This window comes from Desulfosediminicola sp. (assembly GCF_048381775.1).
Taxonomy (GTDB): domain Bacteria; phylum Desulfobacterota; class Desulfobulbia; order Desulfobulbales; family Desulfocapsaceae; genus Desulfopila; species Desulfopila ganghwensis.
Map to the genome: position 1 here is coordinate 1 of NZ_JBLXGE010000009.1, position 57671 is coordinate 57671.

The 57671-nt window shown below is 49.7% G+C and carries 42 protein-coding genes, 1 pseudogene and 1 riboswitch (1 of these 44 running past the window's edge); of the genes and pseudogenes, 22 read left to right on the forward strand and 21 right to left on the reverse strand.

Going from position 1 to position 57671, the window contains the following annotated elements; all coding sequences use genetic code 11:
• Nucleotides 1-500: 500 nt before the first annotated feature.
• Nucleotides 501-1508, reverse strand: coding sequence for a transcriptional activator NhaR (nhaR, locus tag ACN5NT_RS15005; protein ID WP_419175971.1), 1008 nt, complete (start codon nt 1506-1508; stop codon nt 501-503).
• Between the two features lie 503 nt (nt 1509-2011).
• On the opposite strand from nhaR, the gene purE reads away from it, so the two are divergent.
• The 4 genes and pseudogenes from purE to pruA all read left to right on the forward strand — a co-directional run bounded on the left by purE (nt 2012) and on the right by pruA (nt 6217).
• Nucleotides 2012-2554 (forward strand): 5-(carboxyamino)imidazole ribonucleotide mutase, encoded by a 543-nt coding sequence (gene purE, locus ACN5NT_RS15010; RefSeq protein WP_419175972.1) that lies wholly within the window; start codon nt 2012-2014, stop codon nt 2552-2554.
• 113 nt (nt 2555-2667) lie between these two features.
• Nucleotides 2668-3264, forward strand: a complete 597-nt coding sequence (locus ACN5NT_RS15015; RefSeq protein WP_419175973.1) for a carbonic anhydrase — start codon at nt 2668-2670, stop codon at nt 3262-3264.
• A 415-nt stretch (nt 3265-3679) separates the two neighbouring features.
• Nucleotides 3680-3958: pseudogene (locus ACN5NT_RS15020) on the forward strand (IS5/IS1182 family transposase); the annotation flags it as partial.
• Between the two features lie 618 nt (nt 3959-4576).
• Entirely contained in the window at nt 4577-6217 is a 1641-nt protein-coding gene (pruA, locus tag ACN5NT_RS15025; RefSeq protein ID WP_419175974.1) for an L-glutamate gamma-semialdehyde dehydrogenase, read from the forward strand.
• A gap of 226 nt (nt 6218-6443) precedes the next feature.
• On the opposite strand, the gene pflA is transcribed toward pruA, so the two are convergent.
• Both pflA and pflB read right to left on the reverse strand, forming a co-directional pair.
• Nucleotides 6444-7145, reverse strand: a complete 702-nt coding sequence (gene pflA / locus ACN5NT_RS15030; protein ID WP_419175975.1) for a pyruvate formate-lyase-activating protein — start codon at nt 7143-7145, stop codon at nt 6444-6446.
• A gap of 4 nt (nt 7146-7149) precedes the next feature.
• Entirely contained in the window at nt 7150-9372 is a 2223-nt protein-coding gene (gene pflB / locus ACN5NT_RS15035) for a formate C-acetyltransferase (protein WP_419175976.1), read from the reverse strand.
• A 54-nt stretch (nt 9373-9426) separates the two neighbouring features.
• A riboswitch (ZMP/ZTP riboswitch) is annotated at nt 9427-9505 on the reverse strand.
• A gap of 796 nt (nt 9506-10301) precedes the next feature.
• Between pflB and ACN5NT_RS15040 the strand changes: the two genes are divergently transcribed.
• From ACN5NT_RS15040 to ACN5NT_RS15075, 8 genes are all read left to right on the forward strand, one after another.
• A complete protein-coding gene (locus ACN5NT_RS15040; RefSeq protein WP_419175977.1) occupies nt 10302-11696 on the forward strand; it encodes a glutamate decarboxylase in 1395 nt (464 codons plus the stop codon).
• 246 nt (nt 11697-11942) lie between these two features.
• Nucleotides 11943-13670, forward strand: coding sequence for an aspartate:alanine exchanger family transporter (locus ACN5NT_RS15045; protein WP_419176100.1), 1728 nt, complete (start codon nt 11943-11945; stop codon nt 13668-13670).
• 182 nt (nt 13671-13852) lie between these two features.
• Entirely contained in the window at nt 13853-14503 is a 651-nt protein-coding gene (locus ACN5NT_RS15050) for a hypothetical protein (RefSeq protein ID WP_419175978.1), read from the forward strand.
• Between the two features lie 48 nt (nt 14504-14551).
• Entirely contained in the window at nt 14552-14794 is a 243-nt protein-coding gene (locus ACN5NT_RS15055) for a hypothetical protein (RefSeq protein ID WP_419175979.1), read from the forward strand.
• Between the two features lie 46 nt (nt 14795-14840).
• Nucleotides 14841-17006, forward strand: a complete 2166-nt coding sequence (locus ACN5NT_RS15060) for an FUSC family protein (RefSeq protein ID WP_419175980.1) — start codon at nt 14841-14843, stop codon at nt 17004-17006.
• A gap of 19 nt (nt 17007-17025) precedes the next feature.
• Nucleotides 17026-17238, forward strand: coding sequence for a DUF1656 domain-containing protein (locus ACN5NT_RS15065; protein ID WP_419175981.1), 213 nt, complete (start codon nt 17026-17028; stop codon nt 17236-17238).
• Nucleotides 17239-17241: 3 nt separating this feature from the next.
• Nucleotides 17242-18351 carry an HlyD family efflux transporter periplasmic adaptor subunit gene (locus ACN5NT_RS15070; protein WP_419175982.1) on the forward strand — a complete coding sequence of 370 codons (1110 nt, stop codon included), beginning with the start codon at nt 17242-17244 and terminating at the stop codon, nt 18349-18351.
• Nucleotides 18348-19832 carry an efflux transporter outer membrane subunit gene (locus ACN5NT_RS15075; RefSeq protein ID WP_419175983.1) on the forward strand — a complete coding sequence of 495 codons (1485 nt, stop codon included), beginning with the start codon at nt 18348-18350 and terminating at the stop codon, nt 19830-19832. Before ACN5NT_RS15070 ends, ACN5NT_RS15075 begins: the two co-directional genes overlap by 4 nt.
• Nucleotides 19833-20264: 432 nt before the next feature.
• Here ACN5NT_RS15075 and ACN5NT_RS15080 read toward each other — a convergent pair whose 3' ends face one another.
• From ACN5NT_RS15080 to ACN5NT_RS15090, 3 genes are all read right to left on the reverse strand, one after another.
• Entirely contained in the window at nt 20265-21623 is a 1359-nt protein-coding gene (locus ACN5NT_RS15080) for a DUF2254 domain-containing protein (RefSeq protein WP_419175984.1), read from the reverse strand.
• A gap of 63 nt (nt 21624-21686) precedes the next feature.
• A complete protein-coding gene (locus tag ACN5NT_RS15085) occupies nt 21687-23297 on the reverse strand; it encodes a diacylglycerol kinase family protein (protein ID WP_419175985.1) in 1611 nt (536 codons plus the stop codon).
• A 111-nt stretch (nt 23298-23408) separates the two neighbouring features.
• The gene (locus ACN5NT_RS15090; protein WP_419175986.1) at nt 23409-24341 is read right to left on the reverse strand and encodes a formate/nitrite transporter family protein; all 933 of its coding nucleotides are present in this window, start codon (nt 24339-24341) and stop codon (nt 23409-23411) included.
• Nucleotides 24342-24808: 467 nt separating this feature from the next.
• Here ACN5NT_RS15090 and ACN5NT_RS15095 point away from each other — a divergent pair, with 467 nt between their 5' ends.
• Together ACN5NT_RS15095 and ACN5NT_RS15100 are read left to right on the forward strand one after the other, a co-directional pair.
• The gene (locus ACN5NT_RS15095) at nt 24809-25000 is read left to right on the forward strand and encodes a PLDc N-terminal domain-containing protein (RefSeq protein ID WP_419175987.1); all 192 of its coding nucleotides are present in this window, start codon (nt 24809-24811) and stop codon (nt 24998-25000) included.
• A 35-nt stretch (nt 25001-25035) separates the two neighbouring features.
• A complete protein-coding gene (locus tag ACN5NT_RS15100; RefSeq protein WP_419175988.1) occupies nt 25036-25332 on the forward strand; it encodes a hypothetical protein in 297 nt (98 codons plus the stop codon).
• A 240-nt stretch (nt 25333-25572) separates the two neighbouring features.
• Here the strand turns inward: ACN5NT_RS15100 and ACN5NT_RS15105 are convergent, their stop codons facing one another.
• The 7 genes from ACN5NT_RS15105 to ACN5NT_RS15135 all read right to left on the reverse strand — a co-directional run bounded on the left by ACN5NT_RS15105 (nt 25573) and on the right by ACN5NT_RS15135 (nt 33275).
• A complete protein-coding gene (locus tag ACN5NT_RS15105; protein WP_419175989.1) occupies nt 25573-26565 on the reverse strand; it encodes a phosphotransferase in 993 nt (330 codons plus the stop codon).
• Between the two features lie 158 nt (nt 26566-26723).
• Nucleotides 26724-28223, reverse strand: coding sequence for a carboxypeptidase M32 (locus ACN5NT_RS15110; RefSeq protein WP_136796556.1), 1500 nt, complete (start codon nt 28221-28223; stop codon nt 26724-26726).
• 51 nt (nt 28224-28274) lie between these two features.
• Nucleotides 28275-28472, reverse strand: a complete 198-nt coding sequence (locus ACN5NT_RS15115; protein WP_136796555.1) for a helix-turn-helix domain-containing protein — start codon at nt 28470-28472, stop codon at nt 28275-28277.
• 222 nt (nt 28473-28694) lie between these two features.
• Nucleotides 28695-29273, reverse strand: coding sequence for an HDIG domain-containing metalloprotein (locus tag ACN5NT_RS15120; protein ID WP_419175990.1), 579 nt, complete (start codon nt 29271-29273; stop codon nt 28695-28697).
• Nucleotides 29274-29467: 194 nt separating this feature from the next.
• Nucleotides 29468-30433 (reverse strand): tryptophan--tRNA ligase, encoded by a 966-nt coding sequence (trpS, locus tag ACN5NT_RS15125; RefSeq protein WP_136796553.1) that lies wholly within the window; start codon nt 30431-30433, stop codon nt 29468-29470.
• A gap of 157 nt (nt 30434-30590) precedes the next feature.
• A complete protein-coding gene (gene dnaK / locus ACN5NT_RS15130; protein WP_419175991.1) occupies nt 30591-32501 on the reverse strand; it encodes a molecular chaperone DnaK in 1911 nt (636 codons plus the stop codon).
• Nucleotides 32502-32675: 174 nt separating this feature from the next.
• Nucleotides 32676-33275 carry a nucleotide exchange factor GrpE gene (locus tag ACN5NT_RS15135; protein WP_136796551.1) on the reverse strand — a complete coding sequence of 200 codons (600 nt, stop codon included), beginning with the start codon at nt 33273-33275 and terminating at the stop codon, nt 32676-32678.
• A 383-nt stretch (nt 33276-33658) separates the two neighbouring features.
• Here ACN5NT_RS15135 and ACN5NT_RS15140 point away from each other — a divergent pair, with 383 nt between their 5' ends.
• Complete coding sequence (locus ACN5NT_RS15140) at nt 33659-34129, forward strand: hypothetical protein (protein ID WP_136796550.1); 471 nt, start codon at nt 33659-33661, stop codon at nt 34127-34129.
• A gap of 44 nt (nt 34130-34173) precedes the next feature.
• On the opposite strand, the gene ACN5NT_RS15145 is transcribed toward ACN5NT_RS15140, so the two are convergent.
• Nucleotides 34174-35517 carry a sigma-54-dependent transcriptional regulator gene (locus tag ACN5NT_RS15145; protein ID WP_136796597.1) on the reverse strand — a complete coding sequence of 448 codons (1344 nt, stop codon included), beginning with the start codon at nt 35515-35517 and terminating at the stop codon, nt 34174-34176.
• Nucleotides 35518-35784: 267 nt separating this feature from the next.
• Between ACN5NT_RS15145 and ACN5NT_RS15150 the strand changes: the two genes are divergently transcribed.
• Entirely contained in the window at nt 35785-36282 is a 498-nt protein-coding gene (locus ACN5NT_RS15150) for an asparaginase (protein WP_136796549.1), read from the forward strand.
• Between the two features lie 103 nt (nt 36283-36385).
• On the opposite strand, the gene ACN5NT_RS15155 is transcribed toward ACN5NT_RS15150, so the two are convergent.
• Nucleotides 36386-40210: a translocation/assembly module TamB domain-containing protein gene (locus ACN5NT_RS15155; RefSeq protein ID WP_419175992.1), complete on the reverse strand. Its 3825-nt coding sequence runs from the start codon at nt 40208-40210 to the stop codon at nt 36386-36388.
• Complete coding sequence (locus ACN5NT_RS15160; protein WP_136796547.1) at nt 40207-41946, reverse strand: autotransporter assembly complex protein TamA; 1740 nt, start codon at nt 41944-41946, stop codon at nt 40207-40209. Before ACN5NT_RS15160 ends, ACN5NT_RS15155 begins: the two co-directional genes overlap by 4 nt.
• Before the next feature lie 124 nt (nt 41947-42070).
• Between ACN5NT_RS15160 and ACN5NT_RS15165 the strand changes: the two genes are divergently transcribed.
• The 5 genes from ACN5NT_RS15165 to ACN5NT_RS15185 all read left to right on the forward strand — a co-directional run bounded on the left by ACN5NT_RS15165 (nt 42071) and on the right by ACN5NT_RS15185 (nt 48967).
• Entirely contained in the window at nt 42071-43402 is a 1332-nt protein-coding gene (locus ACN5NT_RS15165; protein ID WP_136796546.1) for a class I SAM-dependent RNA methyltransferase, read from the forward strand.
• A gap of 285 nt (nt 43403-43687) precedes the next feature.
• Nucleotides 43688-45223 (forward strand): lysine--tRNA ligase, encoded by a 1536-nt coding sequence (gene lysS / locus ACN5NT_RS15170; RefSeq protein ID WP_136796545.1) that lies wholly within the window; start codon nt 43688-43690, stop codon nt 45221-45223.
• A gap of 1 nt (nt 45224) precedes the next feature.
• Nucleotides 45225-46451: a lipoprotein-releasing ABC transporter permease subunit gene (locus ACN5NT_RS15175; RefSeq protein WP_136796544.1), complete on the forward strand. Its 1227-nt coding sequence runs from the start codon at nt 45225-45227 to the stop codon at nt 46449-46451.
• Nucleotides 46448-47122, forward strand: coding sequence for an ABC transporter ATP-binding protein (locus ACN5NT_RS15180; RefSeq protein WP_136796543.1), 675 nt, complete (start codon nt 46448-46450; stop codon nt 47120-47122). Before ACN5NT_RS15175 ends, ACN5NT_RS15180 begins: the two co-directional genes overlap by 4 nt.
• A gap of 264 nt (nt 47123-47386) precedes the next feature.
• Nucleotides 47387-48967, forward strand: coding sequence for a phospholipase D family protein (locus ACN5NT_RS15185; protein WP_419175993.1), 1581 nt, complete (start codon nt 47387-47389; stop codon nt 48965-48967).
• A 230-nt stretch (nt 48968-49197) separates the two neighbouring features.
• Here ACN5NT_RS15185 and ACN5NT_RS15190 read toward each other — a convergent pair whose 3' ends face one another.
• Nucleotides 49198-51240, reverse strand: a complete 2043-nt coding sequence (locus tag ACN5NT_RS15190; protein ID WP_419175994.1) for an AsmA family protein — start codon at nt 51238-51240, stop codon at nt 49198-49200.
• A gap of 280 nt (nt 51241-51520) precedes the next feature.
• Here ACN5NT_RS15190 and ACN5NT_RS15195 point away from each other — a divergent pair, with 280 nt between their 5' ends.
• Nucleotides 51521-52423 (forward strand): ADP-ribosylglycohydrolase family protein, encoded by a 903-nt coding sequence (locus ACN5NT_RS15195; protein ID WP_136796540.1) that lies wholly within the window; start codon nt 51521-51523, stop codon nt 52421-52423.
• A 7-nt stretch (nt 52424-52430) separates the two neighbouring features.
• On the opposite strand, the gene ACN5NT_RS15200 is transcribed toward ACN5NT_RS15195, so the two are convergent.
• The 4 genes from ACN5NT_RS15200 to rsmG all read right to left on the reverse strand — a co-directional run.
• Entirely contained in the window at nt 52431-55064 is a 2634-nt protein-coding gene (locus ACN5NT_RS15200) for a sigma 54-interacting transcriptional regulator (protein WP_136796539.1), read from the reverse strand.
• 107 nt (nt 55065-55171) lie between these two features.
• Nucleotides 55172-56104 carry a ribose-phosphate diphosphokinase gene (locus ACN5NT_RS15205; protein ID WP_136796538.1) on the reverse strand — a complete coding sequence of 311 codons (933 nt, stop codon included), beginning with the start codon at nt 56102-56104 and terminating at the stop codon, nt 55172-55174.
• Between the two features lie 23 nt (nt 56105-56127).
• On the reverse strand, nt 56128-57201 hold the full coding sequence (gene leuB, locus ACN5NT_RS15210; RefSeq protein ID WP_136796537.1) for a 3-isopropylmalate dehydrogenase: 1074 nt from the start codon (nt 57199-57201) through the stop codon (nt 56128-56130).
• Nucleotides 57202-57321: 120 nt separating this feature from the next.
• On the reverse strand, nt 57322-57671 hold the 3' portion of the coding sequence (gene rsmG / locus ACN5NT_RS15215) for a 16S rRNA (guanine(527)-N(7))-methyltransferase RsmG (RefSeq protein ID WP_419175995.1). It continues 331 nt past the right edge of the window; 350 of the gene's 681 nt are visible here — the last part of the coding sequence; its start codon lies off the right edge, out of view — the gene reads right to left on this strand; the stop codon is at nt 57322-57324.

The window sequence follows — 57671 nt, forward strand, 5'->3', positions numbered from 1 at the left end:
GTAACTGTATAATCTAGAATAGTCAAACCATACCGCTTTCGGGCTTCGTAAAGCCAGTGGAGCCATCTCTGCCGATCCATTTTCAGTTTGAGCAGAAAGTCCTTCTTATGGCATCTATGAGTGATGTGCCATAAGAAGGACTTTCTGCTCAGGTAGATAGTGCCTTTTGGCTCTTGCCATAATTTGTCTCGTCCTAAGAAGTTCAATATCTTGATTTTCTCCCCGGAAAAACAAGACATTAACCTGAATCACGATGTTCTTTCAAGAGACAAAGACGCTATATCGGGGTGTTATCGTGGCCCGACCCCACTCTCGACTCAAAAACAAGATATTAACCTGAATTACGATGTTCTTTCAAGAGACAAGGACGCTATATTGGGGTGTTATCGTGGCCCGACCCCACTCTCAGTGTACGACTACAGTTATGTCGATACGCGGAGACCTGAGATGAGCAGCCTATATCCGTAACGGATTCTCTTGAGAGGGTCGACCTGCCAATATCATTTTGTTCTTTTTCGCTTGATATCAAAAAATAGTTTTTGCTGTGCAGCCTCCGAAATAGCTGCAACTGCTGGATGTTTGATAATTCGTTCTACTGAAATCGCATAAAATCTTTCTTTGATATCACGCGTCCGACCAATGAGCTTAACTTGGTACTGTTGAACCACCTCCTTCTCGATAACTGTCGGGGCAACAAAAATCCCATCACCTGCTTGACCAAAAACCTTCAGGAGGGCACTGTCGTCAAACTCCCCAACTATGAGAGGCTGGATCTCCATTTTGTCTAGCCATTGGTCAAGAATCCCCCGCAAGGTGCTCATGGCCATGGGAAACAGCATCGGGGCATTGTTGAGGCAATATGGAAATTTCTCATGTAGTTGCTCTACCAGTTCTTGCGTTCCCAAAAAAGAAACACCGCACTCCCCCAAGAGGTGATTGTAGGCCTTAATGCTCAGCCCCGTTCGTAAGGGGGTGTCTGTCAGGACCACATCAAGGTTGTGCATTGCCAGCTCGGCCAGAAGATTTTCGTCTTTCCCTTCATGGCAGATCAACCGGACTTTTTCCGGCAAGTTGTTTATTGGCGCCAGTAACTTTTGGGCAACAAGCTTTGGCACCACATCAACGACCCCAACTCTTAAGGACCATGGCCCAGTGACTGGGACTCCTTTCAACGAATCCATCATTTCCCGGCCCAGTGGAAATATCTCATCTGCATATCTCAAAACGAGCAGTCCTGCATCTGTAGGCTCCAGGTTCCGCCCCACTTTTCGTGTCAATTTGACATCAAGGCTTTCTTCCAGTTTTGCCAACTGCGCGCTAATTGTGGACTGCGCCAGACGGAGTTTTTCACTGGCTGCAGTTATGCTTCCCTCACGCATAACAGTCCAGTAGTAAAACAGATGATGATAATTTAGCCATTCCATGTAGACCTCAACAGTTCGGTTTTTACGAATTATGATAACACATTTATCTATTTGACCGAAATCGGTTTGGGATTTATTTTTCACATAGAATGCATCGGCCAGCTTGTGTCGTTCGATATCTTCACCAAGGTGGCGCGGGCCAAATGGGATACGCTGGGCTTCTCCTGCGGCATTATTCCCTGTGTCGGAGCTCTCGACTTTTACTTGAGGGGTATCTGGCGATGGTTTCCAAGTTCGCGTATCTCGATCTCGGATCTGTTACGGTCAATGCATTCGGAGCATTCAGGCTTCCATAACTGTTGGCTATGCCATGAGTATCCAAGCCCATTTTCTGATACATGGCAAACATATGCAGCAAGCATAATGGATTTTTTCTGGCATGCGTACTCCAAGCTCCCTCCTGGCAGGAAAGAGCAACCTCAATGGAGCCGGTACCCCCGGCGAAGCTTTTTCCCTGCCAGGTTTCATGTCAGCAGAGAGAAATGGTAACCTGTATCAAGTAGAGGGTAATCTGCTACGACTCACTCTTAACAGGTTGTACGCAACTACAACCGATTCATCGAAATTATCATAAGTGACCATAAACCATGAAAGAAGAACCAATTGTTGGAATCGTTTTGGGCAGCGGATCGGACGTGCCCGTCATGAAAAAAGCCGCTGAAGTCTTAAAGGAGATGGGGGTTCCGTTTGAAATGGATATCAGCTCCGCTCACCGCCTTCCCGATAAAACAGCGGAATATGCGAGGAGCGCCAGAGAACGCGGTATCGAGGTAATCATCGCCGGTGCCGGCATGGCTGCCCATCTCGCCGGTGTCATCGCTGCCCATACAACCCTGCCCGTAATCGGTGTGCCACTGGCATCCGGAGCTTTGGATGGTGAGGACGCGCTCTACTCAACGGTACAGATGCCGCCAGGCATCCCTGTGGCCACAGTAGCTGTTGACGGCGCCAAAAACAGCGCCTATCTTGCATGTTCCATCCTCTCGATTAAGTATCCGGAATTAAAAGGAAGGTTAGAGGATTTCAGGGAAAACACGCGGAGATCCCTCAAAAAGCAATCCGAACAGCTGACTCAGGAGTTGCTGGCCTCCAACCTAATAGCATCACAGGAAGATCCTTCAAAATCATAGGGTGCTTAGCTGCCTTACCATGCTGCTCAGGCAACATGGTAGCGTATGGGAGCGGATAGAAACAAGTCTCCAGCTTAGACCGTTTATTAACCATATTCAAACCGATGAAGAAAATGACAAAAAAACAATCAGGACGCCCCACCGCTGAAGAGGTTCTCCAGATCCTCAAAGATGGTAACAAACGTTTTATATCCGGTAAACTTGAACATCCAAACCACTGTGAAGAAAGCCGTAAGAGTCTGGCTGCAGGCCAGGAGCCGATAGCAACCGTCCTCACCTGTGCCGACTCCCGTGTCCCCCCTGTGGATATCTTTGACCAGGGCTTGGGTGATCTTTTCGTCGTACGGGTTGCAGGCAATGTGATCGGAGATCATTCCCTGGGATCTATAGAGTATGCGGTCAAGCACCTGCACACCCCTGTTGTTGTCGTCATGGGGCATTCGAGCTGTGGGGCAATTTCGGCAGTTGCCAGCGGCGTAGCCCTTGAGGGTCACATTGCCACACTCGGCCCAGCTATCCAGACTGCCATCAAGAATATAAAAGAGGCCGAAGGAGACTTGGTGAACAACGCATCCAAAGAACTGGCCAGACAGATTTCAGTAAAAATAGCCCAGTCAGAACCAATTGTTGCAGAATTGGTGCAAAACGGAGCAGTGAAAATCGTACCCGCCTACTACGATCTTATGTCCGGAAAAGTAGAATTTCTTTAATCATTGAGATCGGACATACGCTGTCATTCAGATGCCAGCCGAGATAGATATCCGCGAGGTGACACGACTGCGTTATAGCGCCGATAGCAGAATGGCTCCGGTGAAGGCAGGCTGAAAACGCTGTGCCGCAGCCATCCGCCCCTTGGGAAACGCATTCAGGCACTGGGCTCACTTTCATAATTTCGTTGTCATCGGTGACAGAGCAGCATGTTGCTGATCGATAACTTTACATATAGAAGACCAACCTTTAATCCTACCCGGCCCTGTATGCTGCAAGATACCTCCTCTTACAGGGCTGGAAATATTTAGATTCTCCTCATAAAAAAGATAACTAACTGTAATTGATAGTAAATAAAACGATTTTCTGGATATAATGTGCAGGAATACAACCACATATTCCACATAAGGTTTGCGCATGATCCGATATACGAGCAGCAAACAACTCAGTCTGGATGGTTTCATTCTGCCCTTTGGCGGCAAGTTGAATCCGGAGAGTCGATGGGTGAAATGGAGCCGGATCATCCCTTGGGATGACCTGGCCAGATGCTAGTACCAAACGATGGGTCCCTAGAGGGGCCGACCAGGCAAGGATGCGCGACTGGTGATAGGTGCCAAGATCATCAAGCACAAGTTGCCCCTGAGTGATGAAGAAACTGTGCTGCAGATCCAGGAGAACATGAAGTTAGCGCCATTCGGGGCAGACCACGATTGATTCTACAAACAGGACACTTGCCAACTATCTTGGACCTTGTCTGAACCTGTTGGTAGGGCCAAGATGTTCACTGGCAAGTCCGAGCCAAAAATAGAATTGCTATGTTCAGCTTATTCCAGCACATATTATATTTTCGATACTCAGGGTAATTGTTCTTATAAAAGATAAGCACACGACCCATCGCCTTTTCAATTCAACAATCGAACTACATCCCGAGCAATTCGTTCACTGTATGTGTTCAATTTCCAGTAGCCTGGACTCCAGCTTTTAAGGAAACGGTGAAAATCAATCCAGGCATGGGGGTAAAGCTTGCGCCACACCGCCTCTACTGCCGGAAAGCCGTTTTCTGACTTGCAGGCGATCAGAGCGGAAATCGTGGCACCTCCCCTATTCTCCCCCCGGCATAGCCCCCACCTTTCCACCAAAAATGCTAGGTATTTAAGGTTATTCCTAGGAAGTTTTCATCCAGAGTTTGACTATCTCTAACCAAAGATGTAGTTGTATCAAAATGTTGCATCCAACATGTGTATACAATCATGAAATCCACCTTCCCTGCCGTCATCGAACGGCGAGCACACCTTTCCACGGAGGCAAGCAGTAATGACCCTACTAAATAATGCAGTGATCAATATTCCAACAGCGATAAACGAACCTATTTTAGATTACGCCCCTGGCAGTCCGGAGAGGATGAGACTTAAAGAAGCCCTCGCAGATGCCAGCTCACAGCAACTTGAGATCCCACTGATCATCGACGGAAAACGCATCACCACCGGCAATACAGGGAAAGTAGTAATGCCCCATGACCACAACCATCTGCTCGCAACCTACCATAAGGCCAGAACAAAAGAGGTAAAGATGGCTATTGATGCCGCTCTCGCAGCCCAAAAAAAATGGCAGGCCTTCCGCTGGGAAGAACGATGCGCCATCTTTTTGAAAGCGGCTGAACTTATTGCCGGTAAGTACAGAGCAAAACTTAACGCAGGTGCCATGCTCGCCGGTGGCAAGAATGCCTTTCAGGCTGAAATTGATGCCGCCTGCGAGTTCATCGATTTCCTCCGCTTTAACGTTGCTTTTGCCCAGGAGATATATGAAAAGCAGCCGGAATCCTCATCAGGAGTTTGGAACTACTGCCAATACCGCCCACTGGAGGGTTTTGTCTTCGCCGTCACCCCCTTCAACTTCACCGCCATCGCCGGTAACCTACCGACCGCCCCGGCAATAATGGGCAACACCGTAGTCTGGAAACCGGCATCGTCTCTTGTTTATACCCCTTACCTGATCATGGAAATTCTTGAAGAGGCTGGTTTACCACCGGGAGTTATCAATTTCGTCCCAGGCTCCGGGGCAACCGTCGGCGACCCTGTGCTTGCCGACCCCAATCTTGCCGGGGTGCATTTCACCGGTTCCACCAAGGTTTTCCAGGGAATGTGGCGAACCATCGGTGAAAATATCGCCAGCTACAAGTCCTATCCCCGCCTGGTAGGCGAAACCGGTGGTAAAGATTTCGTATTCGCTCATAAAAGCGCCGAGGTTAAATCGCTTGTTACCGCCCTTGTGCGTGGTGCTTTTGAATATCAGGGACAGAAGTGCTCTGCAGCCAGCCGGGCCTATATTCCTAGCTCACTCTGGCCTGCTGTCGAGGCAGGTCTTCGTGAAGAGATGTCACAAATCAAGATGGGGCCACCTACAGATTTCCGCAATTTCACAGGGGCGGTCATCGATGAGGGAGCCTTTGATACCATTTGCTCATACATCGATTTTGCCCGTGACAGTCAGGGAGGCGAAATCATCATCGGTGGGAAATGCGATAAATCCGTGGGCTATTTCATCGAACCAACGGTAATTCTCGCTACAGACCCACATTTCAAAACCATGGTCGAAGAGATTTTTGGCCCCGTACTGACCATCTATGTTTATGAAGACGACGCTTTCATAGAAACCCTCAAGCTCTGTGACAGTTCCTCACCGTATGCTTTGACCGGGGCGATCTTCTCGCAAGACCGTGCAGCTGTCAGTACCGCCATGCACCAACTCGAACACACAGCAGGCAATTTCTACATTAACGACAAGCCTACCGGCGCAGTGGTTGGCCAACAGCCTTTTGGCGGTGGCAGGGCTTCAGGCACCAACGACAAGGCTGGCTCCATGGCCAACCTGCTTCGCTGGGTGTCAGTACGGACCGTGAAGGAAACCTTCGTTCCTCCTGAAAGTTTCGCCTATCCATTTATGGGAGAGGAGTAGCCGTTGACACTTGTGATACTCTAATAATTCCGAACTAAAAAGCAGTTAAGGGATGAGGTGGCCTCGGCCAGCTCATCCCTTGCACATGCTTGCATTTTTGATCAAACCCAAAATACCACGACAAAAACTTGCTCAATCTTCTTTTTCTGCCAACTTCACAGTGCTTTTGAGATTTTCCTTAAATGTCTTATGAGCCACCATACAGCCCCACCCGAAGCCTCATTATTCAATCAAAAAAGGACTGGAAGTACTTCAGTCTTTCTTTCGATAACGGCTCGACACCCTCAAGAGGATAGGGACGTTTCATATGCTCGTACTTGGAAACACCCAGGGTGTGATATGCAAGAAGCTCAACCTGCTCCACAGCCGGGAACCTTTGGATAAACTTTTGCAGCTCTTCAATATTCTCCTCACTGTCATTTACACCCGGTACAAGAACATGCCGTATTCTTACTGAAGTCCCGCTATTGGCAAGAGCCCTGTAAAAAGGTTCGGCCTTGGCCATTGGAACTCCTGTGAGCTGCTGAAAACCGTCAGCTGAGACCGCCTTCACATCAAGTAGCACCAGATCCGTCACTTTTAAAATCTCTTCATAAGCGCCAAACCCCACGCCTGAAGTATCTATGGCAGTATGCAACCCTCCATCCCGGCAAAGACGAAGATAGTTCAATAAAAATTCAGGCTGCAGCAATGGCTCCCCACCGGTGCAGGTCACCCCGCCAGAGGAATGTTCCATGTAGGATCTGTAGCGAAGGGTTTTCGCATACAGATCCTCGGCCGAGACCATGTTCTCTTTGCTGAACTGCCAGGTATCCGGATTATGGCAATAGATGCAGCGCAAGCCGCACCCCTGGAAAAACACCGCAAAGCGAATTCCCGGCCCGTCATGGAGCGCCATGGTCTCTATGGAATGAATGTAGCCGTTCATGGGGTCACATTGCTGTATGAAAGGTTCTCTGCAGCACTTCAAGCTGCTGTTCCCGGGTCAACCGGTTAAAATGCACCGCATACCCTGAAACCCGTATTGTCAGATTCGGGTACTCATCGGGGTTGTCCATGGCCTTTTTCAGCGTATCCCTGTCCAGCACATTGACATTGATATGATGTCCGCCCTGCTCGAAATATCCGTCAAGAATGGCGGTAAGATGCGCTTTTCTGGCCTGCAGATCTTTGCCCAGTGTCTGCGGTACAATGGTAAAGGTGTTGGAGATGCCATCCTCACACACGTCTGTATAGGGAAGTTTTGCCACAGAATTGAGAGAGGCCAGCGAACCGTTCAGTTCCCTGCCATGCATGGAATTGGCACCCGGGGCAAAAGGCTCTCCTGCCTTTCTGCCGTCCGGCGTAGCACCTGTTATCTTGCCATACACCAGATTTGAAGTAATGGTGAGAACGGAAAGGGTATGTTTTGCGCCGCGATAGGTAGGCCGCTTCTTTAACGCTGCCGACATTTTTTCCACCAGCTTGACAGCCAGATCATCCACCCGATCGTCGTCGTTGCCAAAAAACGGGAACTCACCGCTTACCTCATACCCTTTGGCAAGCGAGCCTTCCCTTATAACCTTCACCTTGCCATACTTCATAGCACTCAGGGAATCTGCGACGATGGACAATCCAGCAACGCCAAATGCCATCAGCCTGTCGACTTTGGTGTCATGCAGTGCCATCTGACTTGCTTCATAGGCATACCGGTCATGCATGGTGTGAATGATGTTCATGGTATCAACATAGAGCTCGGCAATCTTTTCAATGGAGAGGCAAAGCTTGTCCCATACCGTCTCAAAATCGAGATAGTCACCTTCGATGGGTTCCAGTCCCTCGACCACCTTTTTGCCGCTCACCTCATCAACACCACCATTTATGGCGTAAAGCAGCACCTTTACCAGGTTGCAGCGAGCACCGAAGAATTGCATGTTTTTACCGATCGTCATCCCTGAGACACAACAGGCAATAGCGTAATCATCACCATAAAGTGGCCGCATCAGTTCATCGCTTTCATACTGCAGTGCATCCGTGCGGATAGAGAGTTCCGAACAATATTGCTTAAACTCCGCAGGCAGATGTTTTGACCACAAGACGGTCATATTCGGTTCCGGGCTGGGGCCCAAAGTATCCAGAGTATGCAGAAACCGGTAGGATGTTTTGGTTACCAGAGTGCGGCCATCATTTCCTATGCCGCCGATTGCCTCGGTTATCCAGTTTGGATCTCCTGCGAAAAGCTGGTTATACTCCGGTGTTCGTAAATGGCGAACCAACCGCAGCTTCATGACAAGCTGATCGATGAGTTCCTGGGCAAAGGTTTCGGTAATCAGACCGGCTTTGAGATCCCTTTCAATATAGATATCCAGAAAAGTACTCACACGCCCCAGGGACATTGCCGCGCCGTTATTCTCCTTCACGGCTGCAAGATAGGCCAAATAGAGCCACTGCACCGCCTCTTTGGCAGTGGACGCAGGCCTCTTGATATCGCAATCATATCGAGCGGCCATCTGTGCCAGCTCCTTTAAGGCACTTATCTGTGCGGAGAGTTCTTCGCGCTCCACCACCCTGGAGCCATCCATTGGGCCTTCGTGATTATCCAGATCACGCTTTTTCTCGGCAATCAGAAAATCCGTACCATAGAGCGGTACCCGGCGATAATCCCCAATAATCCGGCCTCGCCCGTAGGCATCAGGCAAGCCCGTCAGCAGACCGGCACTTCTGGCCCGTCGCATAGCTGGGGTATAGGCCGCAAAAACGGCCTCGTTATGGGTCTTTCTATACTGAAAAATTGAGGAAATTTCTTTTGAAGGAGTATAGCCATAAGCCTCACAGGCCCCTGCTGCCATACGCATACCACCAAAGGGGTTGAGTATTCGCTTGAGCGGTGCATCGGTCTGCAGACCGACAATGAGTTCATTCTCTGCATCGATGTATCCCGGTTCAAAATTGTCTATTCCCGAGATGCGTGTCGTATCGATATCAAGAACACCCTGCTGCAGTTCTTTTTTGAGAAGAGCCTGGCACTGGCCCCAAAGTTTCTCAGATTGCTCGGTGGCTGAAACGAGAAAGGAACTATCCCCCGAATATGGGAAATAATTGAGCTGGATAAATGAGCGGACGTCTACGGTTTGCTGCCAAATTCCCGGCACAAAACCATTCCATGAATTGTTCATAATTCTTCAATTCCAATGGTTTACAGCCAGGCATAAAAAACACAAAACCGCCTGGACTGTTGCCCAGGCGGTCGGCATATCTTCAATCACACTCCCATGTGGTTATCCACTTCCGCCAGTCATGTGATTGTTTTATTCATTTGTTGTAGGTGGGCTAGTGTAAACAAGCTCAATTTCATTGTCAAGCAGGAAGTCATTTCTTCGCCCGGAAATGTTATCCGCATCACTTAACACACAAGTTCAGCCATATAGCAGACACAGTTAATGCTATGCACTAAAAGGATCAGAGTGATATCAGGCGGTCATCTTGTTTCATTTGACTCTGCCCCACTCTGACCATTTTTAACGCCCTCAACATCGAGATAGCCTGAGACATCGCCGCAGGCAACAGTATCGGATTATAAAAAGCTGGATGCGCCCCCCTTAGGCCCTGGTATCAATCAAACCTGGCAACCCATCTTTTTATAGATCTACAAGAATAATCTCAAATAGTTCACAACTGCCGGCACCGAGGTCGAAGCCAGCAGCGTTTGTACCTTTAATATATACCCCTTGAAGCCACTTGATTGGTTCAAACATAAAGAGCTATACTTCATACCAAGGGAGGTGTGGCTCTGATCATTTGAACAGGTCTTACCGTTTTACGTAGAGCCCTCTCTCTGGATTACGCCATCAAATCCTTCGTTGGCAACATTACGTAGTAAGTCTCGTAGTAAGTCTCATCAGGTGTCTGCCGCTACAAGCCTGAGTGCGCGCGAATTGATTTAATGGCCCTCACAAAATAATGAAGTGCCTCAATTCCACTGCCATCTTTGACTAGATACCAGTGACAGTAAAGGATTCCATATGGATAGTGAGCTGGACGTGAGCATAAAAGCTTATGACCTGAACGCTTACTGAAACACTGAATACTGAAAAGGAGATTTACTATGCCGATCCACGAAAAAGACAACGTGCGGGGTGAGCTGTTGGACGATGTGTATGCCTCGAGCGATCTCTCACTTGTCATGCCAAAATACAAGTTCCCCAAAAAAGAACATGCCGCACGGCACGCCTATCAGGTGCTGCACGACGAGCTGATGCTTGACGGTAACTCCCGGCAGAATCTCGCCACCTTTTGCCAGACCTGGGTAGAACCGGAAATCCACCAGCTCATGGATGAATGTATCGACAAGAACATGATCGATAAGGACGAGTATCCCCAATCTGCGGAAATTGAGGGGCGTTGCGTTCATATGCTGGCGGATCTGTGGAACTCACCTGATGCAGCCAACACCTTGGGCTGTTCAACCACCGGTTCCAGTGAGGCTGCGATGCTTGGCGGCATGGCGATGAAATGGCGTTGGCGCGCCAAGATGAAAGCCGCCGGCAAACCGACCGACAAACCCAATATGGTCTGCGGGCCGGTTCAAGTGTGCTGGCACAAGTTTGCCCGGTATTGGGATGTGGAGCTTCGGGAAATCCCGTTGGAAGGTGACCGGCTGATCATGACACCGGAAGAAGTGATTAAGCGCTGTGATGAGAACACCATCGGGGTAGTGCCAACCCTCGGTGTCACCTTTACCTGCCAGTACGAACCGGTCAAGGCGGTGAGTGACGCGCTTGATAAGCTGCAGAAAGATACCGGTCACGATATCCCTATCCATGTCGACGGGGCCAGTGGTGGTTTCCTTGCACCTTTTGTCGAGCCGGAGCTGGAGTGGGACTTCCGCCTACCACGGGTCAAGTCAATCAACACTTCGGGCCATAAGTTCGGTCTGGCCCCTCTCGGGGTAGGCTGGGTTGTCTGGAGAGATAAGGAGGACCTGCCTGATGATTTGATTTTCTGGGTCAATTACCTGGGCGGCAATATGCCAACTTTTGCTTTGAACTTCTCACGTCCGGGCGGTCAGATCATTGCCCAGTACTATAACTTTCTGCGGCTGGGAATCGAAGGATACCGGAAGGTCCACCAGGCCTGTTATGACACCGCCCACTATCTGGCCGATGAAATAGAAAAACTTGAGCTGTTTTCGATCATCTATAATGGTCGTGGCGGTATTCCGGCCATGAGCTGGTCTCTGAAAGAGGGCGTTGATCCCGGCTTCAATCTCTTCGATCTCTCTGATCGAATTCGCAGTCGCGGCTGGCAGATCGCCGCCTACAGCATGCCACCCAAAAGGGAAGATCTCGTCATCATGCGTATTCTTGTCCGCCATGGCTTCAGCCGTGATTTGGCAGATCTCCTGATCGAAGACCTGAAGCGCTGCATCGACTATTACCAGCGAAACCCGGTGGTCAACAAAGGTAACGAAGATGACTCCGGTGGTTTCAAGCACTCCTGATAGTCTGGGGCGACAACTTAGGATGAGCGGTGCTGCGAATTACGGTTAGGAGCCGCAGCACCCGATGTTTTTAACACTGGAGAAATGCTCATGAACCATAATAATGTCCCACATACAGCCAAGTTGACATGCGCCCCGAACCGGTCATGGCGAATACCGAAAATCCTCGGCATGGCCTGCGTGATGGTGCTCCTGGCGGGCAGTGTCTATGCTGCCGACAGCACAACACAACCCGAATACGGGCCGATCGGTTTTATCCTTAGCTATCTGGCCCAAAATCCGTTTGCATACCTGTTCCTGGCCCTGGCCGTCGGTTACCCACTCGGCCGTATCACGATCAAAGGGCTCAGCCTCGGGACAACCGCAGGAACTTTGGTGACCGGCATCGCCATCGCCCTGGCATCCAGCGCGGTGTTTGGCATCACATACGCGATCCCTGGGCTGGTGGAAGACATCTTCCTGATGATGTTTATGTACGCCCTCGGCATGAGAGTCGGCCCGCAATTCTTCTCAGGGCTGGCCAGGGGTGGTTTGGATTTTGTCGTAATCGCGGTGATCACCTGTGTTTCGCTTGTCCTGATCTGTTTCTTCGGCGCCAAGCTTGTTGGCCTCCCACCTGGCTATGCGGCAGGTCTCATCTCGGGAAGTTATACGGTCACTGCAGTGATGGGGGTCGCCGGTTCAGCGGTTACCAGCGGGGCGTTCAAGTTGCCTGAGGGCATGACTGCGGACAGTGTTATGGCCAATATGGCCGCAGGCTATGCTATCAGCTATGTGCTGTCGTCGCTCTTCACCATCCTGTTCGTCAAATACCTGCCTTCGATGTTTGGCTATGATCCGGTAAAATCTGCGAAAGAGGCCGAGGCTTCCTTCCAGAGCGGCGAGGACAGCGGTGCCTTACCCGGCACGGCTGGAGCATCGATCCTCGGTTTTACCGGTGAGCAGATCCGTTCCTACACGGTCGAACACCAGGAACTGGTTGGGCAGTCCGTCCAGAACCTTTTCCAGAAGTACCCGCATGCAGCGGTACTCATGGTTGTCAGGGGAGACGAGGTTATTGAAGCCAAGGACAACCCGACTCTGCAGATGGGTGATGTGATCGGGGTTATGGGCCGCTACGGCGATCTGGTCAGCAAAGGTACCGAGGTTGTGGGGACCGAAGTCGACGAACCGCGGGCCCGGAAAGTTGATATCGAGGTCGCCGACATCCACATGGGCAAATCCGAATATGCTGGCAGGACTCTGGAAGAACTTGGCCGCCAGATCGGTTTCGGCGTTTACCTCAAGTCACTGTTCCGTGCCGGCGTAGCGATCCCCCATCTCCCCGGGACTGTGGTCGAAAAAGGTGACGTGCTGCGTCTGGCCGGACCGACATGGTGTGTCAACCAGGCCGCCAAGGCGCTCAAAAGCGTACCGATCGTGGAAAGCGCCTACACCGAGGTTTCCTTCATGGCGGTGGCACTGCTTGTTGGATTTATTATCGGCCATGCCAGCGTGACGATCAGCGGCATCCCATTTGCGCTCGGCACCTCGGCCGGCTGTATGATGATGGGAATCCTTATTTCCTGGCTGCGCACACGCAACCCGGAGTTCGGTGGACCAACCAGTGAAGGCGCCCGTGCGTTCTTAAATGACATAGGTCTGAGCATGTTTGTTGCCGTTCTGGCGGCCGGCGTCGGGCCGAAAATTATGACCTCGTTTCAGGGAACCGTGGTGATCTGGCTCGCTGTCCTGGGTCTGCTCGGTGCTCTGGTGCCGCCATTCATAGGCTGGCTCTACGGTCTCTACTTACGCAAGATGAACCCGATAATCCTGGCCGGTGCCTGCGCCGGTGCGCGCAATAGTACGCCAACCTTGAACGGCGTTCAGGATGTCAGCCAGAGCGCTATTTCGGCGGTGGCCTACCCGGTGCCGTATGCCTTGACTTCGGCGCTCGTACTGATTCTCGGGTATCTTGCCATGGTATTTTCCTGACGTTCAAAACACGGGGTGATCACTATGGGCGAATATCAATAATGGAAGTGTACAACCCGATCGACAGAGTTGCCGATCGGGTTGCTGGCCATTTTGTTCATAGCCCATGAGATATATAAAGGACTTTTATGGTGTAAGTAACAGCATTACTGATTTTCCATTATCTTGTAATGAGACAAACGATGCCAGAAGTGCGAAAGCCGATACGGATTGCCGTCAATGTCATGCGGACGCGGTTGACCGTGATCGGTTTCAATATTGCCATTGTATCCTTTCAAATAGCCCAGTTGCCTGGGATTACTGGTGGAGTGAGCGTCCCAGGGATAGATCACCCTCTGCATCTCACGGCTGGTGTTGAGCTCTATATGGCCCTGGCCCTGTCGCTTATTGCCATGATTGCCTTTATCATGAGCTGCGGGCTTGATGAGGTCGGGATATGTACGCACTGGTCACTGATCGCTGGAGATCTGCTCATGTATTTGGCCCTGGCATATACGATTGCCGGTTTTTTTGCACCACTGGCAGCTTCTATACGAAATGTTGCCATGAACCTTCCAGGCCATCCGGCGCAGACCTTGATCCTTCAGGAGGCCGTTTTGATCGCGGGTGGTATCGCCTGGTTCCTGGCCATGTACCTTGGTCCACTAGTGTCGTTAATGCGTTCACCGTTCTCCCTGACAATAAACCTGAGTCTTGGAATTGGTTATTTTCTTATACTTCTCTTGCTTTCCTGGGTAAACGCCCAGGCAGGTCTTATCGAAATTAAATCTGGTTCGTTCGTTACTGAGCCAGGGATGGTTCTCAGGGAACTGGCACAACCATTTCGTTGGTAATTGATATCAGGGTTTGTCACCATTTCGGGCATTCCAGGGAGAATTACCATGGAAGTCCTGCATATTTTTTTCAGTACTATGCCCATGGCTGCGCTCTTTCCGTTCTTGGCAATCGCCTTCGGGGCAGGCAGGTTCAAACTGGGAAACTTTGAACTCGGCGGCATGTCTGGATGTCTCTTTGTTAAGGTAGTAACAGGCCGGGTTGATGTTCCCGTTAATCCTGTTGTCAAGTCGATAATGTTTGCGCTGTTCATCTACAACTGTGCTCCTCATGTGCCAAAGTGTGCGTAAACAGCCTGGTACAAGAAAGCAATGAGATTAAGCTGATACCAATACAATGAATCTTTCCAGAAAGGCAAAAGAAGCTATCAAGACCGCTCTGGCGGCAATTATCGCCATTGGCATAGCGGTATCCCTGAACTGGGACAACCCGAAATGGGCTGGTTTTGCCGTGGCATTTGTGAGTCTGGCAACGATCGGTCAGTCATTCACCAAGGCTGCCATGCGCATGCTGGGTACACTGGTGGCTGCAGTATTTTCTCTCTTCCTTCTAGGGCTTTACCCCCAGGAACGATGGCTGTTTATGACGGTATACTCCATGTATCTCGGCTTCTGCGCCTATAGAATGACCCAAAGCAGGCATAAGTATTTCTGGATGGTGAGCGGTTTTGTCTGTGCCATTATCGTGTCATCTGCCGGTCCCGACCCGGCCCATGCTTTCCATGTGGCAATGACCCGTACCCAGGAGACCGGTCTTGGCATACTTGTCTATAGTGTGGTCACCCTGCTGCTCTGGCCGGTCAGCTCGAAGTCACAGTTCGCGCAGGCAACGGATACGGTTGCCGCAACCCAGCAGCAAATGCTGGCGGTTCTGCTCAAATCGCTGAACGGAGAGGATGAGACTGAAAAAATTAAGACATTGAGAACGCAAATGCTGCAGGCTCAGGCACAGTTTAACCAAATTATGGAGGGGGCAATCGGCGATACCTACGAGGTTTGGGAAGTTCGTCATCAATGGCGGAGATACGCAGCTTTTTCCGGAAAGCTGACTGAGTCCATGGAACGTCTCTGGGAAAGCCTGGACGCTTTACAGGATATTGATCTCAACAGGCTGGTATTAAATCTTGATGCTGTTACCGGCGAGTTGAACATGCGCCTCAGCCAGATTCAGCGCATGCTTGCCTGCCAGATGTCCGAGCAGAAGCCATTACCTATGACTATCAGCCCGGCGGCCGACATGGTGCGCGCCTTGCCGCCTTTACAGAAAGCGGCCCTGATCAGTACCCATGCCCGACTCACTGAGTTAGTCCAGCTCACCCAAAGCCTTTATGATATCGTCAGCAATATCCGTGGTGAAAATCAGGTGGTGGAGATACCTGAAGCGATGAATACCTACAACTGTGTTCTTCCCGATATCGAAGGTCTCAAGTGTTCATTCTTCGTAATGCTGAACAGTTGGCTGGTCTTTCTAGCTGTCATTTATATCGATGGGCTTCCTGGTGGTTTTAGTGTTCTCTCAATTACAGCGTCATTGACCCTGGGTGTGGTGATGCTGCCTCAGCTACCGGTAAAATACCTCTATCTGCCTGTAGCTATAGCTCTTCCCGTTGGCGCAGTGAGCTATGTCGTCATCATGCCGCATCTTTCCACTTTTTCTGGTCTGGCCATCCTCATTTTTGCGGGCGTCTTTGGTTACTGTTACGTGTTCTCTGCACCAAAACAGATACTCGGCAAGTCTGCCGGGCTGGCCCTGTTCCTTTCCATGACATCCATTACAAATCAGCAGAGCTACCATTTTCTGGCCGTAACTACCATCAGCCTGTCGTTTTGCATGCCAATTCTTATGCTGACATACAGTCTACATTTTCCCTTCTCGAATCGGCCAGAGAAAGTATTTCTCCGCTTACTTTGCCGATATTTTCGAAGCTGCTGTGTATTGACATCCGAATTCAGCCAGAACCCATCCGCACAGCAGTCATGGTTTCAGCGAATACTCTATAGCTATCATCTCCGCGAAATCGATACACTGCCACGTAAGATTTCCAGCTGGATACCGTTCATCGACCCCGGAAATCTGCCGGGCACCACACCGCAGCAGATTCAAGCTGTGCAGATCAGTGTACTGGCTCTCAGTTACCGTATGCAAGAACTGCTTGAAGAACGGCAAATCCCACAGACATCTACATCTGGTCTCGAGCAACAGGCAAATGAGGAGCTTTACGCCTGGCATCAGGTGATTCTACAGGAATTCAAAACGCTGACTGCAGTACCAGGCACAATTCGGGAGGAACAGGGTAAAGAAATCGCTGAGGTCGTCAACCGCTTCGAAGAACGTCTCCAATATTTGTTCGATAATAGTGATGAGATACAATACAGCGAAGAAGACAAAATCATTTTTTATCGATTACTTGGAGCGTGCCGTGGGCTTTCTGATGCGCTGCTCCGCTATATCTCCAATGCCGCAGCAATTGACTGGCAGCCCTGGTATGAAGAACGATTTTAAACACCAACAAGGATAAATTATGAGTTCTGTAGCCCATGAATTTGTGTTAGGAGGGATCTATATGCCGCCCTTACTGGTTGACGCTATTTTAGGATTAGCTGCAAGCAGCGTGACCACACTGCTGCTGAATCGCTATCGTCTCTCCCGTTTTATTGCCTATCCTCCTCTTGCCTCTCTGGCATTGACTGTTATTTATACGATTTTAATAGGTACTTTCTTTATAAAGGTGTGAATAATGAAGGCATCGCTGAAGAAATTGACAACCTCAATCCTTGTTCTGACAGCCGTAGCCTTTGTCTTTTTTAAATATCGAGAATACATTCAAAATCCATGGACGCGTGATGGGCAGGTGCGGGCTGAGATTATCCAGTTAACCTCTCGGGTTTCAGGGCCAATTGTCTCACTCCCCATAAAAGACAACCAGTTTGTAAAAGCAGGCGACGTACTGTTTGTCATTGACCCACGAACCTTTGAGGCAAGCTACGAGCAGGCGAAGGCATCATTTGAGAGGACCCGGGATACCTATGAGGCCGGAGTCCGACAGGTTGAAGTAGCACAAGCTCAGGTCGAAGCTGCCAGAGCCTCAGTTCTGCAGGCTGCCAGCAAAGTGCGTCAACTAGACTCCGTGATTGAGAAAAACAAGGCGGAATATTTGCGACAACAGGAGCTGTTACCACAGCAGGCGACTTCCCTAAAAGCAGTGGAGCGAACAAAGGCCAGCTATGAGGTCTCGATGGAGGAGCATAAAGGTGCTGTGGCTGCCTTAGCCCAGTCCAAGGCCGCTTTAGGTAAGGCAGAAGCCTCCCTGGCTGAAGTTCAGGCAAATCTTGGCCAGCTTGGCGATGCCAACGCCGGCATTCGGGCGGCACGTGCTGCGCTCCGTCAGGCGGAATTGAATCTTGAGTTCACTACTGTCAAGGCACCGCTGGATGGCTATGTCACCAACCTGAATCTGCGGCTTGGCAGTCATGCCGTGGCTAACCAGCCGATATTGGCGTTATTGGATGTGAACAGCTATTGGGTGCAGGGATTCTTCAAAGAAACGCTGGTGGGTGATATCCAGGCAGGAAATGAGGCCATAGTCACTTTGATGACCTACCCTGACCAGCCCATCAAGGGAACTGTTGATAGCATCGGCTGGGGTATATCCCAGCAGAATGGCAGTACCGGTTTCGAGTTGCTGCCCAACGTCAGCCCAACTTTCGAATGGATTCGATTGGCCCAGAGGGTGCCGGTTCGTATACGTCTTGGCGAGGTTCCGGATAATATACAATTGCGTGTAGGCACAACTGCCTCGGTACTGGTGCGAACACGTTCTGCCGGCACAGCAGAGGGAGAACAATGATACGTAATTCCATGTTTACTTGCAGCACTCTGCTCTTGGCTTTGCTGCTTGGTGGCTGTTACAACATCGGACCGAAATATACTCCTCCTGATGCTGCGATCGAAAACACCTGGATAGAGGAGGACAGCGGGCAACTGAACAGCGCTCAGCAAGCAGGCGCACGGTGGTGGTCAGAGGCTTTCGGAGATCCAGAACTGGATCGCTTGGTCGCCATGGCCCTGGAGCAGAACCTCACCCTGCGTTCAGCGGCTCTGCGGGTGTTGCAGGCGCAACAGCAGTTGGCAATAGCCATTGGCTCCCAGTTTCCACAGCAGCAACAGGTTACCGGTTCCGCTTCCCGCCAGAAAGAGACGGGTTTAACGTTTGACGATTACAGTATCGGTTTCAACATAGGATGGGAAGCAGATCTCTGGGGCCGATTCAGTGATCAGGTCGACTCGGCTTCGGCGGGGCTTGATGCGAGTGTCGCCGGTTATGACGGAGCTCTGGTTTCTCTCGTCTCACAGGTCGCACAGAATTACATTCTTATTAGAACCTATCAGCAACGCTTGCAGGTTGCCAGACAGAATATTTTGCTGCAGGACAAAAGCTGGCGCATTGCTAAAGCCAAGTTTGAGGCAGGTGAGGTTAGCAGACTCGACGTGGACCAGGCCGAAAGCCTTTTGAATAACACCAAGGCTTCTGTACCGGCTTTTGAAGCAAGCCTGCAGCAACTGAAGAATGGTCTGGCAATTCTACTTGGTGTACCGCCTGCCAAGTTCAACATGTTACTCAACGAAGAGCGCGATATCCCACATACTTCATCAATCATAGCTATTGGCATGCCACAGGACCTCGTACGGCGTCGGCCGGATATCCGTCTTGCGGAACGACAACTTGCAGCGCAGAGTGCCGAGATCGGCTTTGCCATGACGGAGCTTTATCCGCATCTCACTATTGGTGGGGCAATCGGCACCACTGCCATGAACAGCAGTGATCTCTTCACCAACGATGCCCAAACCTGGAGTCTGTTCGGCATGTTCGAATGGAACATATTTAATTATGGTCGCTTAAAGAGCAATGTCCGATTGCAGGATGCCCTTTTTCAGCAGCTATTAGTCGATTACCGGAATACAGTGCTGGAGGCGCAGGGTGATGCAGAGAATGCCATTATCGCCTACCTGAAATCCCATGAACAGCTAATATATTACCGTGCAGCAGCTAAGGCATCGCAACAGGCGGTCAGCACGGCGACCATCCAATACAGAGAGGGAGAAATCACCTTCAACTGGCTGATAAGCATCCTCGACGAAAATCTGCAGCAGCAGGATCTGCTCGCAGAGGTTCGCGGTTCGACGGCTACCGATCTTATTCAGGTCTTCAAGGCTCTTGGAGGAGGATGGGAAATACGTCAACAAAATGACCCGGTCGATTTATTGCCTGTGGAGACAAAAGAGGAGATGAGGGCGCGAACTGCGGATTGGGAAGGTGTCTTACAGTAATGGTCCGATAAATTCGGGAGTGACGGTCTCCTCTCGTTGATCAGGAGGCTGTTGATGAGATACGCTTTGTCAATTCCAAAATAGTGAGGTTTGAAATCATCTTGGATTGCGAAAATAAATCCATCCCTTTTCCCGTAGCCATTTCACTCTTAGCCCGAATTTCTCATCAACAAAGTTTTTCGCAGATCGAGGAGATACACAGGCCATGGAATTGTAATAATTTACCGCCCAAGCCCTGTAACGATGGCTCTGCTGAAAAATCTCTTGACCCGCAGGGTGACCTTTGGGACTTGAAACGAAAAACACTTTGATTTTTAACCGATTCAACCAATTCAGTGCTGGCAACCATTTGAGGGAATATTATCATTACGCTGAAAGTACCTGGAAGGAGGCATCTTAGCGTTCCCTCGCGAGCCGTATGCTCTTGTAATTTCACCTCAGCAGAGACACACACTTTTGATACCGTTCTTCAAAATCTGCCCTGTCGTGTTCCTCTTTCAAGTACCTGTCAGCCTCTGCGCGTAACACCTCTGCATGCTGCATCAGTTGTTCTTTATGGCTATCATCTCTTAAGCCTTCCGCTATCCGGATAAAAGCATCTATCAATCGTATCGTCACCGCTACACTCGACCGGCTATGTTGCCTCAGTTGGTTAAAGGCGGAATCAAGCAAACCTCCAAATGTGTATGTTTTCAGAATAAGCCTCAATTGTTCGCTGGAATCACAACAATGGGGGCTTGGTAACTGTTTCTTCGACAGACTGCACATTGTTGAGCTTAAGTAATCGATACAGGATATTGCTGTGAATGGATCATTGATTCCCGGTGAAAGCGACCGGACCCCTATCTCCACCATCTGATGGATAGCGTATTCAACATCCTGCTCAGGAGTCCGCTGATATCCTAGAATGAAAGCATCGCTTATTCCGTGTAGTGCATCGTCTTGAACTTCAGAAGCCGCGTATATGGTAGCAATCCGTGAACCGGCTACGGTGAAATCTCCGGCTTTGACTGTCAGCTCCATCACCCAGTCCGATTCACTGCACCTCTCCATGAGTATCTCGTGATCAATAGCCTGAATGTATCCGCTACGCTCTGTATTGAATGCTTTTTCAAAACTATACTCTCCACTTGTGCGCTGAACAATTTCCGTTTTCCCACTTTCCGGGCTGTCTTTCTCATTGGGGGAGATGTCAGAAAAAATCCTGTCAATGTCTGCTATAAGGCTCGTGTAAACGGCTACAATCACCGACTCTGCTTTCAGCGATACCGAAATATGGTGGATAAAAAATATCAACACGCCAACATTGAGTATCGCTAGAACCACCGAAATCGTCACCGACAAAGTCGGTACAAAAATATTGCCGGCCGTGGATTGAATAGACCTGAGAATGAGCAGGCAATACACAAAGGTTGAGGAAAACGATCCAAGCACGAATTGGGTGCTCTTATCCTGCATGAAATTTCTTAACAGCCCCGGACCTAGCTGAGATGCCGCAAGGGTCAGAGCAACAATAGTTATTGAGAATGTTACCCCGGCAACCGAGATCATTGAGCTTGCTACAGTCATCAAGGTAGCCCGCGCTCCCTCCGGCCCGACTGCAAGCAAGACATCAAGTATCGAATCTCTGTTAATCTCAAAAGGCGATAACGACTGATGGTAATCGACAAGCTGATCCAATCTCAAAGTGACGAACGACATGCAGAAAAGTACAAGTATCATCAAGGTGGGAAGAAACCAGAAACTTGTCTGAAGAGTGATCCATAAATTATAAATCTTTGTCTTTCCCATACGTCATGACCTGGAGCATGGCACTCTATCCCCGTTTTCTTTGAGCTAATTTTAAACCCCAACTCAACAGACAACGCGTAAAGATTGTGGAAATATTTCTATATGCAGCTGTTCATCCTGATACACCTCCCCGTCTATAACGTAATGTGGATCGGTTTCGTTTATGATAGTCACTTTTCGGGCATGATGATGCTGCACAGTGTTTCCCGAGCTGATGTTCAACATGCCTGAGAGAGCCAATTCGAACAAACTTGACACCACCCCGAGCTCATTTTCTTCGGGAGCTAACCAGGTAATGTCGAGTAGTCCATCTGCGTGGTCAGGGTTACCTTTTCCTAAAGCGAGCAAGGTAGTTATCGGAGCTGCGTTAGCTACAACCAGGCTGCCGGTTTCTATTGAGAAGGGTTCCTGATCATCAAGACTCAGGGTAACGTGGATAGTTTTTCCTTTCTGAATTGCCTGCCATAATCCTTTTAGATACGCGAACTGGCCGTACTCATCTTTTTCCTGCCGGTCTGCCGCTTCAATCATCTTCTGCTCAAACCCCAGACCTACAAGCAGCAATACCAACCGACCGTTGCATTGAGCGGTATCTATTTTTTTACTGTCACCCTTGAGTATGTAAGAACATGCGGTTTCCACAGGACTCAGCTTGGACTGAATCCCCATAAGAACATGGCATAACGCATTGGTAGTGCCGGCAGGTATGATGCCAAGGCGAATATCTGTATTGACCACTTGCGCTGCAACTTCTGAAACTGTGCCATCACCACCACAGGCAATAATCGTATCCGGATTTTGGCGTACCCCTTCTTTGGCGAGGGATGAGATCGACTCATGCTCTGAGGATTCCTTTATGGTCATGAGGTATTGAACAGAAAGTTCGGAACATACCTCCTGTTTATACTCGCCCCATTTTCCTCCCCCAGAGACAGGGTTGGCGATAATCCACGCCGTTGGCAACCGGAACAGCTTTTCAGATTCAATGAACTGTTCTAATTTTTTTCGTTGCCTTGTATTCAGGTTTACAGTCCGTCTGATTTTTTTTAGATCTTGCAGCGTTTGTTCCACACTCGAACCTTTTCTATTACTTATCAGATAGGCTGCAATTACCAGTGCCGACCGCCCTCTTCCGAGAGCACAATTCACCAGGACCGGCCCATTCAGGCGCTGTTGATTCTTTATCCATATAATTGCCTGCTGGAGGTCCTCAGCGCTCGGAACGGCATGATCAAGAATGGGAATGTTGAGGTATGCCATCTTCGTATCCAGCAATGACCAGCGCAGCGATTCAAACTCTGCCGTAACATCCAAAATTGCCTGTATCTCTTTTTGCGCAATAACAGACAGGTCGCTGGCTGTCAGTTTATCACCGATATACAGCCCATCACTGATGCGTTGGATGGACGGCACACCATCATTTTTTCGAGCAATGAGATTATATATATGCGTTACAATGAGAAACGGGATGAATAGAACTTTGATGTAAAATGGTATTTTCCCCCTGGCATCTTTTCTGAAGATTTTGGATTGATTGGAAAAATATGCCCAACTTACAACAAGAAAGGGAATTGAAATCCATGCAAAAATCAATCGGCCCAGGTTTGAAGGAGAGAGCAGTAAACAGATGATGCCTGCGAGCCCACAAAAGAGATAAACGATCCCCATATACATAGGTTCACCAAAACTTTCCTCTGATAACTTTAAATCTTTCCAAACACGCCACTTCGGCCCGGAAGACATTATTGATCGTGATCAAAGCCCAAGGCGATGTAGCCAATGGGATTAGATCTGTTGGGTTTTTCTGATATGGCTGTAATTGAAACCTGCAACAAACACGCTCCCGCCGATGAGGTTTCCTAAAATGGCAAGCCCCACAAAACGTATTCCCTGCTGGAAAGTATATTCATCACTGATGAAAAGAGCCGTAAACATCTCAACCGAGCCGGCGATGGAATGATGAAATCCACCCAGCCCTATCAGAAAGGTGACGATATAAATGCAGATCATCTGACTTATAGATGGAGAGGTTACCAGCACAAGCCAGCCGCCAAGGGCCATGAGCCATCCTGCTAATACTGAACTCACAAGCAGGGTTCCTGTCTCCTGACCCACCAGGTGATGACCTATTGCGATATACCCCTCTTTCGCCATGACTACACCATCTGCCCCTACCAACAACCATGCGCTGCAAAAGGCACCTATTTCATTGCCCAAAATGACCACAAGCCATAAACGGAGCAGGAGTTTCAAATTAACTTTGCCGGCAAGCAGAGGATAGACTGCTGTGGCGGTATGCTCTGTAAAAAGCTGCGTGCCGCTCATAATACAGATTATGAACCCAAGCGGGTATACAAGGGCAGTAGCCAATCGGGTAACCAAGGGGGCCTGGGAGAGTGTGAATGTAGTCATTACCGCAACCGCCATGGCGGTAAAACCTAAAATCAGGCCCGCTCCCACTGAGGATAAACAGAGAGAGAGAAATGGTCGTTCCAGCTGTTCAATCCCTTCTTCAATTGCTTTTTCCAGAACATCATCTGGATGCCGGACAGTCTCATCGCTACGTTTAATGATAACCGGTATATAATCTTCCTCTTCCAGTTCTCGCTCTACCCCACGCTCCGTGCGAGGTACTTCGCTTGCTAGCTGGTCACTACCGGCTTGGCCTGATGCAACCCCCGGCTTTTTTTTCTGCCCTGATCTTTTTTCTCTGGTCATATCACCGATTTTTGTGAGAGGTGGTTGAGATACTACCAGTCTCTCACAAAATTACAGGCAAACACAAACACCTGCTTAATTCATAGTTCTCACAGAACTTATCATTGTTGTCCCATCCCCAAGCTGGCAGCAAATAGAATTTATCCGCCCCTTCATATCGTTAGGCAGCATACCCGCTGCTCCTTGATCCCACCTTCAAATATCATTTGAGACAATTACACCACACCGCAGGAAATCTTCCATACTGCTTTGAACGATGATTCAACACCTTCAGACACTGTTTGCTCTGGAATCAATCAGTGGAATGTTTATTATTTTAGATTTAAGCCACCAGCAATAAGTGCATCAAACGGCAGACCAACGATCTGAGTCAGAAGCTTAACTGAGATCTATTGAGACTCTGCAAAGATGATAGCACAGTCGGATTATCAGTTAGCGCCTTAATTACTTTTACATGGAGGAACCATATGGACTCTGGCATGTCAGGAATTTTGGGACTACTGGTATTAATTGCAGACATTTGGGCCATAGTTAATATTGTGAAAAGCGGCGCTACCGCCGGCATGAAAATTCTATGGGTATTGCTTGTGCTCATTCTCCCAGTAATAGGGCTGTTGATATGGTTCTTCTTTGGGCCAAAATCCATGGCAGCTCGTTAAATATGTTTGGAGGTTTCAAGCTGTTGCGGTGATCAATGCTATCAATAGTATCACTTCTGCTCGTTCTTGCCTCATCCATCCTGGTCACTCGTATCGCAACGGTTGCCCTGACCCATACAGGTTTATCCCGTGAGTCGGCCAGGTTTCAGGCAAGATCCGCTTTTACAGGCGTAGGGTTTACCACCAATGAATCTGAAAAAGTGGCCAACCATTCCGGTACGACGTCGAATCCTTCTTCTTCTGATGTAGCCTGGTATATTCAAACGAGCACTTACAGGAGGCACCAGCCACTGATAGCACTTCCATACAACGATTATAATTCAACAGGATAGACTGTAAATTGGCCCCGGAATTCTTCCCGCCTTATCCTCACCAGAATTACACCATTTACCGTTAGGGTTAAGACAACTACCGGCCACCCTGGGCCAAGATATTTTTTTCCCGCAAAACCTTCGTTACAGGCCATGGGCGGTAGATTACTACAGCTCCACGGCCTGTGCCTCGATCTGCGACAAACTTTCTTGATGGGAAATTCGGGTTAGGTATAATTTTCTGAAGGTACAGTTGCCACTTTAGCTCAGCTGTCGAACCACATCCCGAACAATTCTTTCACTGTAGGTGTTCAATTTCCAGTGGCCGGGACTCCAGCCTTTGAGGAAGCGGTGAAAATCGGCCCAGGCATAAGGATAAAGCTTGCGCCACTCCGCCTCTACTGCCTGAAAGTCGATTTCTGGTTTGCACACGATCAGCGCCCTCTGAAGCGCGGTGAAATAGATATCCAGCAACCAGCCTTCAAGACGCTCGCAATCCTCTTCCCCAAGACAGCTGCCGATAAAGTAGGCGACATCCTTCATGCCGCATCCACCGCCAACGTACTGAAAATCGACGGCAGCTACCTTGCCGCCATCACGGGAAAAGCAAAAATTTGCCAGCTTGGCGTCTCCATGTACAAGGGTTCGATACCGACATTCCCGCAATGATTGATCAATCCTGCCGGCAGCATGTTTCAGTGCAGGATCAGCCAGCGCCTCCAATTCATCTGGTCGGGTTTCCAGATGCCAGTAGGTGCCTTGAGGCCACAAACCCTTAGCCCCGTCAGACTCATTAGGCTCGGCGCCCATCCAGGTCGCATGAAACCAGGCGAGCCAGTGCAGGCAGGCGGTAATCTCCTTTTCTTCGACGTCCCCACGGCGATCAGGAAAACCCGCAGAATCTAAGTCTTCCAAAACTATCACGGTCTCTGAGCCATGTTGTTCTACAGCCAGGCAATGTGGAACACGGCACTCATCAGAACAATGCTGAGCCCAGTTGGTGTACCATTCTGTCTCCACCTGATAGGACCTGAGCTTACGCTGATGGCCAAGGTCAGTATTCCATCCCCTAGGGTGGTCCCTCCCATCCAGAAAACTCACATGTTTCACAACCACAGTGGAAATGGAGCTCCCTGTTAAGCCATAGCGCAGGATCGCACCGTAACCGCTCCACAGCTCCTGAATTCCTTCTATCAGCTCCATGTCAGTGGCGCCAGTTGCCTCTAAAACACAATTGAAAAAATCGCTTTGCATAAATATTAAAAAAGTACTTTGGGAATACCTTGTGTTACCCCAGGAGTCTGACAGACTCCCAGACCGTGCCAGAACCGATTAATTGACGCTTACGTGCACAATAGCGCAGGTTGAAACAAGATTTTAGAGAGTGTTTAATCGGCTCTTGATTTCCACGATTAATAGCTGTTATCCAGATAACGCGCTTTTATATGTTCGAGAAAGTACTTCGGGTTGGTCATCTCACCCGTTGCCTCACGGATAAGATCTTGCGAATCCATGGTACTTCCTTTTTCCCAGATATTCTCACGCAGCCATTCACGGATAAATCCGACGTCCCCTCTTGCAAACCTGTCCTGCCAGTCAGGATAGACCTGGCGCATGGTCTTGCTGAGCTGGGCTGCGTTGAGTGCACCAAGCGTGTAAGAAGGAAAATAGCCGAAAGAACCATCCGTCCAGTGGATATCCTGCAGGCAGCCATCCCGATAGTTCTCCCTGGTCGATAGACCAAGATACTCCTGCATCTTCAAATCCCACAGCTCCGGAATATCTCCAGGTACAATCGTACCGTTGATCAGTTGACTCTCAATCTCAAAGCGGAGGATAACATGGAGCGGATAACTGACTTCATCTGCGTCGACTCTAATATAGCTCGGCTGAACCCGAATCGCCGAGCGCCAGATCTCTTCAGCTGAATATTTGCGACTATCAACCAGCCCATTATGGATCTCATCGGTAAAAAAGGTAAGAAATGGTTTACTCAAAAAGATCTGCTTTTCAAAAAAGAGGCTCTGGCTCTCATGCAAACACATGTTTCGCGCCTCGCCCACCGGTAGATTGTCCCATTTTTCCGGCAGACCAGCCTCATAACTGGCATGACCTGTCTCATGGGCAGTTCCCATAAGCGCATCGATAAAATCGTCATCCTTGAACCGGGTTGTGATTCGCTGATCCCCTCTTCCACCTGTGGAAAAAGGGTGCAAACTCACGTCAAGCCGGCCTGCTTCAAAATCAAAGCCCAAATATTCCATAAGCTTGTGACTTATAATCTTCTGCTGCTCAACAGGGTATGAACCCACCGGAGAGATTGCTTGCTGCTGTTTCTGCAGCACCTGCTGCATAAGCTCGGGAAGCTCCTTTTTTAAACCTGTAAAAACATCGGCTATAAATTCACTGCTGTCCCCGGTGCAATGCAAATCCAGCATGGCGTCGTAGGGTGTGGTAAATCGTTTGGGATCTGCAGCCTGCCTGAGCTGTGCCTCCTCGCGGGCCAGTTTGACCACTTCTTCGAAGTTGGTCAGAAAACCTTGCCAATCATTGTCCTTCCTCTGGGTTCGCCAACCATGTTCGCATTTTGAGCCGGCATAGGACTGTGCCTTCACCAGACTGGCCGGCAGACAACTAGCCTGCTGATAGGCCCGATTCATTTCGAGAACCGACCGCTTTTGCTGCTCATCCGTCGCCTGGTAATCAGCCATTTCAATCAGCTCACCGATTTCAGAACTGATGAGCATTTCGTGGCGCATTGAGGCGAGTTCAGCAATTGCCTGGGCCCTGGAGTTATTTCCTCCAGGTGGCATCATCACAAGCTGGTCCCATTGCAGGAACGTTATCGCATGATCAAGCTGGGCAATTTTCTGGAATTGAATCAAAAGTTTAGGATAGGCATTTGAAGGCATAGAGACTCCAGTATTTTTTGAGTGTTGTCTTTGATATCACTCACGATGTTTTTATATATGCTTGCCGCTCTGCCTGAACTCACGCAACGAGCACGGATCTATTATGATCCTGCCACCCTCGCGCACCGCTCTGAGTTCACCAAACTCAAGCAATTGATAGATTATCTTGCGGCCAACTCCAAGATATCGTGCGGCATCCGCCACAGATACTTCTGCGGGAAGTATATCACTCTGAAATGAATTCTTCATCTATTCGACTCCATACGCCATGCGGAAAAGATCAGATGTATAGCGAAGCGGTCAAGCGGGTACCAGGAGCCTGTCGGATTCTGCCATACTCCTCCTTAAAGAAAAGTATAGGCACGAACGGGAGGAGGCAAAGAGGAGGGGAATAAAAGAAAAAGCGGGATGCGTGCCGATAAAGGCGAAACAATCCCGCTTTATAAGATCATCAGCTGGCAGCCTGAAAAATTACAAGCCGAGCTGGTCGGAAATCTGCTGCATGGCGGTAAGGCTCAATTCGCAAAAATCCGCCAGAGGAATACCACACTGCTCGCATTCGGCGATTATTTCCCGGTTGGCACCCCGGGCAAAAGCCTTCTCTTTATACCGCTTCCGGATCGATTTAACTTTTACCGAAGCCAACGACTTATCGGGTCGCACCAGCGCTGAGGCAATAACCAGGCCGGTAATGGTCTCGCCGGCAGCAAGGGCATGCTGAAAATGCGTTGAACGGACTTCGCCAGGATGTGCTTCGAGATTATGCAGCTTAATAGCCTCAACAATCTCAGCACTCACACCTTTTTCCTGCAAAATAGCTACAGTTCTGGTGGTGTGTGTGGCAAGTTCAGGCTCAAGTTCCACATCGAGGTCGTGTAATAAACCGGCCAGCCCCCATTTCTCCACGTCTTCACCAAGGCGCTCGGCCATAGCCCGCAGAACAACTTCGGCTGCAAGGGAGTGGTTGATGAGGTTCTGACTTTTTACGTGCTCCTGCACCAGGGCAAGGGCCTCGTCGCGCTCTATCCCGTATCCATTTATTTCAGACATCGTTTTCTCCCACAAGTCTCACCTCACCTGCAACTACACCGAGGTCAATGAGTTTTCATCCCAACACTAGGGTCTTCATTTGAGGTCGAGGCATGTGAAAAAATTTACCGCAGACATATATCGATATTCCGGGGATAAACTTTTACACATAACGAAGATATCAGGCGAATAGACCGTATCAGGTCGGAAACGAATTAGTATTTCAGACCAACCTTCTCCCGCACCAGGTCCAGAGTTACGGTAGCTTTTTCCCTGGCCCTGTCGGCTCCACGGGCAAGAATTTTTCTCAATTCTGCAGGATCAGCCAGATACTCTGCCTTTTTGGCGCGAGCCTCACCAAACTTGTCATTCAACAGATCGAGCAGTTCAAGTTTCAGGTAACCGTAGGCAGCACCGCCATTGACATAGAGATCACGAATCTCAACCATACGCTCAGGAGTCGCAAACAGTTTCATCAATGCGTAAAGATTACAGCTGTCGGGATCTTTGGGGTCTTCAACCGGGGTGGCATCAGTCTCAATGGCCATGACTCGTTTTTTGAGCTGCTTGCCCTCCATAAAGATCGGAATGGTATTGCCATAGGACTTGGACATTTTCTGGCCGTCAAGTCCCGGAACAATTGCTGTGGTCGAGCTGATAGTAGGCTCAGGGATGACAAATGTTTCGCCGTATTCGTTATTGAACTTCTGGGCGAGATCACGGGCAACCTCAAGATGCTGTTTCTGATCCTTGCCCACCGGTACCTGATTCGCCTGGTAGAGCAGAATGTCGGCAGCCATAAGCACAGGATATGAGAACAAACCATGGCTTGGCACAATACCTTTAGCAACTTTGTCCTTATAGGAATGACATCGTTCGATCAACCCCATCGGCGCCAGAGTTGAAAGTATCCAGGTCAGCTCACAAACTTCAGGTACATCTGACTGTACCCAGAAAATGCACTTTTCCGGATCAAGACCGAGGGCCAGAAAATCAGCAGCTGCCTCAAGGGTACCGGTGGCAAGTTTTTTCCCTTCACGGACGGAAGTGAGTGCATGGAGATCAACAATAAATACATACAGCTCGGAGCTGTCCATTCTGGAGATCATTTCCTGCATCATGCCAAAGTAATTGCCAATGTGCAGCTGACCCGAAGGTTGAATACCTGATAAGACTTTCATGATAACACGTTGCTTTTATAATTTATTAGAAATAGGAATGATTTGGACAAAGGCAGTAACATACCCTAAAAAAATAAAAAAAGGGAGTAGGGAAAATTCATCCCCACTCCCTCAATCTATCTATGCCGCCACTCGGTCCGGTGACAGCACAAAGCCATTACTTCACTTCTTCGAAGTCGGCATCGACGATGTCATCATCATCCTTTTTCTTAGCGCCGCCTGCTGCACCTGCGCCGCCGGCACCACCCTCAGGGTTGTCCTTGGAAGCCTGCGCATACATCAGCTCAGCAAGTTTATGGGAAGCGGCAGTAAGTGCCTCAACAGCTGCCTTGATGGTGTCAACATTGTCACTTTCCATGACGCTCTTGACGTTCTCAATCTCTTTTTCCACGTTGGCCTTGGTTTCAGCATCCACCTTGTCACCAAGATCGGTGAGGCTCTTCTCAGTGGCGTGAACCATGGCATCTGCCTGGTTACGGGTCTCGATCAGTTCTTTGCGCTTCTTATCTTCCTCGGCGTGCAGCTCAGCATCCTTGGTCATCTTCTCAATTTCTTCCTCGGTAAGTCCGGAAGAAGCGGTAATGCGGATGGACTGCTCTTTATTGGTGCCGAGATCCTTAGCGCCAACATGCAGAATACCGTTGGCATCAAGATCGAAAGTTACTTCAATCTGCGGTACACCGCGAGGTGCCGGCGGAATATCTGAAAGCTCAAAGCGCCCGATGGTTTTATTGTCCTGAGCCATCTCACGCTCACCCTGGAGTACGTGGATGGATACCGCAGGCTGATTATCTGCCGCAGTGGAGAATACCTGGCTCTTCTTGGTTGGAACAGTAGTGTTTTTCTCGATCAGCTTGGTGGTAATGCCGCCGAGGGTCTCAATACCGAGAGAGAGAGGAGTAACGTCAAGCAGCAGAACGTCTTTCACATCGCCCTGGAGTACACCACCCTGAATTGCTGCACCGATGGCAACGACCTCATCCGGGTTAACACCTTTGTTCGGCTCTTTACCGAAGATCTCTTTAACTTTTGCCTGAACCATCGGCATACGGGTCATACCACCAACGAGGATAACCTCATCGATTTCAGATGCGGAGAGACCGGCATCTTTGATCGCTGTGACACACGGTTGAACAGTACGCTCAACCAGATCACCAACCAGGTTCTCGAATTTGGCACGGCTCAACTTGAGGTTGAGATGTTTTGGGCCTGAAGCGTCTGCGGTAATAAACGGCAGATTGATGTCGGTCTCTTTGGTAGTAGAGAGCTCCATCTTGGCTTTCTCAGCCTCTTCTTTCAGGCGCTGCAGAGCCATTTTGTCGCCACGCAGGTCAATACCCTGCTCGCGCTTGAACTCATCTGCGAGCCAGTTTACGATACGCATATCGAAGTCTTCGCCACCGAGGAAAGTGTCACCGTTGGTGGACTTAACCTCAAATACACCGTCACCGATCTCAAGGATGGAAACGTCGAAGGTTCCGCCGCCAAGGTCGAATACCGCGATCTTCTCCTCACCTTTTTTATCAAGTCCGTATGCAAGGGAAGCTGCAGTAGGCTCGTTAATGATGCGCTGAACGTTAAGACCTGCAATTTTACCAGCGTCCTTGGTTGCCTGTCGCTGAGAATCGTTGAAGTACGCAGGCACTGTTACCACTGCCTCGGTAACCTCTTCCCCGAGATACTCCTCTGCGGTCTGCTTCATCTTGGCCAGAACCATCGCAGAAATCTCTGCCGGGCGGTATACCTTGCCCTCTACCTCAACAGATACGCTGCCGTTCGTTCCTTCAACAATCTTGAAAGGGCTGATTTCTATGGAGCGCTTAACCTCGGCATCAGCAAATTTACGTCCGATAAGGCGCTTGATCGCATGAAGGGTACGCTCGGGGTTGGTTACCGCCTGACGTTTTGCTACCTGGCCAACCAGGCGTTCCTTGTTGTCCGTGAAAGCAACAACTGATGGAGTTGTTCTGTTGCCCTCGACATTTGCGATAACCTTCGGGTCGCCACCTTCCATGATAGCTACACAGGAGTTAGTGGTTCCCAAGTCAATTCCGATAATCTTACCCATGTTTTCTTTTCTCCTTATATCAATCTATGTCGGACTGTTTACTCCGTTACAGAGAAGACAATCCTGTTAAGTCGAAATCTGCTTTCATCATTGACTGTTAAAGTGGTCATGTTCCGGATATTGTCAAGAGATGTCTACAGATTTAATAAGCTGACAGCGACCTGTTATATCGCCTTAATCATTAACCTTGCCGGACGATACTATAACTTTCGCAGCCCTGAGCAGCCTGTCTTTATAGTAATAGCCCTTCTCAAATTCATTGACTACATGATTAGCCGGAACGGAATCGCTGGCCTCCATGGTCAGAGCCTCCTGATGATTGGGGTCAAACGGTTTCCCAATCGAATCAACGGCCTTTACCTCAAACTTCTCAAGGGCAGTGACCAGACTCTTCAGTGTAAGCTGAACTCCCTCCAGAAATGCTTTGAAATTTGCCTCTGCGTCGTCCATATCGTTGCAGTGGCCAATAGCACGTTCCAGGTTATCCACTGCCGGCAGAATTTCTCTGAAGATCTGCTCACCAGAGTATTTTAAGGCTGCAGCTCGCTCACGTTCCATGCGCTTTTTGAAATTTTCTGACTCAGCGGCCGTCCGCAGCATCTTGTCACGAAGTTCTGCAATCTCTTCCCTGGCAGCAACAAGCTCTTTCTCTAAATCCGGTGCCTCTTCTTCAGTGCTACCTGCTGCAGCTTCTTCAGACGACACAATATCTTCCTGCTCGAGCTTTTCGTTCTCTTCCTGAAGATCATTGTCTTTCGTAACTTTGCTCACCATTTCCTCCAATTTCTTGCCAAGAAATAAACTTATATACCGAGAAAGTGCTACATTGTGCCACCCCCTCGAATCACTTCAAAAACCTGTGCGAACAATAAGTAAGCCTCGGCCAATGTCAAGACAGATATATTCAGATTATGTCAATTATTTTCCGGAGAAAGAACAGATCCGGCGAGGGCACGGCATCACCTCAAAAGAGTAGCGAAGAAACACAGAGATGAGTAGTACAAGAAAATGGCTGAATAGAGTTAAATTACTCGTTCAATCCATGCCAACATCATAAAAAGGCGAAAAATTTCCCGTCGACACCAGGAATAAGCCATTGTATTGTTAGGCGCAGTATTCGCCCGTTCAGTTACTTTAGCCGATCAGCCGGAGTTCATATGAACAATTGTAAAGCAATGTTGCCGGTTTTATTTCTCTACCCGTTGCTTGGCGGGTGTGGCCTGGTGTTGCCACCCATGAATCCCGTTACCTATGCAGATCGAGAGGTCGAGGCGATCGTCGACCCGCAGAAACAGATAATTCTAAACGAATCAATGGTCTTTTATGACTCAATTTTCAAATCCGAGGGCATCAGGTTTCCTGGCGGTACGTATACACTGGAAGCGGAAAATACGCATTATTACTACTTTGCAGCACCAGAAAAATTGGAATATAGAACCTTTAGCACCGATGGTACCACAAGCAGCATCCATCACTATGCAGGCGGCCTGTTCTATACCAAATCGATCTTAAACTGGGTTCCCGGAGGCGCTTACTACACAGTCAGTGACCGACAGAAGGTTCACATCTGGAAGCTCGGTGGAGAATTTATCAGTGAAAAGGGCTACACCTGGGACACAACCTACTGATCTCAGTCATTCATCCAACATCCCTTAGCCCAGCGTTTGTTACCTCACCCCTCACTTTCATACTTGTTCAACTTATTCTGCAGAGTCTTCCGGGTAATCCCCAGTCTGCGCGCCGCTTCACTTTTGTTTCCTTCTGTCTTTTCGAGCGTTTCAAGAATAAGTTTTTTCTCTGCCTCAAAGAGTGACGCAGGCTGCTTGGCTACAGTGGTTTCCTTTTGCTGCTGGTGAAATCTCTGGACAGACAAAGGCAGACTCTTTTCAGTCAGCTCTTCGCCCCGCATCAGGATTACCCCGCGTTCTATTGCATTTTCCAGCTCCCGGACATTGCCGGGCCAGGGATAGCCGCAGAGCAGATCCATACATGCCGGAATAACGCGGGAGACTGTTCTTCTGTTTTTGGCAGCAAATTTCTCTACAAAATGATTCACTAAAAGCGGGATATCCCCGTCGCGTTCACGAAGTGCCGGTGAAGTCAGCATCACCACGTTGAGCCGATAGTAGAGATCTTCCCTGAAATTTCCTTTTCTGACCTCTTCTTCCAGATCGCGGTTAGTGGCAGCAATAATTCGCACATCAACCTTGACCGTCACCTCACCGCCCACCCGCTGCAGCTCCTGCTCCTGCAACACACGCAGCAGCTTTACCTGCATGGCCTGGGAAGTTTCCCCGATCTCATCCAGAAAAAGGGTTCCACCATCCGCCTGGACAAACTTACCGTCCCGCTGCCGGTCAGCACCGGTAAATGCGCCCTTTTCATGGCCAAACAGCTCCGATTCCAAGAGACTTTCGGCGAGCGCGGCACAGTTCACTTTAATAAACGGTCCATCACGACGTTCACTATTGATATGCAGCGCCTCGGCCACCAGTTCCTTACCTGTCCCTGATTCTCCGTAAATGAGCACCGTAGCTTCCGTTGGCGCCACATAAGAGATCATCTCGAGAAGTTCAAGCATCTTCGGTGACTCACCTATAATAGCTGTTTCAACCTCCCGCCTCTCCTTGGGTGCCTGCTGCCTTTTTTCTGTAACCTGGCGATGATCCACAGCCCGTTCCAGCGCCAGCCTGAGCCGGTCGAAATCAAGGGGCTTTGTCAGGTAATCGTGGGCCCCCTCCTGAATCATCAAGACCGCATCATCTACAGAAGAATAGGCGGTCATCAAGACAACCGGCAAGGCTGGCTGAATCTCGCGAATACGCCGAAAAGCCTCGCGCCCATCCATTTTCAACATCCGGATATCCATCAGCACCGCGTCATAACTGTTCTGCTCAACTGCCGCCACGGCAGTGGTCCCGTCATCCGCCTCAACACACCTCCACCCCCACTCTTTCAGCATGGAGCTCAACATGTAACGGTGAACCTGTTCGTCATCCACAACCAGAACTGTCATCTGTCTATTTGCCACTTGATGTCCCTTGAGTTCATTTATAAAAGAGCAGTTGACCGGGAAAGGGGTGCTGCTGTTTTAGTGTATAATATAAAAAGTTATATTTCAGGCTTGAAATATGTGCTCATCCCATGTGAAATGCAAGAAAAAATCTTGTACAAACAGTGGCGAGCCAATCCGTTGTATAATGAAATACCTAAGCGGTCATTTCGAGGCGGCACCACTCAATACTCCGCTTAATAATCACCACTAAACCCATAGGAACATCAAATGAAGGATATTACAATTCTCACCACCGGCGGTACAATCGATAAGATCTACTTTGATGCCAAGAGTGAATATGAGGTCGGACCGCCCAATGTTGAGCGTTTGCTGGGGGAGTTGAATCTGAATCTCAGTTATAAAATTGTTTCCCTGTTTCGCAAAGACAGTCTTGATGTCACTGACGAGGATCGCCAAACCATACGCAAAGCGGTACAGGAAACAAAATCACAGAAAATTGTCATAACTCATGGCACAGACACCATGGCCGAAACAGCCAGGGCACTCATTGGTATTGAGAATAAGACCATAGTACTGACTGGAGCCCTGGAACCAGCCCTCTTCAAGACCAGCGATGCCATTTTCAATGTCGGCTGTGCGCTGGGCGCTGTACAATCTCTTGAACCCGGAATTTATATTGCCATGAACGGGGCAATATTCAATGCAGACAATGTGCGTAAAAATCTCGAACGTAACATGTTCGAGGAGATCAACCCCACCGGGTGAAATGCGCCCCCGCTGACTTGTCCCCATCTGCTACCATCCTTTCCGGTAACATTCTCCGCTCCGGGACCAACTTCAATCTGCCTGAACGTCTGAGGAGTTCCGGCTAACGCTCAAAGGAATAGAGGATATCGGCGCCAGTCGCCTCGGTTGAAGACCTGGTCTCCACCGAAAAACCTTTACCAAGGTCATAACGCAACAGCCATTCACCAAGCTGGTCAAAGAAGTTATGGTCATAGCCGATATACAGTTCGTCAGTCAGCTTTTTGCCAACCACCAGTGACATTTCTTCACTGGTGGTCCCCTCGATATACATATCATCTATTGGCAGCAGACTGGTCAACCTGTCCACCAGGCCGACACTTGTCTCAAGCCCTAAAGCCAGAGCAGCAGAACTGAGCAGGTTTTCATCCTGCTGGCCGGTGTTTGACATGGATCGTCCTACCACCATATAGGCAAGAATATCAGTGTCATCCATCGGAGGGTCTGAATAGAGCACAAACTCCAGATTATCAACCGTGCCGCTGACATCCACTCCCACTTTAACTGCTTCACTGGTTGCATCACCCTCCGATACGACTTTTTCCGCCCGTGCATCGATTCCGGGGTTGTCGATCGGACCACCACTGAAGAGCAGCTTGCTTCGAACCAGATCCAGGGAACGACCATAAATGGAGAAGACTCCTTCTTCAAGAGACAACTCTCCTTTGCCAGTCATAACCGAGCCCGGCACCATGTCAATCTGCAGATTCCCCCCGAGGTCGCCGCTCAGGCCGTATCCACTCAGCTTTACTTCATCCCCAAGGGTAAGCAGCATGGATATACCGAATTGCCAGCTGGCAGCTTTTTGTTCCTCCTCGCCATTGATAAATACCACGTCACCGGACTCGCTGACCGCAGCCTTGAGATTTTTCGGCATGACCTGAGCACTCGGAATATGAAGCTTGCCACTGAGGTGCCCTCCCTCCTCGTTGAACTGCAAACGCAGATCAGGCGAGGCCTGAATAGCGTACTCCGGCAGCATAACCGCATCGAAACTGTCCCCGGTGAATGCAAAATCACCAAACACACCGCCGTCACCTACCCCGAGGTCCCCCTGGGCCTTAAGCCAACCGGCGCCAGAGACCGCCTCGGCTAACAAACTGACCCCGTTCTGGGCACCGCTCAGGGTGAACTTCAGGTCTTTGAGTGAAATTCCAAGGCTAGGTACGTCAACAACACCATCCGTCAGATCGAGCTTGCCGGTGATGGCCGGTTGAGCCACTGTTCCGCTTAAATCCATCGTTCCGGACAAAGAGCCTGAAGGACGAACACGGTAATCGGTCAAGGGAGCAACAAAATCAAGGGAACGAATATCAGCTTCGACGACGCCGCGAAGAGGAAGCTCATCCAACCCTTTGCCCAAAGAGCCCAAATTGGAAATTTCCGAATCCAGTCTAAATTTTGACTGGTCGGCAAAAAAAGCATCAATCTGAGCTGTCAGATTATCGCCAGCGAGATTCACTCGCAAAACAGCATTATCAAGATCTGTACGCTCCCAATCGTCTTCAGTCTGTTCATCTCGGTGCCCTATACCCGCTTTTGCAATCGCCATAAGGCCACTCCCCAGCTCAAACCGGCCATGGTTCCCTCGAAAGCTGAAATCGGCCGAGCTTTTGCCCCACACGGGATCAGTCACCGGCAAAAAGGGTTGGAGTCGAGACAATTCCATATCCTGCCAGCCAAAATCCACGGAGAATGACTGATTTTCCTTTTCCCACATGCCCGACAGACAGATTCGTTCCTTCCCGGCGAACACGCATAGAGAGTCGAGAAGGGCCTGATCCATCGACAGTGCAAGGGGTGCTTCCCCCCTCTGTCCCCAGGTACCTATATTCTGTCCTGTAACCCGGAAACGCTGCAAGTCACCAGCCCACTCATATTCTTCTGACAAACCGCCACTGAGAATAAAATCCGCCAGCCCCTCATTGACCTGCAACAACCCTGTTAATTCGTGTTGTTTAACCAGGCCCTCAAGGTTGAGTTTGATTTTTTCAACTACCAGACTATCCGGAGAACCTGTCTGCAGGCCATAAGCCTCAACTGTGGCTGAAACAACACTTTCCGGATCTACTCCGCCCCGTATCTCTGCATTGACACTGGCTACCCCCAGTTCCTGATAACGGATTTCACTGCCTAGCAGTTTTGCCGAGAAATCGGGCTGCTGCCGATTACCTACCACGCTTCCGGACAGGTTCACCCTGCCCCCCAGATCAACCAGGAATTCACTGAGATCCGGAGATTCAAGATTCACCGAAAGATCCAGTTCTTCGCCGGCAGTCCCTGTCAGACTCAGTTCAGATGTACCACTTTTGAGAATCACATTGTCGATATCGAGTCGATCGGGCGTTAACAGAAGTTCACCATGTCCCTCTACCGGGTAGTCGCGTACCACTCCCTCAAGCTGTTCAACCTGAACCACGCCTCTGAGGCTTTCCTGTTCCCGCATACCGTTACTGGTGAAACTGCCGCTCAAGCTGCCGGGATAGTCTGCAAAAAAAAGGGAAGGATTCAGCTCTTTAACGGAGAGATCGGTCTGCCACTCAAAAGATTCTCCGGGCTTGTCGAGGCCATTCGCCATACGAGCCATCGCCTCGAGCTGCAATTCAGCATCGTCACTGGTAAAATTGACCCCCTCAAGCGTAATAGTCGATTGTGCAACCTTAATCTGTCCTTCACCTTCCAGATCAAATCCACGCAGTTCCCCCTTGATGTCACTGAAGTCACCAACCAGTTGCAGACCATCTTCTCCCGTATAGCTGCCGGAGCTGATCAGCCCAAGGCCAATCCTGCCGGGAAACTGCTGGTGGAGCTGTGACGGGTCAAAATCAGAGAGTGTCAGCTTTCCTCGCCAGAGCAATTCCTCATCCCAGGAAAGCAGCCCTTCGACAAGCTCGGCCTCTCCCTTCCTGTTCGAAGCGTGTATGTATGGAAACTCAATCTGATCATAGTTGCCGGAAAGCTCAATTTCGAAATCGACATCATCGAAAAAAAGATAATCCAGATTCCCTTTGAGCTTTCCTGAATAATTTTTCAGATCACCGTGGGCCGGTCCTTTCACCCCGATCATCATTTCCGGCAAAATCCGGTGGCCATTCTCCAGCTGAAATCTTTCGATATCCAGGTCCGCTCGCCACAAGAAATTGTTCGGCAGGCCTGTTATTTCACCATCCACTGTTGCCCTGGTGGGCTCATTCAGCTCCACATGGGCTGCCAACTGCTCAATTGGCCCGGCGAGGTGCAATGTACCAGCCAGGGGGCCAACCCCATATCCCGAAAAGGTGGCATCGCCGCCCAGCTCAACCTGCCAGCCATCGGCGGTATTGAGCATACCTGTCAAATTGGCGCTATAGCCCTTTGCCTGCAGATCCAGAAGGCTCAGCCGGACAGTGTCCTCTTTGCCTGAAAGCGACAGGTAAAGATGCTCAACATAGGCAATTTCGGGGAAGGAAACGGAAGAGATTCTGGCATGTTCTATTTTGATGCTGTCGAGCAAGACCTCAATCGGCAACTTCAAGTGAGGGAGAATAACAGGTTCCCGGCTCTGTTCTTCCTTTTCGGCAACATGCTCTTGTTCCAGCAGGAAAACATCCACACTCTGGACTCGAAAAGAGAGAACATGCAGCTTGTTCTTGAATATCTCTAACGGTCGCCAGTCGGCCTTCACCGAGCCAATGGCAATTTCCGCGGCCGGGGTATGGATTTTCAGATTATCGACCTCCCAGGAGGAGGCCAGAGTTCCATAAACGGCATGATACGAAACGTTGCCATCGGTCAGCCCCGCGGCTGTTCTGGCAAGTAATCTCAAACCGGGCTGACTCCAACCAAGGATAAAGACCAGAGCTGCTATCAGCAGCAGGAGTGCTCCTGTAAAACGGAGGACAGACTTCATAAATCCGCCCCTACTGTCAGATGCAACCTCAGAGGTGCACCATCCTCCAGGATGGCACTCGCCAGATCTACACGAACCTGCCCGAATGGCAGCCGGTATCGAAGGCCAACTCCCACACCCTGCTCAAACCTCAAGCTGAGGTCATCGGTGGCGGTTCCCACATCCCAGAATGCCGCCACTCCCCAGGTGGGGGTAACTTCCTTTTCAACCTCAATGCTGCCAATCACCAGATACCTGCCGCCAACCACTGTCCCGGATGAATCTTTGGTACCGATCTCTTTATAGCCATAGCCTCGAATGGAGTTGTCACCACCGGCATAAAAGCGGAGTGAGGGCGGCAGGTCATCAATAGAATCGACCAGAGTTGCCCCCAGGCTTCCCCGAGTGATCAAACGCCAGCCAGGTACAAAGGGATATATGAATTTTCCGCCGATAACGCTTTTCACAAAAGAGGCATCCGATCCCAGGGCTTTACTGGCACCACTCACGCTCAAGGAAAGTTCCAGACCATAGCGGGTATCAAAAAGGTCATCGGCCCAGACCAGCGTACCGGTATAGGTGGGCACGAACAGCAGGCTATCACCTGAGGTCGCCCCAACGGTGTAACGCTCGTCACGAACTTCGAACAAGCCACTGTGCCTGACAATTTCCCCACGATGTTCCAGCTGTACCCCGAGAGTGAAAAGACGGGTGTCGGTATCATCCCATATCTGGTCATGGTATGAGGCGTTATAGAGCATCTTGTCGGTTATAGGGTTACGCCAGGGTACTTCGTAGTTCAGACCTATGTTATTATCCAGTTCACTTAACTGAGCACCGAAACGAAATTTGTGACCTTTATGGTTGAGCAACCTGTTCCGCCACTCAAAACGACCTCGAACCCCGGTATCAGTCGCATACCCGAGACCAATGGAATACCTGTTCAAGTGCTCAGGCTCAGTGAGCCGAACCTCTACCGGCACGACATTATCCACAGCCTGATCGACTTTGCCGTCGACCACCACACGACTGAAATAATCAGATCTGTACAGAGATCTTTGCAGGTTTATGAGTTTGATCGGTTTGTATGGCTCGCCGTCTGTATACGGCAGGTACTTTGCCAACAGCGACTGATCGACATTCTCGTCATAAAAAATTGTTTCACCGAAAACGTATTGCGGCCCTGTATCAAGGGTAAGACTTATATCAGCTCGCCGTTCTTTGCGGTTTATACGAATCTCCCGAACAATGAACTCCGCCTTCATATATCCCTGGCGGATGGCAGCGCGAACGAGCTGTTTCTTCGCTTTTTCATATTTGGCCTGATCCAGAACATCGCCAACCCCGAGCGGAAACTGTTGCAGACCGCCCATGAGCTTTTGACTGCCAGGCCCGGTAATTGATAAATCAACATCATTTACCAGCACCGGTTCACCCGGTTTTACATCATATGAGGCAATGAATTGTCCGTCTACTTCCTTGAGTTCTGCTGATATCTCAGGATCGTAAAAGCCAAACGGAGCAATCGCCGAGCGAATATCACCTTCTGCTTTTCGGTGGAGACGACGAATCTCATAAACTGTCAATCTGGGACTGTCGCGGTGTTGATAGAGTTCAAGCCTGGTCAGGACATTGTCTTTCAGCTCAGCGTCCAGTCCTGTTACCGAAACTTTTACGGTCGCAGCCAGAGCATGGAGCGGTATCAGCACCAGCCCGACGACCATCAACAGTGAAAAAATTAGAATTCGACGATACAAAGTTGGTATATTAGGTAGAGCTTTTTTTGTTGTATTGGGTATAGAGATAGCTTCGTACGGCTAGGCCGCCAGGCGTCCTTCTGCCATTGCCCCATATTGTACACGACTTGCGCCCGATTGAAACATGAATACGCACTCTATAACTATTTCAAAAATAATTCACGGTGGCCTCGGCCTGGGTCAACTTGCTGACGGCAAGTGGGCCATGACACGCTTCACTCTCCCGGAAGAACAGGTAAATATCGCTATCGACCGGATTAAAAAGAACTATGTCCATGGCAAATTACTGAACATCATCAAGGCCAATAGAGGACGTATAGCTCCGCCCTGCCCATATTACGGCAGTTGCGGTGGCTGCGACCTGCAACATGCCGCGTATGATCTCCAGCTTCAGATTAAGACTGATGTTATTCAGGATCTTGTCGATAAAGAGTTTCATGGGACAGAGGTGCAGGTAGGCTGTTCAGTCGCCAAAGCCCTCGCTTCACCAGACCAGTTTCACTATCGCCAGCGAATACGACTCTGGGTTGACGAATATGGAGATTGCGGTTTTCACCGGCATCGAAGTCACGAAGTTGTGGCAATTGAAAGCTGCATGCTGGCAAAACCGGAACTGAACCAGGCCCTCAGGCAACTGCGGGAGCACAGCAGCTTTAACCACCTTACCGACCTGACAAGCGAAGTAGAATTACTCTGGAATCCGGAATCCTCGAAAATTGCGACTATTTTTCATTATAGACGCAAGCCACGCCCGGCAGATTTTCAGGCGGCTGCAGCTATAGTCAAGGAACTTGAGCTGATCGAGAGTATCTTTTTTAAAGGGGAAGCATTCCCTCTCACAGATGGCCTGAGCAAAAGAGCTGAAGCGGCCAGTCTGGCAGTAACCTATCCCGATTTTAATCATGATTCTGCGACTTTGAGACTCGGCTGGGAGATAGGTGGGTTTTGCCAGGTCAACCTGGAGCAGAATAGAAATCTGATTGAATGCGTTTTGAACCAGTTGGCTGTTGAGGCAGACGAAACAGTTCTCGATCTCTTCTGCGGCTCTGGAAATTTCTCCATCCCCATCGCAACAAGAGCCCGGCATGTGTTGGGAATTGAAGGTCAAGGGGCAGCTATCCGCTCTGCCAGACACTACTCTGGCCTGGCAGGCTTGAACAACACAGAGTTTACCAAAAGCCCCATTCACCAGGCCTGCAAAAAGCTGGTCGCGGATGGCGCCTCTTTTGATTGTCTGGTCATAGACCCTCCACGCCAGGGGATACCAGGCCTCAACCGGGAATTGACTCAGCTTTGCCGAAGCCGTATTGTTTATATTTCATGTGACCCTGCAACCCTGTGCAGGGATATGGGCGAACTTGTCAGGTCAGGCTTCACCGTCAAATGTATTCAACCTGTCGATATGTTTCCCCAGACCCATCATATCGAGACTGTGGTTTTGCTTGAAAAGAATTGACAGAATGGGACTTTCCCGTTAATTCCTAGTAGCGCATTTGTGTTTAAACCAGCGGCAGCCAGTCTGCCGCTTTTTTTATAGAACAACTGGCATTAGAAATACCCGAAAATACTCCGGAGAACGTTCGTGCGGACTAGATAACACCCAGGAAACAGACCTCACTGTGTGTTTAGAGCGGCCTACCACAACAAACAGGTTCGCCCGATTCCTCATTCGCCGCGCTACAAGCGTGGTCTCGATGCTCCAGCAACGAATCACCATTTTTTCAACACACACGTAATTATCATGAGCAAAGACAACCAAATTTTGCAGCAACGTCGCGAAAAAGCTGAAGCTCTCGAAGAGCTTGGCGTAAAGCTTTACACCAACAGCTTCAAACCTGCCAACATCGTATCCGACCTGCTCCCAAAAGGAGAAAACCTCGAAGCTCAGCAGCATGACGAAAGCGGTGAAACTTTTTCCCTCGCCGGTCGTATCATGTCCATGCGCAAGTTTGGTAAAGCGGCTTTTATCCACCTCGCCGATCGCAGTGGCCAGTTACAAATCTACTTGAAAAAGGACATTCTCGGAGAAGATGAGTTTGCCAGATTCAAAAAGTGGGATATCGGTGATATCGTAGGAGTTACGGGTACCCTGTTCAAGACCAAAGTCGGCGAACTCTCCCTGCAGGCCGGCTGTGTCAACATGGTTTCCAAATCCATGCGCCCTCTGCCCGAAAAATGGCATGGTCTGACCGACGTGGAAACCCGGTATCGCCAGCGCTATGTTGACCTTATCGTTACCCCTGAATCCCGAGATACATTCAGGAAACGTGTAGAAATCATCAGGCTGGTACGTGAATTCCTGAACGCCAAACAGTTCATGGAAGTGGAAACTCCGATGATGCAGGCAGTTCCCGGTGGTGCTACCGCAAAACCTTTCCAAACACATCATAACGCTCTGGGAATGGATCTTTTTCTGCGCGTCGCCCCTGAACTCTACCTGAAACGACTGCTGGTGGGTGGTTTCGAGCGCGTCTTTGAGATCAACAGAAATTTTCGTAACGAGGGTCTTTCCACCAGGCATAACCCTGAGTTCACTATGCTTGAATTCTACCAGGCATACGCCACCTATGACGAACTGATGGATCTCACCGAAGAGATGATCTCTTCTATCTGCGAAAAAGTTAACGGCTCCATGCAGATCGAATACCAGGGAGTACCGGTGAACCTCGCTCCGCCCTGGAAACGTATGACCATGGACGAAGCTCTGATCGAAGTTGCCGGCATTGACGCAGAACTCCTCAAAGACGAGGAAGCGGTACTCGCCCTGGCTAAGGAGAAAGGTATCAAGCTCGAAAAACAGGCAGGAGCCGGCAAAGCTAAAACCGAGCTGTTTGAAGAGCTGGTTGAAGAAAAATTGATTGACCCTACCTTCATCACCTCATATCCCACCGAGGTATCACCTCTGGCCCGGAGGAATGAAGATGACGCTACTGTTACCGACCGCTTTGAGCTGTTCGTTACCGGTCGTGAAATAGCCAACGCCTTCAGTGAGCTGAACGACCCGGTCGACCAGCGTGAACGCTTCCAGAAGCAGATCGACGAGCGTGGTGATGACGACGAGATCCACCCGGAAATGGACAACGATTATATCCGCGCCCTGGAATATGGCATGCCATCCGCAGCTGGCGAGGGCATCGGCATTGATCGTCTGGTAATGCTGCTTACCGATTCTCCTTCTATCCGCGACGTTATCCTCTTCCCACACCTCAAGCCCGAGGTGAAACTTGAAGAGGGAGCCGAAACTGAAGCCTCTTCAGACGACAACGCGGAAAACTAATATGTACGAATGGTTTATCAGCCAGAGATATCTACGCGCTAAACACAAACACGGGTTTATCTCCCTTATATCTCTTATCTCTGTAATCGGTATCACGGTTGGTGTCATTGCACTCATCGTGGTACTGGCTGTATATGCAGGTTTTACCAATGGATTAAGAGATCAGATCCTCGGCGTTAACTCCCATATCATTGTCCAGCAGTATGGTGGTGCCATCAGGGACTACCAGAACACCCGTGAACAGGTGCTGACGGTAAAAGACGTGACCGGGGCAACACCATACCTCTACGCCCAGACGCTTGTCAGCAGTTCCTACGGCGGTAGCGGTGTCGTCTTGCGTGGTATTGATCCTGTCACCGCCGAAAATGTGGTTGGCCTCTCGGGACAGATGATTGCCGGTTCCATCCACGACCTTGACGAAGTTGTAGAAGACAGGGTACCGACAATAATTCTCGGTAAAGCCCTTGCTGCCGATCTGCGCGTGGGATTGGGTGACAAAGTACGCTTGATTTCCCCTTCCGGTCCGCTGACTCCCATGGGGGTCATTCCCAAGGTGAAAACCACCCGGGTGAGCGGGATTTTTGAGACCGGCATGTTTGAGTATGACTCATCTCTCGCCTATATGTCCCTTGCCAATGTCCAGAATTTTCTGGGCGAGGGAGACATTGCCCACGGCATCGAGGTTACCGTTCGTCACAAAATGTTGAATAAGGCGGACCAGGTAGGGCGGGATATTGTCAGCAAGCTCGGCACAGGTTTCATCGCCAAGGATTGGATGAGCATGAACAGAAATCTTTTTGCAGCTTTTAAACTGGAAAAGATAGGTATGTTCATCTGCCTCACCCTGATCATACTGGTGGCTGCACTCAATATCATCAGCGCCCTGATAATGGTGGTCATGGAAAAAAGCCAGGATATCGCTATCCTGAAATCCATGGGAGCCACATCAGGTTCCATCATGAAGATCTTCTTCCTGCAGGGTGCAGTTATCGCTCTCACAGGCACAACTCTTGGAGTGCTCGGCGGGCTCGGTCTCTGCGAGTTGCTTTCGCGCTACCAGTTCATTGAACTGCCTTCAAATGTCTACCCAATGACAACTTTACCGATCAAAGTCTTGCCGCTTGATATCACCATAGTAGCTGTCAGCTCCATAGTGATCACCCTGCTGGCAACGCTTTACCCTTCGTGGAAGGCTTCTAAAGTGCAACCGGCGGAGGTGCTGTCATGAGCGCGCTTTTTGAAGCCAGAAACCTCTCCAAAACATATCACTCCGGCAGTGAGGAGATTCATGTTCTCGACCAGGTGAACATCTCTATCTCCGCCGGTGAAATGGCCGCGATAGTCGGTGCTTCAGGGTCCGGCAAGACAACTCTTTTGCAGATACTCGGTACTCTTGCCAGCCCCAGCTCAGGTGAGCTCTATTTCAAGAACGACAAGCTCAACGGCAAAAATGACACCAAGATGGCCGCATTTCGTAATAACTCACTTGGTTTCATCTTTCAGTTTCATCATCTTTTGCCCGAGTTCAGTGCTCTTGAGAATGTGATGATGCCTGGCCTGATCAATGGCCAGAAACGTAAAGATCTGATTGGGCCCGCGACCAGCCTGTTGAAACGGGTAGAACTGGACCACAGACTCGATCACCGGGTTGCCGAACTTTCCGGCGGTGAACAGCAGCGTACCGCTCTTGCCAGGGCGCTGATTATGAATCCGGCCATATTGCTTGCCGATGAACCAACAGGTAATCTCGACAGCCGTGCCGGCGATATAGTCTTCCGCCTGCTTGAAGAGCTTTGTCGGGAGCGCTCTCTGGCGGTAATTATGGTCACTCACAACATGGATCTTGCGGCCCGGATGGACATAACCTACACCTTGAAAGACGGAAAGATCGAAGAGTAATACCGAAACACCAAAGCCCTGACTCAATATTGATCCCCTGTAAATGTGCTGAGCACCTGTCTACAGGGGATTTTTTTATGTTCCCAGCTCATCCGATAATACGGCCACTATCCGGACACCAGCCCGAACAATACCCGTTGCCAGCTCCACCATTTTCTTTTACAATCCGATTCAATTGTACGATATTATTACTTTACGACAATTGTACTCAACCACTAAAGGCTCCACTAAATAACACGCTAATGGAGCACTAACCCAAGGGTAATGCACCTTGTTCATGCTATTCAACTTCACACACTCTCCATGACTGCCAGCAGGTACAAACTGGTCATCCTGCTTTTATTAATCCTTTTCCTCTATGGTTGCGCCTCATTACCACCGCGCCCAAATCTCGAATATGAAAGTGCACTTCCTGCTGCAAACACTGGCATCCTCCCCGATTTAGCTCAGGGTTTCAGGGCAAGTCATGGCAATGAAGCCTCCGGTTTTCACCTGCTGATTGATGCAGAAGAATCCCTGACTGCCCGTCTGGCCCTCATCGACTCGGCAAAAAACTCATTAGATTTACAGTATTTCATCTGGAAAGATGATGCTGTGGGCATCCTCCTTCTCGACCGGATTATGAAAGCCGCAGACAGGGGTGTCAAAGTCAGGGTCATTGTCGATGATGTCTGGCTGGCTTCCAGCACCAGAACTCTCACCAGATTGAATTCCCACCCCAATCTCAAGATACGGATATTTAATCCGAACCCTGCCCGTGATACGTTCATCAGCAGAGAACTCCATTTTATCGCCAGTTATCATTCGCTTAACCGGAGAATGCATAATAAACTGATGATCGTTGACAACCAGGCGATAATTGCGGGCGGACGTAACATAGGCAATGAGTATTTCGGCCTTTCCAACAAGTTCAATTTCCTGGATATAGATGTCATGGCCATTGGCGATGTCGTTAAAGAGGCATCATTCGCTTTTGACGACTACTGGAACACCGACACCGTTTTTCCTGTCAGCGGCTGGCATCAGAAGATGGGGAAGGTCGACTTTGCCAACATGAAAGAAGATGTGGAAAAATCGCTATGGAAACACAAGAAGTTGTTACAGTCATATCCACTTCAGCCGCAGAACTGGGATAACTGGTTCTCAGATATCGGAGAACGTCTCCATGTGGGTGAGGCATATTTCTTACAAGACGACCCTGTGAAAATAGATGGTCGGGACTACCGCCTTATCGATATGATAAGCTATTTTTCCGACCCGACTGAAAAAGAACTTATTATATCCTCTCCGTATTTCATACCGGTGGGTGACTCCCTGGCAGTTATGGAAAGGCTGGAAAGCGATGGCATACAAATTAAAGTTTTTACCAACTCACTCGCGTCAACAAACCATACGCTGGTAAATAGCCATTACAAAAAATACAGGCGAAACATCCTCCTGACGGGTGCGGAACTTTTTGAGTTCAACCATCAGCCATCTAATGAAGTCATCGAGCTGGCCAGTGCGCAGTCGGTTACTCCACGCTTTATTTCGCTTCATGCCAAGGTTATGATTTCTGACCGGCGTAAATGCTTTATCGGCTCCCTCAACTTCGACCCCAGGGCTTTGGTCATCAATTCGGAAAATGGCCTGTTGATAGATTCTCCATCACTCACCGGAGAACTGACCGACTTCCTTAACGAAATAATGGAAGAAAAAAATAGCTGGTACGTAGTTGTCAACGACAACAACTCCATTGAATGGCGATCTGAACAAAGCACACGTACCACTCAACCATCCCGAAGCTTCTTCCAGACACTAAGTGATTTCTTTGGTCGCTTTCTGCCGGTGGAAGACCAGCTATAAAGATGAAACCACAATCCCCGTCGTCCAAGCATATACGAGACGAACCCCAAACCATCCGCCGGTCCGAATTTATCAAACGGCGGAGTTTCACTTTGCTCGCCTAGTTGATCAACCCGGCGTTTTCAGGAATAAACAATGCCTGTCGATTGATGAAAAACCAGCGTTCCCCTGGCAGAATTCGAATCAGGGTGCTCATGCAACGCACCCTGATTCGTCACTATTCTGGCATCTTAGAATTTGAACTGGGGAATCAGGTTCTTGATCCCCTGCTCTATTGCGTCTGTCTCTTCACCCGAATTTTCTTTTTTGGGTTTCAGTTCCTGCTGCAGTGCTTCCTGCAATGCGTTGACATCAGGCAGGCCACCTTGCAACAATCCAGCAAGATCCGGGGCGAAAGTGGGTTGATTAAATGTTCCGCCAATTAAAATAGGCACCATAACACCGCTCCGCTCTGAAGTGTCTCCCTGACCTTTGAGGCTGGCAACGAATTTCGGATGCACTTTCATGTTGAGCTTTTCACTCACCAGGTGAGCAGACCCTGCCGCGGCAACCCTGATAAGTGGGGAGGTGAGAGTAGTGCCTGGAGTATCGACCAGACCATCTGTAATGGTGAAGGGAGCCTGCAATTCAGCAAAATCGGTCTTCGGCTTTTCTGTAGGTTTCTCAGCAAGGCCAAAACTCGCCTGAACGTTTCGTACCATTCCGGCAAGATCTACACCGACGATGGCACCATCGGTGAAAGTCAGGAGACCTTTGCCATCCAGACTCTTCTTGATTGCCTCCGGTGTGTCTCCCCTGAAGGAAAGAGTAAGCTGCGATGCAAGCGCCCCCTCCAGTATATCTTTACCTGCGAAATCATGTAAGAGAGGCCCGACCTGCACACCAGTGGTATTGACAGCTACCTTCGTTAGCGGTGCATCCTTTCTTACATCAACCTCGGTTGAACCCGACAACGCACCGTTATACAGGTCTACGCTCATAGGTTCAACGGTGAATAACCCCCTCTTCCCTTTCAACTGGACAACAACATTCTCAACTGTACCACCTTTGATCTTCACTGTTCCTGCAGAGAATTTGGTGTCCAGCGTAATAGCGCGAAGACCAGAATAATCAGTTTTCTTTTGGGCAGTGGCTGGCGCTGCAGAACCTCCACCATTTGCGGAAGCGGTCTCCGTTTCGGCAGGTGGCGGTAAATACCTGTCCAGATCTATCGTATCAAGAGCCGCAGAAGCTGAAAGGTTCAGTGGGGAGAACGAGGCAACATTCGCCTCAAAAGTGAGTTTCGAGTCATCAAGAGTGAAACTCCCGCCCTGGATAGCTGCACTGCTTGCTGTACCAGTTGCCTTTAAAGCAAGCTCCAGCGTATTGAGCACCTTGGGATCTGTGGTCTGCACCGGAAAATTTTCAACCCCGAGCGCCTTGGCCAGATCCCGCAATGAAAAAGATTCGGTGTTCAGACCGAAGCTATATCGCATATCGCCAACGACATCCTCAAGTTGGCCAATAAGAGTAGCCTGCAATTGATCAGCGATGTTTACAGAAAGATCCACCGGGATGATCCCTTTACCAAGTGCACCGCCGGCTGAAGCAAGCGGCCCGATCTGACCCTGCAACCCTATTGGCTTGCCTTCAAAAGTTGCACTGAAATCGACTCCAAGCGGTCTGGTCAGACTCACATCTTTTAACAACAGGGAAATATCAGAAACAGTAGTGCTGGTTCCCTGCTGCGCATCCGCATAAACGATTTTACCGTCCTTGAGGGCAAACTCACCAACTTCTATAGACTTTACTGCAAAACCGGAAGACTCTTCCGCAGGACTCTCCTTTGGGTCTTTTACAGCTGCAGAAGGTTTTGAAGCTGCAGTCTCAGGTGAGCCGAATCCTTGCCAGTTTACTTTGCCATCTTTACGTTTTTCAAGATAGACCTGCGGTCCATCAAGCACAATTTTATCTACGTAGATTTCCCTGGAAAGAAGTGGCATCACCTTTACGTGGGCTTGAAAGGCATTTACCTGCAAAAAAGTAGCTTCAGCAAAACCTTCAGGGTTCGCTATCTGAAAATCCGCCAGCGAAACGCCTACCCATGGAAAAAGTGAGAGCTTGATATCACCGCCAAGGCTCACCTTTCTGCCAGTTGCATCAGCTAATTTTTCTTCGATGACCGGTTTGTATTTCTGCACATCAACCAGGCTTGGTACGATTAATATCGCCGCCACCAGCACCAGGGCCAAGCCACCCGATATAAATGCAAAGTACTTGACTATTTTTCCCATATCTTGCTCCACTCCACTCCGTTATTGACAGATTATCAGGGATAGCAGCAACCATCCATGAAGGTTGTTTTGTATTCGAAAGCTATCGCATACGAGTTTTTATTGTAACGACAACATTGAATATAAGTATATTTATCCAATATTCAAAAACATTTACAACTTTCTTTTTCTGAAATAGACCCGCTTTTTTTGACACCAAACAGGTTGGGAACTATCCTGTTTGACTAGATGGCAGCATTAATATTTATTGTAGAAAATTATACCCTTGCGGAGATCATAAATGAAAACGAATAGTAAGGCCATGGTTCTCGCTTCCTTTGCCGCCGATTCACTCGCTCTCGGCGCTCACTGGATTTATGACACCAGCAAAATAGAGACCGAGCTCGGTATAGTCGATCAACTCCGACCACCAGTCCCGAATTCGTTCCATTCCTCCAAAGAAAAAGGTGACTTCACTCACTATGGTGACCAAGCCCTGCTACTTCTTCGTCATCTCGCCGAAAACGGTGGCTTTGACCTCCATACTTTTGCCAATGCGTGGCAGCAATTCAGCAACAGCTATTCAGGTTATCGGGACAGTGCAACCAGGAAAACGCTTGAAGCGTTGGAGTGTGGTGCTTCAGCCGAAGATTGCGGCTCAAACTCAAGCGATCTCGGCGGACCGGCACGCATAGCCCCCCTGATTCATTGGTACAAACATGATCCGGAACTGCTTATGAAATTCGCCCGACAACAGACCCGTCTCACCCACAAGGGAGCCGGAATTGCGGCAACGACTGATTTTATAGTCCACGCTTCACTGAAAGTGCTCGGTGGAATTGCTCCGCAACAGGCAATTGAGACCCTGGTTGATGATGGTCTTGCAGATATCGATCTCGATATGCGGGTACGGAGCAGTCTGGAAACCGTAGCCGATGACAGTCGCGAAGTTATTACCCGTTTCGGCCAGATGTGCAGTACCAGCGCAGCCCTGCCCGGAGCTGTTCACCTCATCTGCGCCTACCAGGACAACTTGCAGGAAGCTCTGGTACAAAACGTCATGGCGGGGGGAGACTCAGCAGCCCGGGGCATGATAGTCGGTATGATTCTTGGAGCATACCAGGGACTTGACGGGCTTGAACAAAACTGGCTCAAAGAAATGCGGGCCACCGAGGCAATCAACAATTATCTGGATAAAGCCTGATCCATTATCAGATCATCACCACAAACAAAACGGCCAGAGTAATCAGGAAGCTAAAGGGAATCGCCAGAACAGCTGAATCCACAATTACATCGTTCACTCCTCTGGCGATTATACGGTAAGTGGCATACATCGATGCCAGCAATCCGCCAACCACAGTAAATATCTGCAATACAAAGGTACTGTCAGGGCTGAGCAGTCTGGAGTGGTCAAATACCGCCTCCTGACCAAATGCATGCTTTATCGCCGGTAATATACTTCCTGCCTCACTGACAAAAACCTCGAAATGCACCGCCATATATCCACCCAGAATGAGCGGAATAAAGCCATAACCAAGCATTGGCAGGAGAAACTCCCTATCCATTCCGCCCTTCCATGACTGGACCTGTACCATCAGGTAATAGCCAATCTGAAATATCAGAATTCCCAGGAAGAATATAACGGACCCGGTTAGTGCATTGGGCAGCCAGATGTTATAGTTTGCCAGCATTCCGTTCAACCACAGGACCAGCGTTGAGAACTCGCTATGCAGAGCGAAAGGGAAAAAAATTGCCCCGAGCGCAACGATCAGAAACGAATCAGCCCTTCTCGGAGTCTGCAGTGACCAAAGCTCCTGCGGTGCCAGTCGGAGATTCAGATGAATGGAACTGTTACGGCAGTTTTTCACACAGTCGCCACAGAATATACAGTCCCTGTTATTATCAACCAGGTATGGATGCCTGAACATAGGGCAACCACCTTGAACCTCCCCGCCACCAAAGCAATTGTGCTCTGTACAGCGGTTAAGGCAGACATGCCTGTTGGAGCGAAGCTCCAGAATAGACGGCATGGCAAAGATGGCGTTAATCGCTCCCAGCGGGCAGAGATAACGGCACCAGGTTCTGCGTGAAAAGAGCACACTGCAGACGCAGGACCCAATGGTTACAGCCAGAATAATCCAACCGGTCAGAACAGGGTTGCGATACGCGTTCCAGACAATCTCAACCCAGAGCACCAGAATGCAGAGCACCGCCATGATCCAGCCCGAATAATTTTTGATGAAATAGGGCGTATTCTTTTTGGGTTTTATCAGGCTTTGCAGTTGCTTACCCGGCATAGCCAGAGTACAGACACTGCACCATGTTCTGGCCAGGAAAAAGAACGAGAAGAAAAGCAGAGGCCAGCCGATCGCCCAACTCATGATGAGGCCGACATTCTTTTCAGGTTCAGTGGAACCGAGAAAAAGCGCCAGCACGGTGGCAGCAATTACCACACCAACCACTCCCTGCGGCAAGGTAGGGAATTTTTTGGAGGTCAGAAACGCCCTGAAAAACGGAATCCGCAGCAGGTTGAATTCCCACTTCCCCTCAGTCTTGGGTAATCCCAGGAGGATATTATCCGAGAGCAGTTCCTCTTCCTTGGCCAGCATCACAGCCCTTCTTATCACACTGGAAAGTTCAGTGAGATTGCCAGGCCAGTCATAGTTCATCAGATTACCCAGAGTTTCCGGGGACACCTTCAGGATACTTTTCCCATACTCTTTGCTGTACCGGCCGAGATAATGCTCAATCAGTCGCGGCAGATCACGTTTATGCTCCCGCAATGCAGGTACACTGAAGTGCTGACGCTGGAATATCTGCAGTAACTCCGGGATGATCTTGCCGGTATTTTCAAGATGATCAAGATCCTGGGTCGAAGTGAACACAACTCTCGACTGCATGGCGATAGGCTCGTCGGAATCAACATGGGAGAAGGTGTTTCTCTCCATGGCCTCCACCACCTTCTCCTGGATATCCTGCGGCATCAGGCGAATTTCGTGAAAGGCGATGGTGCCACCGTAGCCACGTTCAAATATTCCAGACTGCTGAGCCATGCCAAACGGCGAGTTTACCTGCTTCGTACCGAACAGCTTCTTCTCCAGCAAAACCGGGTCATGCTCCCGCAGGTCTATCTCTACATATGGGCCTTCAAAACGACTGCTCTCGGCATGAATCTGGCGGGCAATGATTTTCTTTCCGGTACCGGACTCTCCAGTAAGGATGTACGGCTCGTTATTGGCCGCAAAAGCACTGATAACAGTCTGAGCCTGACGGGCGCTCTTCGAGTGGTAGATAATCGACTGTTTTTTCTTTTCAAGTCTGCGCAACTTGATCTGCGAAAGATTTCTTTCCCTGAACAGGATTACATCATCGGCGCTGGATTTTGCATGGGGATCATTGTGGCTGGCTGTATCGGCCTGATCCAGATAGGCCACACGCAGTCTCTCGGCAAGGGCTTCATCAAATTTCTTGTGCACCAGCGGGTTCACCAGCAGCACGGAACGAAAAATCCTCCGCTCAAAACAGATCAGCACCAGATCAAAAAGCGCTTTGACGCTCAGGGATCGGGGCTTTCCGGTAATCATACTGGTCTCACCGAAATGGCCACCCTGTGCAACACGGCCTACAACCCGGCTGTCTCCGTCCTCACGTTCAAGTACCAGCTCAACTTCGCCCTGGGCAACCACGTAAAACAACTCACTGCTATCCCCCTGGCGATAGACATACTCGCCCTCCTGCACGATCTGAACCCTGCAGCAATCCGCATATGCTTCGAGATCGGAGCGACCTACCTCTGAAAAGATAAGAGAATGATGGAGATGCTCTGCTATAAGTTGCTTCTTCATTTTCGTCAGACCCGCCTACTGCTTTACCTTCCACTTCGTTGTAATCACCATTTCTTTAAAAAAGCAGGCGGTCACAAACGCACTGTGCTGCGCGAACACTGGTATGGCTACTTCAAATCGTTATCTAAATGCAAATATTTTCGCATAACATCTGCAAGCAAAGGGGCAACTGAATACACATCCAGCAAGGTGTTGCTGGTACGGCCGGGGTAACTGTCCGAACCGATAATACGCTGGATGGGGCTCGCTGCAAGTTTCTCTTCTGCCTGGCCAGCAAGCACCAGGTGAGTTGCCATGACAACAACGTCTCGCGCCCCGGCGTCAAGACACCTCAAGGCTGTCTGTACAATCGATCCACCGGTGCGAATCATATCATCGCAGACGATGGCTGTCCTGTTTTTTACAACACTCGATACCTGGCTGACTATGGTTTTGTCGGTATCGTAGCGATCTTTGTCTGCGGCTGTATGTGGGCAATCGAGCAGGCTTGCCAATCTGGCGACCCGCTTTGAAAAACCGTAATCAGGTGAGACAAGTACATAATCTGTAAGATCGGATTGCCTGATCTTTTCAACCACCAGGCTGTCGGTCCAGATATGATGGGTGCGAATCGCCCCTGCATGTGCATGGAGAACCGCCTCAGAGTGGAGGTCGACAAAAGCGACAAAGTCAGGTCTTGCCTGAAAGATCTGGCGGGCTCGGGTAATGCCTTTGGGGATTTCAAAGGAAAATGGTCTGGCCCGCTCCATGGTGGAATAGCCCAGATAGGGAATGACCACATTAATGGAAGCCGCATTCCAGTATCTGCCCCCCTGGATGAGGTCAAGCAGTTCCTGATACGCGGCTTCACTGTGGGTCGCACCCACTATAATGAGGTTCTTGCCCGCAATTGAACTGGGGAAGGCGTGATAGCACTCTCCATCGGCGAAGGTCTTCCGAACCATCTCAGAAAACTCCACCCCGAGAATATCGGCGACTTTTCGGCCCAGGACTGTTGACGCCTCGTTGGCGACAACTACCAGACTTGATTTCAGAGCCATATGTTCACACCTCCCTCCAAAGCTTACAGTGCGGCGACGATAGCGTCTCCCATTGCTGCGGTTCCAACCGCTTTGCTCTTATCAACCGCGATATCACCGGTGTAAATACCCTTTTCCAGGGTCGCCTCTACAGCGGCATCTATAGCGTCTGCGGCCTCATCAAGACCAAAGCTGTAACGCAACATCATACCCGCTGAGAGGATCTCGGCAATAGGATTGGCAATTCCCTGACCGGCGATATCCGGGGCAGAACCGCCGGCCGGCTCGTAAAGTCCGAATTTATCAGCGTTAAGGGAAGCAGAAGCTAAAAGACCCATAGAGCCAGTCAACATCGCTGCTTCATCGGAGATAATATCACCGAACATATTACCACAGAGCAGCACGTCAAACTGATGCGGATCCCTCACCAACTGCATGGTGGCATTGTCCACGTAAATATGATTCAGCTCCACATCCTGATATTCCTTATGCACTTCCATTACCACTTCGCGCCAGAGCACCATGGTAGTCAGTACGTTGGCTTTGTCAACGGAGGTTACTTTATTGCTGCGCACCCTTGCGGCCTCAAAAGCCATACGGGCAATACGCTCGATCTCTGCACGGGTGTAGAGCATGGTGTCATACGCCTTCTCATCGGCTCCTTCACCTTCACGGCCCTTGGGCTGACCGAAATAGATATCGGATGTCAGCTCGCGCATACAGAGGATATCAAAACCATCCTGTACGATATCAGGCCGGAGGGGGCAGGCTGCAGTAAGTGACTTAAAGACGCGTGCGGGACGCAGATTACAGAAAAGATCGAAGTGTTTTCTCAGCGGCAGCAGTGCGGCACGTTCCGGCTGCTCCTGCGGTGGAAGGCTTTCCCACTTGGGGCCACCGACAGAACCAAAAAGGATTGCGTCACTGTTTTCACAAAGCTCCAGGGTGGATGGAGGCAGCGCCTGCCCGTGATTATCAATGGCTATACCGCCAACATCAGCAAACTCGTAGGACAGCTCAAAAGAAAACTTTTTCTGGGCAGCATCAAGAACCTTGATCGCCTCAGCCATCACCTCAGGGCCAATACCGTCACCCGGCAGAACCGCTATCTTTTTCATCTCTTCTCCTTACTTGTTCAACCTGCACAACTTGAATGTATTGCACAATCTCCGAAAGCCCAGTTATTCAAGCAGTTGCCAAGGTCGTTTATTACCAAATTTGAATTTAACTTGCCAGTGCTACAAGCGGGTATTCGTCAGGAAAACCAGCATATTTCGCTCTGCACCGGAAAAAGGCAGTCGGCAGGAAAGGGTCTTCGATTGCACATAACCATTTTCACGCACAATCGTTTCCGCTCTCTCCAACTCCTGCTGCCACTTCGGTCCCTTCATACAGATCACTTGCAATCCGGGATTTGAAAACCGCGAAACCATCTCCAGAAACGGTCCTACCTCACTCACTGCCCTGCTCGTTACATGGGTGAAATCCTGATCAGAGGGCAGCAACCGCTCATCTTCCACCCTGCAGGCCAGTGCCTCAACACCTTCAAGTTTCAAGGTACGGGCCACATGCTTGAGAAAAGATATGC

What these genes read in the sequence shown, in the direction of transcription:
- ACN5NT_RS15190 (WP_419175994.1), bottom strand. Translation starts at nt 51,240, where the DNA reads ATGGGAAAAATAGTCAAGTACTTTGCATTTATATCGGGTGGCTTGGCC.
- leuB (WP_136796537.1), bottom strand. Translation starts at nt 57,201, where the DNA reads ATGAAAAAGATAGCGGTTCTGCCGGGTGACGGTATTGGCCCTGAGGTG.
- ACN5NT_RS15185 (WP_419175993.1), top strand. Translation starts at nt 47,387, where the DNA reads ATGCACCTTGTTCATGCTATTCAACTTCACACACTCTCCATGACTGCC.
- ACN5NT_RS15095 (WP_419175987.1), top strand. Translation starts at nt 24,809, where the DNA reads ATGGACTCTGGCATGTCAGGAATTTTGGGACTACTGGTATTAATTGCA.
- trpS (WP_136796553.1), bottom strand. Translation starts at nt 30,433, where the DNA reads ATGAAAGTCTTATCAGGTATTCAACCTTCGGGTCAGCTGCACATTGGC.
- ACN5NT_RS15135 (WP_136796551.1), bottom strand. Translation starts at nt 33,275, where the DNA reads ATGGTGAGCAAAGTTACGAAAGACAATGATCTTCAGGAAGAGAACGAA.
- ACN5NT_RS15155 (WP_419175992.1), bottom strand. Translation starts at nt 40,210, where the DNA reads ATGAAGTCTGTCCTCCGTTTTACAGGAGCACTCCTGCTGCTGATAGCA.
- ACN5NT_RS15100 (WP_419175988.1), top strand. Translation starts at nt 25,036, where the DNA reads ATGCTATCAATAGTATCACTTCTGCTCGTTCTTGCCTCATCCATCCTG.
- ACN5NT_RS15050 (WP_419175978.1), top strand. Translation starts at nt 13,853, where the DNA reads ATGCCAGAAGTGCGAAAGCCGATACGGATTGCCGTCAATGTCATGCGG.
- pruA (WP_419175974.1), top strand. Translation starts at nt 4,577, where the DNA reads ATGACCCTACTAAATAATGCAGTGATCAATATTCCAACAGCGATAAAC.
- ACN5NT_RS15080 (WP_419175984.1), bottom strand. Translation starts at nt 21,623, where the DNA reads ATGGGAAAGACAAAGATTTATAATTTATGGATCACTCTTCAGACAAGT.
- ACN5NT_RS15120 (WP_419175990.1), bottom strand. Translation starts at nt 29,273, where the DNA reads ATGTCTGAAATAAATGGATACGGGATAGAGCGCGACGAGGCCCTTGCC.
- ACN5NT_RS15110 (WP_136796556.1), bottom strand. Translation starts at nt 28,223, where the DNA reads ATGCCTTCAAATGCCTATCCTAAACTTTTGATTCAATTCCAGAAAATT.
- dnaK (WP_419175991.1), bottom strand. Translation starts at nt 32,501, where the DNA reads ATGGGTAAGATTATCGGAATTGACTTGGGAACCACTAACTCCTGTGTA.
- ACN5NT_RS15090 (WP_419175986.1), bottom strand. Translation starts at nt 24,341, where the DNA reads ATGACCAGAGAAAAAAGATCAGGGCAGAAAAAAAAGCCGGGGGTTGCA.
- ACN5NT_RS15150 (WP_136796549.1), top strand. Translation starts at nt 35,785, where the DNA reads ATGAAGGATATTACAATTCTCACCACCGGCGGTACAATCGATAAGATC.
- ACN5NT_RS15195 (WP_136796540.1), top strand. Translation starts at nt 51,521, where the DNA reads ATGAAAACGAATAGTAAGGCCATGGTTCTCGCTTCCTTTGCCGCCGAT.
- ACN5NT_RS15175 (WP_136796544.1), top strand. Translation starts at nt 45,225, where the DNA reads ATGTACGAATGGTTTATCAGCCAGAGATATCTACGCGCTAAACACAAA.
- ACN5NT_RS15085 (WP_419175985.1), bottom strand. Translation starts at nt 23,297, where the DNA reads ATGTATATGGGGATCGTTTATCTCTTTTGTGGGCTCGCAGGCATCATC.
- pflB (WP_419175976.1), bottom strand. Translation starts at nt 9,372, where the DNA reads ATGAACAATTCATGGAATGGTTTTGTGCCGGGAATTTGGCAGCAAACC.
- ACN5NT_RS15065 (WP_419175981.1), top strand. Translation starts at nt 17,026, where the DNA reads ATGAGTTCTGTAGCCCATGAATTTGTGTTAGGAGGGATCTATATGCCG.
- ACN5NT_RS15060 (WP_419175980.1), top strand. Translation starts at nt 14,841, where the DNA reads ATGAATCTTTCCAGAAAGGCAAAAGAAGCTATCAAGACCGCTCTGGCG.
- ACN5NT_RS15140 (WP_136796550.1), top strand. Translation starts at nt 33,659, where the DNA reads ATGAACAATTGTAAAGCAATGTTGCCGGTTTTATTTCTCTACCCGTTG.
- ACN5NT_RS15200 (WP_136796539.1), bottom strand. Translation starts at nt 55,064, where the DNA reads ATGAAGAAGCAACTTATAGCAGAGCATCTCCATCATTCTCTTATCTTT.
- ACN5NT_RS15040 (WP_419175977.1), top strand. Translation starts at nt 10,302, where the DNA reads ATGCCGATCCACGAAAAAGACAACGTGCGGGGTGAGCTGTTGGACGAT.
- ACN5NT_RS15070 (WP_419175982.1), top strand. Translation starts at nt 17,242, where the DNA reads ATGAAGGCATCGCTGAAGAAATTGACAACCTCAATCCTTGTTCTGACA.
- ACN5NT_RS15075 (WP_419175983.1), top strand. Translation starts at nt 18,348, where the DNA reads ATGATACGTAATTCCATGTTTACTTGCAGCACTCTGCTCTTGGCTTTG.
- lysS (WP_136796545.1), top strand. Translation starts at nt 43,688, where the DNA reads ATGAGCAAAGACAACCAAATTTTGCAGCAACGTCGCGAAAAAGCTGAA.
- ACN5NT_RS15205 (WP_136796538.1), bottom strand. Translation starts at nt 56,104, where the DNA reads ATGGCTCTGAAATCAAGTCTGGTAGTTGTCGCCAACGAGGCGTCAACA.
- ACN5NT_RS15180 (WP_136796543.1), top strand. Translation starts at nt 46,448, where the DNA reads ATGAGCGCGCTTTTTGAAGCCAGAAACCTCTCCAAAACATATCACTCC.
- ACN5NT_RS15015 (WP_419175973.1), top strand. Translation starts at nt 2,668, where the DNA reads ATGACAAAAAAACAATCAGGACGCCCCACCGCTGAAGAGGTTCTCCAG.
- pflA (WP_419175975.1), bottom strand. Translation starts at nt 7,145, where the DNA reads ATGAACGGCTACATTCATTCCATAGAGACCATGGCGCTCCATGACGGG.
- ACN5NT_RS15105 (WP_419175989.1), bottom strand. Translation starts at nt 26,565, where the DNA reads ATGCAAAGCGATTTTTTCAATTGTGTTTTAGAGGCAACTGGCGCCACT.
- ACN5NT_RS15055 (WP_419175979.1), top strand. Translation starts at nt 14,552, where the DNA reads ATGGAAGTCCTGCATATTTTTTTCAGTACTATGCCCATGGCTGCGCTC.
- purE (WP_419175972.1), top strand. Translation starts at nt 2,012, where the DNA reads ATGAAAGAAGAACCAATTGTTGGAATCGTTTTGGGCAGCGGATCGGAC.
- ACN5NT_RS15145 (WP_136796597.1), bottom strand. Translation starts at nt 35,517, where the DNA reads ATGACAGTTCTGGTTGTGGATGACGAACAGGTTCACCGTTACATGTTG.
- ACN5NT_RS15115 (WP_136796555.1), bottom strand. Translation starts at nt 28,472, where the DNA reads ATGAAGAATTCATTTCAGAGTGATATACTTCCCGCAGAAGTATCTGTG.
- ACN5NT_RS15165 (WP_136796546.1), top strand. Translation starts at nt 42,071, where the DNA reads ATGAATACGCACTCTATAACTATTTCAAAAATAATTCACGGTGGCCTC.